Annotated in this window: 52 protein-coding genes and 11 pseudogenes (1 of these 63 only partly in view); all 63 read left to right on the plus strand. The window is 45.5% G+C overall.

Translation table 11 applies throughout. The features are described 5' to 3' along the window. Window positions 1-165: 165 nt before the first annotated feature. Window positions 166-605: pseudogene (locus JCM14374_RS13990) on the plus strand (flagellin N-terminal helical domain-containing protein); the annotation flags it as partial. Window positions 606-1,985: 1,380 nt separating this feature from the next. Next, window positions 1,986-2,237 (plus strand): annotated as a pseudogene (locus JCM14374_RS14445) (flagellin); the annotation flags it as partial. Window positions 2,238-2,497: 260 nt separating this feature from the next. Continuing rightward, window positions 2,498-2,761: a DUF8042 domain-containing protein gene (locus tag JCM14374_RS04100; protein ID WP_054693841.1), complete on the plus strand. Its 264-nt coding sequence runs from the start codon at window positions 2,498-2,500 to the stop codon at window positions 2,759-2,761. Window positions 2,762-2,773: 12 nt separating this feature from the next. Further along, a complete protein-coding gene (locus JCM14374_RS04105; protein ID WP_054693843.1) occupies window positions 2,774-4,639 on the plus strand; it encodes a motility associated factor glycosyltransferase family protein in 1,866 nt (621 codons plus the stop codon). A 46-nt stretch (window positions 4,640-4,685) separates the two neighbouring features. Beyond that, a complete protein-coding gene (locus JCM14374_RS04110) occupies window positions 4,686-5,309 on the plus strand; it encodes a pseudaminic acid biosynthesis-associated methylase (RefSeq protein WP_054693846.1) in 624 nt (207 codons plus the stop codon). Between the two features lie 2 nt (window positions 5,310-5,311). Then, window positions 5,312-6,463 (plus strand): N-acetyl sugar amidotransferase, encoded by a 1,152-nt coding sequence (locus JCM14374_RS04115; protein ID WP_083453854.1) that lies wholly within the window; start codon window positions 5,312-5,314, stop codon window positions 6,461-6,463. 37 nt (window positions 6,464-6,500) lie between these two features. Beyond that, complete coding sequence (gene hisH, locus JCM14374_RS04120; protein ID WP_054693849.1) at window positions 6,501-7,115, plus strand: imidazole glycerol phosphate synthase subunit HisH; 615 nt, start codon at window positions 6,501-6,503, stop codon at window positions 7,113-7,115. A gap of 16 nt (window positions 7,116-7,131) precedes the next feature. Further along, entirely contained in the window at window positions 7,132-7,914 is a 783-nt protein-coding gene (hisF, locus tag JCM14374_RS04125; RefSeq protein WP_054693852.1) for an imidazole glycerol phosphate synthase subunit HisF, read from the plus strand. A 10-nt stretch (window positions 7,915-7,924) separates the two neighbouring features. Then, complete coding sequence (locus JCM14374_RS15635; RefSeq protein WP_369397295.1) at window positions 7,925-8,344, plus strand: cytidylyltransferase domain-containing protein; 420 nt, start codon at window positions 7,925-7,927, stop codon at window positions 8,342-8,344. Next, window positions 8,334-8,660, plus strand: a complete 327-nt coding sequence (locus JCM14374_RS15640) for a hypothetical protein (protein WP_369397296.1) — start codon at window positions 8,334-8,336, stop codon at window positions 8,658-8,660. Before JCM14374_RS15635 ends, JCM14374_RS15640 begins: the two co-directional genes overlap by 11 nt. 31 nt (window positions 8,661-8,691) lie before the next feature. Then, the gene (pseH, locus tag JCM14374_RS04135; protein WP_242848821.1) at window positions 8,692-9,231 is read left to right on the plus strand and encodes a UDP-4-amino-4,6-dideoxy-N-acetyl-beta-L-altrosamine N-acetyltransferase; all 540 of its coding nucleotides are present in this window, start codon (window positions 8,692-8,694) and stop codon (window positions 9,229-9,231) included. 32 nt (window positions 9,232-9,263) lie between these two features. Beyond that, on the plus strand, window positions 9,264-9,998 hold the full coding sequence (locus tag JCM14374_RS04140; RefSeq protein WP_054693860.1) for a cytidylyltransferase domain-containing protein: 735 nt from the start codon (window positions 9,264-9,266) through the stop codon (window positions 9,996-9,998). Between the two features lie 4 nt (window positions 9,999-10,002). After that, a complete protein-coding gene (locus JCM14374_RS04145; protein WP_054693863.1) occupies window positions 10,003-11,010 on the plus strand; it encodes a Gfo/Idh/MocA family protein in 1,008 nt (335 codons plus the stop codon). Continuing rightward, window positions 10,982-12,127 (plus strand): CDP-glycerol glycerophosphotransferase family protein, encoded by a 1,146-nt coding sequence (locus JCM14374_RS04150; protein ID WP_054693866.1) that lies wholly within the window; start codon window positions 10,982-10,984, stop codon window positions 12,125-12,127. The genes JCM14374_RS04145 and JCM14374_RS04150 overlap by 29 nt, the downstream gene beginning before the upstream one ends. Continuing rightward, complete coding sequence (locus JCM14374_RS14000) at window positions 12,115-12,408, plus strand: hypothetical protein (RefSeq protein WP_207641584.1); 294 nt, start codon at window positions 12,115-12,117, stop codon at window positions 12,406-12,408. The genes JCM14374_RS04150 and JCM14374_RS14000 overlap by 13 nt, the downstream gene beginning before the upstream one ends. Then, complete coding sequence (locus tag JCM14374_RS04155) at window positions 12,291-13,418, plus strand: DegT/DnrJ/EryC1/StrS family aminotransferase (RefSeq protein WP_207641585.1); 1,128 nt, start codon at window positions 12,291-12,293, stop codon at window positions 13,416-13,418. Before JCM14374_RS14000 ends, JCM14374_RS04155 begins: the two co-directional genes overlap by 118 nt. Window positions 13,419-13,503: 85 nt before the next feature. Then, window positions 13,504-14,040, plus strand: a complete 537-nt coding sequence (locus JCM14374_RS04160; protein WP_054693870.1) for a GNAT family N-acetyltransferase — start codon at window positions 13,504-13,506, stop codon at window positions 14,038-14,040. 20 nt (window positions 14,041-14,060) lie between these two features. Beyond that, window positions 14,061-15,110 carry a pseudaminic acid synthase gene (gene pseI / locus JCM14374_RS04165; RefSeq protein WP_054693873.1) on the plus strand — a complete coding sequence of 350 codons (1,050 nt, stop codon included), beginning with the start codon at window positions 14,061-14,063 and terminating at the stop codon, window positions 15,108-15,110. Continuing rightward, a complete protein-coding gene (gene pseG, locus JCM14374_RS04170; RefSeq protein WP_054693878.1) occupies window positions 15,107-16,117 on the plus strand; it encodes a UDP-2,4-diacetamido-2,4,6-trideoxy-beta-L-altropyranose hydrolase in 1,011 nt (336 codons plus the stop codon). Before pseI ends, pseG begins: the two co-directional genes overlap by 4 nt. A gap of 79 nt (window positions 16,118-16,196) precedes the next feature. Continuing rightward, window positions 16,197-17,206 (plus strand): annotated as a pseudogene (locus JCM14374_RS04175) (polysaccharide biosynthesis protein). 28 nt (window positions 17,207-17,234) lie between these two features. Then, a complete protein-coding gene (locus tag JCM14374_RS04180) occupies window positions 17,235-18,389 on the plus strand; it encodes a DUF2920 family protein (RefSeq protein ID WP_054693881.1) in 1,155 nt (384 codons plus the stop codon). A 49-nt stretch (window positions 18,390-18,438) separates the two neighbouring features. After that, entirely contained in the window at window positions 18,439-19,371 is a 933-nt protein-coding gene (locus JCM14374_RS04185) for a dTDP-glucose 4,6-dehydratase (RefSeq protein ID WP_054693884.1), read from the plus strand. Between the two features lie 37 nt (window positions 19,372-19,408). Continuing rightward, window positions 19,409-20,142, plus strand: a pseudogene (locus JCM14374_RS15150) (DegT/DnrJ/EryC1/StrS family aminotransferase). Continuing rightward, window positions 20,091-20,561, plus strand: a complete 471-nt coding sequence (locus JCM14374_RS15155) for a DegT/DnrJ/EryC1/StrS family aminotransferase (protein WP_278279226.1) — start codon at window positions 20,091-20,093, stop codon at window positions 20,559-20,561. Before JCM14374_RS15150 ends, JCM14374_RS15155 begins: the two are co-directional and overlap by 52 nt. Before the next feature lie 44 nt (window positions 20,562-20,605). Continuing rightward, a complete protein-coding gene (locus JCM14374_RS04195) occupies window positions 20,606-20,815 on the plus strand; it encodes a YjfB family protein (protein WP_054693887.1) in 210 nt (69 codons plus the stop codon). Between the two features lie 24 nt (window positions 20,816-20,839). After that, entirely contained in the window at window positions 20,840-21,232 is a 393-nt protein-coding gene (locus JCM14374_RS04200) for a DUF8042 domain-containing protein (protein ID WP_054693890.1), read from the plus strand. 152 nt (window positions 21,233-21,384) lie between these two features. Next, window positions 21,385-21,762: a flagellar protein FlaG gene (locus JCM14374_RS04205; RefSeq protein ID WP_054693894.1), complete on the plus strand. Its 378-nt coding sequence runs from the start codon at window positions 21,385-21,387 to the stop codon at window positions 21,760-21,762. 101 nt (window positions 21,763-21,863) lie between these two features. After that, window positions 21,864-22,286 carry a flagellar export chaperone FliS gene (gene fliS, locus JCM14374_RS04210; protein ID WP_054693897.1) on the plus strand — a complete coding sequence of 141 codons (423 nt, stop codon included), beginning with the start codon at window positions 21,864-21,866 and terminating at the stop codon, window positions 22,284-22,286. A 2-nt stretch (window positions 22,287-22,288) separates the two neighbouring features. Next, entirely contained in the window at window positions 22,289-22,540 is a 252-nt protein-coding gene (locus JCM14374_RS04215; protein WP_054693900.1) for a hypothetical protein, read from the plus strand. A gap of 2 nt (window positions 22,541-22,542) precedes the next feature. Beyond that, entirely contained in the window at window positions 22,543-22,716 is a 174-nt protein-coding gene (locus JCM14374_RS14005; protein WP_157048951.1) for a flagellar protein FliT, read from the plus strand. A 14-nt stretch (window positions 22,717-22,730) separates the two neighbouring features. Next, window positions 22,731-23,201, plus strand: coding sequence for a flagellar export chaperone FlgN (gene flgN / locus JCM14374_RS04220; RefSeq protein ID WP_054693902.1), 471 nt, complete (start codon window positions 22,731-22,733; stop codon window positions 23,199-23,201). 148 nt (window positions 23,202-23,349) lie between these two features. Next, window positions 23,350-23,643, plus strand: a complete 294-nt coding sequence (locus tag JCM14374_RS04225) for a zinc-ribbon domain containing protein (RefSeq protein ID WP_054693986.1) — start codon at window positions 23,350-23,352, stop codon at window positions 23,641-23,643. A 142-nt stretch (window positions 23,644-23,785) separates the two neighbouring features. After that, entirely contained in the window at window positions 23,786-24,331 is a 546-nt protein-coding gene (gene hpf, locus JCM14374_RS04230; protein ID WP_054693906.1) for a ribosome hibernation-promoting factor, HPF/YfiA family, read from the plus strand. Between the two features lie 241 nt (window positions 24,332-24,572). Further along, window positions 24,573-27,064: pseudogene (gene secA, locus JCM14374_RS04235) on the plus strand (preprotein translocase subunit SecA). 292 nt (window positions 27,065-27,356) lie between these two features. After that, window positions 27,357-28,133: a flagellar motor protein gene (locus JCM14374_RS04240; protein WP_054693909.1), complete on the plus strand. Its 777-nt coding sequence runs from the start codon at window positions 27,357-27,359 to the stop codon at window positions 28,131-28,133. Window positions 28,134-28,148: 15 nt separating this feature from the next. After that, entirely contained in the window at window positions 28,149-28,979 is an 831-nt protein-coding gene (locus tag JCM14374_RS04245) for a flagellar motor protein MotB (protein ID WP_054693912.1), read from the plus strand. A gap of 429 nt (window positions 28,980-29,408) precedes the next feature. Then, window positions 29,409-30,456, plus strand: a protein-coding gene (gene prfB, locus JCM14374_RS04255) for a peptide chain release factor 2 (RefSeq protein WP_157048956.1) whose coding sequence is annotated in 2 segments (ribosomal slippage) — window positions 29,409-29,423 and window positions 29,425-30,456 — 1,047 coding nt in all. Because the reading frame shifts where the segments join, the coding sequence is not laid out codon by codon here. 341 nt (window positions 30,457-30,797) lie between these two features. Further along, window positions 30,798-31,631, plus strand: a complete 834-nt coding sequence (locus JCM14374_RS04265) for a transketolase (RefSeq protein ID WP_054693924.1) — start codon at window positions 30,798-30,800, stop codon at window positions 31,629-31,631. Between the two features lie 21 nt (window positions 31,632-31,652). Then, entirely contained in the window at window positions 31,653-32,579 is a 927-nt protein-coding gene (locus JCM14374_RS04270) for a transketolase family protein (RefSeq protein ID WP_054693927.1), read from the plus strand. Window positions 32,580-32,657: 78 nt separating this feature from the next. Continuing rightward, window positions 32,658-33,337: pseudogene (ftsE, locus tag JCM14374_RS04275) on the plus strand (cell division ATP-binding protein FtsE). After that, window positions 33,334-34,218 carry a permease-like cell division protein FtsX gene (gene ftsX, locus JCM14374_RS04280; RefSeq protein ID WP_054693929.1) on the plus strand — a complete coding sequence of 295 codons (885 nt, stop codon included), beginning with the start codon at window positions 33,334-33,336 and terminating at the stop codon, window positions 34,216-34,218. Before ftsE ends, ftsX begins: the two are co-directional and overlap by 4 nt. Window positions 34,219-34,256: 38 nt before the next feature. Next, a complete protein-coding gene (locus JCM14374_RS04285) occupies window positions 34,257-35,414 on the plus strand; it encodes a murein hydrolase activator EnvC family protein (protein ID WP_054693932.1) in 1,158 nt (385 codons plus the stop codon). A gap of 114 nt (window positions 35,415-35,528) precedes the next feature. Beyond that, window positions 35,529-36,680 carry a S41 family peptidase gene (locus tag JCM14374_RS04290; RefSeq protein WP_242848816.1) on the plus strand — a complete coding sequence of 384 codons (1,152 nt, stop codon included), beginning with the start codon at window positions 35,529-35,531 and terminating at the stop codon, window positions 36,678-36,680. 158 nt (window positions 36,681-36,838) lie between these two features. Next, window positions 36,839-37,855: a hypothetical protein gene (locus tag JCM14374_RS04295; protein WP_157048952.1), complete on the plus strand. Its 1,017-nt coding sequence runs from the start codon at window positions 36,839-36,841 to the stop codon at window positions 37,853-37,855. A gap of 308 nt (window positions 37,856-38,163) precedes the next feature. Continuing rightward, window positions 38,164-39,243 carry a hypothetical protein gene (locus JCM14374_RS04300; RefSeq protein ID WP_054693942.1) on the plus strand — a complete coding sequence of 360 codons (1,080 nt, stop codon included), beginning with the start codon at window positions 38,164-38,166 and terminating at the stop codon, window positions 39,241-39,243. A 57-nt stretch (window positions 39,244-39,300) separates the two neighbouring features. Next, window positions 39,301-41,291, plus strand: a pseudogene (uvrB, locus tag JCM14374_RS04305) (excinuclease ABC subunit UvrB). 171 nt (window positions 41,292-41,462) lie between these two features. Further along, a pseudogene (uvrA, locus tag JCM14374_RS04310) lies at window positions 41,463-44,293 on the plus strand (excinuclease ABC subunit UvrA). Between the two features lie 173 nt (window positions 44,294-44,466). Beyond that, complete coding sequence (locus tag JCM14374_RS14450) at window positions 44,467-44,751, plus strand: hypothetical protein (protein ID WP_242848817.1); 285 nt, start codon at window positions 44,467-44,469, stop codon at window positions 44,749-44,751. Next, on the plus strand, window positions 44,748-46,166 hold the full coding sequence (gene uvrC, locus JCM14374_RS04315) for an excinuclease ABC subunit UvrC (RefSeq protein WP_242848818.1): 1,419 nt from the start codon (window positions 44,748-44,750) through the stop codon (window positions 46,164-46,166). Before JCM14374_RS14450 ends, uvrC begins: the two co-directional genes overlap by 4 nt. Before the next feature lie 91 nt (window positions 46,167-46,257). Then, a complete protein-coding gene (locus JCM14374_RS04320; RefSeq protein WP_054693944.1) occupies window positions 46,258-46,614 on the plus strand; it encodes a phage holin family protein in 357 nt (118 codons plus the stop codon). A gap of 233 nt (window positions 46,615-46,847) precedes the next feature. Beyond that, a pseudogene (locus tag JCM14374_RS04325) lies at window positions 46,848-47,653 on the plus strand (Cof-type HAD-IIB family hydrolase). Window positions 47,654-47,770: 117 nt separating this feature from the next. Further along, window positions 47,771-48,493, plus strand: coding sequence for an SIS domain-containing protein (locus JCM14374_RS04330; RefSeq protein WP_242848819.1), 723 nt, complete (start codon window positions 47,771-47,773; stop codon window positions 48,491-48,493). After that, on the plus strand, window positions 48,442-48,801 hold the full coding sequence (locus JCM14374_RS14455) for an SIS domain-containing protein (RefSeq protein WP_242848822.1): 360 nt from the start codon (window positions 48,442-48,444) through the stop codon (window positions 48,799-48,801). Before JCM14374_RS04330 ends, JCM14374_RS14455 begins: the two co-directional genes overlap by 52 nt. Before the next feature lie 28 nt (window positions 48,802-48,829). Next, a complete protein-coding gene (locus JCM14374_RS04335) occupies window positions 48,830-49,618 on the plus strand; it encodes a PHP domain-containing protein (RefSeq protein WP_054693947.1) in 789 nt (262 codons plus the stop codon). Next, the gene (locus JCM14374_RS15645; protein ID WP_369397297.1) at window positions 49,582-49,956 is read left to right on the plus strand and encodes an RNase adapter RapZ; all 375 of its coding nucleotides are present in this window, start codon (window positions 49,582-49,584) and stop codon (window positions 49,954-49,956) included. The genes JCM14374_RS04335 and JCM14374_RS15645 overlap by 37 nt, the downstream gene beginning before the upstream one ends. 44 nt (window positions 49,957-50,000) lie before the next feature. Next, window positions 50,001-50,479, plus strand: a pseudogene (locus JCM14374_RS15650) (RapZ C-terminal domain-containing protein). A 10-nt stretch (window positions 50,480-50,489) separates the two neighbouring features. Beyond that, a pseudogene (locus JCM14374_RS04345) lies at window positions 50,490-51,418 on the plus strand (gluconeogenesis factor YvcK family protein). A gap of 140 nt (window positions 51,419-51,558) precedes the next feature. Then, window positions 51,559-52,488: a DNA-binding protein WhiA gene (whiA, locus tag JCM14374_RS04350; RefSeq protein ID WP_054693950.1), complete on the plus strand. Its 930-nt coding sequence runs from the start codon at window positions 51,559-51,561 to the stop codon at window positions 52,486-52,488. 304 nt (window positions 52,489-52,792) lie between these two features. Next, the gene (gene rpoN, locus JCM14374_RS04355) at window positions 52,793-54,178 is read left to right on the plus strand and encodes an RNA polymerase factor sigma-54 (protein WP_054693954.1); all 1,386 of its coding nucleotides are present in this window, start codon (window positions 52,793-52,795) and stop codon (window positions 54,176-54,178) included. Window positions 54,179-54,433: 255 nt separating this feature from the next. Next, window positions 54,434-55,129 (plus strand): sugar-binding domain-containing protein, encoded by a 696-nt coding sequence (locus JCM14374_RS15160; protein WP_278279227.1) that lies wholly within the window; start codon window positions 54,434-54,436, stop codon window positions 55,127-55,129. Between the two features lie 10 nt (window positions 55,130-55,139). After that, window positions 55,140-55,469, plus strand: a complete 330-nt coding sequence (locus JCM14374_RS15165; RefSeq protein ID WP_304650827.1) for a sugar-binding domain-containing protein — start codon at window positions 55,140-55,142, stop codon at window positions 55,467-55,469. Between the two features lie 3 nt (window positions 55,470-55,472). Beyond that, window positions 55,473-56,477 (plus strand): type I glyceraldehyde-3-phosphate dehydrogenase, encoded by a 1,005-nt coding sequence (gene gap, locus JCM14374_RS04370; protein ID WP_054693961.1) that lies wholly within the window; start codon window positions 55,473-55,475, stop codon window positions 56,475-56,477. Between the two features lie 154 nt (window positions 56,478-56,631). Then, on the plus strand, window positions 56,632-57,671 hold the 5' portion of the coding sequence (locus tag JCM14374_RS04375) for a phosphoglycerate kinase (RefSeq protein ID WP_369397300.1). Its footprint extends 127 nt past the window's final position; 1,040 of the gene's 1,167 nt are visible here — the first part of the coding sequence; the start codon lies at window positions 56,632-56,634; its stop codon lies off the right edge, out of view.

The raw sequence follows: 57,671 nt of genomic DNA on the forward strand, positions 1-57,671 counted from the left end.
TGGCTCCCGCCGCTTTCAGAATAGAATAAGAAATTTCTTGTTCTTAAAAAGTGGGGAGGAGGTGTTTAGTCTAAAGGTCGATACTAAACGACTCGGCGGCCCCGGCGTAGCAAATAAATGGCCCCGCAGGGAAGCGGGAGCTTAAATTACAAGGAGGTAGATTTAATGATTATTAACCACAACATACCAGCTCTGAATACCTATAACAAACTGATCATCAACAATCAGGCATGGCCAAGGCTCTGGAGAAACTGTCCTCCGGCCTGCGCATCAACCGCGCGGCTGACGATGCCGCCGGACTGGCCATATCTGAGAAGATGAGATCCCAGATCAGAGGTCTGGACCAGGCCAGCCGTAACGCCATGGACGGCATTTCTTTCATTCAGACGGCTGAAGGCGCTCTGAATGAGACTCACGCCATCCTGCAGCGTATGCGTGAACTGGCGGTACAGGCGGCCAACGGCACCTACACCTCGCAGGACCGCACTCAGATTCAGAAGGAAATCGACCAGTTAACTTCTGAAATCGACCGTATTGCCGGAACCACCCAGTTCAACACCAAGAACCTTTTGGATGGCACCAGCTCGGCTTTGACCTCTACTGACCTTATTTCCACCCGTGTTTTCATGCGTGACGGTCTGCGCCAGCTTGACCAGTTCGGGCAGAAGGCTCCCGGCGGCGGCAACTATGAACTGAAAATTACCGCCACACCTGGTGACGGAGAAATTCAAAAAACTGATATCATGAGGATAAAACACGAGACAGTTACGGTAAGCGGCGGAACATCAGCATATACCGCTTTAACCGGAAATGGCGCCAGCGGTTTGTCCTTTGCGGTCCAGCAGAATTTTACCGGTCCCAGCGGAGTATTACTGACCGGTGTACAGATTGATTTCGCGATTGATACGGCAGGAGCTGCTACCTTTGCGGTATCCGGTTCAGTGACCGGCGGAACCGCTATTATCAGCGTAACCTTGATACAGGGCGCCAGTGGCACAGCTCAGAGCGGTATAATGCAAACTACAGTACAACAAGTATATGACGGCATTATGGCGCTGAAACTGGCTGATACAGGCAGCGGCATGAGCGGTGTCAATGTAAGCTATTTTATGGATATGAGACTGGAAAATGCCAGCGCCAGCTTCTCCGGGTTAGGAACCGGGCTCGCGGCCTCTTTGAGTCAAACCGGTTTCCAGGCCACTAAGATTGAACGTGTAGGAGAAATTGCCCTGGCTACTACCAAGCTCTATGATATCCAGGAGTTCTGGGATAGTTCCGGAAACTTTATATTACAGAATCCCCAGACCATTAACCTGGTGCAGGGCGATGGAAAGAAAACTTATATAACCCTTTACGACACCGATACCATACAGAACGTAACCGACAAACTAAACAATGCCATCTATAACGGGCTTGACCAGAAGTATGTAGTTGATTCCTCGGTTGATCCCAAGAGCTTCGTAAGCTACGATCCATGGGGTGTTCTGACCTCAGGTCTCCAGGTAGTTCCAGGAACCATGGTTGTTCGTTCCTCAATCTCCGGCAATGACGGCAAAATCACGTTTATTGCTGATGATCCCATACTCAGAGCTTTCAGTTTGCAGACAATTCAGAAGGCTACCGAGACCCAGTTCAAAGTCAGCGTATATGAGGCTCACAGTCAGGTTCTTCTGGCTAAAGACGTACAAATTTCCGGCAACAACCTTATTGGCGTAGTCCACAAGGATGTTGACGTACAATTTGCCTCTAATACCGGAGTAAGGGTTACCTGGGACAATACCAACAAGAAGTTTGTAATGTCTGGCTTAGCTACTGCCAGCTCCACCTTTATCCACATTTCTGACAACACCACTGTATTCCATATTGGCGCTAATCAGAAACAGGATATCGGCGTAGGCATCGGCGATATGAGTTCTCGTGCTCTGGGCGTGAACAACATCCTGGTGACCAGCAACGAACAGGCCAATATAGCTATTGGGAAACTGGATATCGCTATTAACCGGGTATCAACCGAAAGAGCTAAGCTCGGCGCCATTCAAAACAGGTTAGAACATACCATTAATAACCTGAATGTAACCTCTGAAAACCTGAGCGCATCCGAATCCCGTATCCGCGATGTCGACATGGCCAAAGAGATGATGAACTTCACTCGTTACAATATCCTGCAGCAGGCTGCTACAGCCATGCTGGCCCAGGCCAACCAAATGCCGCAGACAGTATTGCAGCTGCTCAGATAATCATTCAGGTAAATTTATCAATTGTAGCGGAGAATATTTCTCCGCTACAATTTTTATATACAGAAAATAGTAAGGAAAAAATTAAAACCTGTTTTTTTATTTTTTTTGACCTAACCTGAATCATTGATATTTAGAGATATCGTGATAATTTATGAAGAATTTGTGATTATCCTGGCTAAATACAAGTGAATTTTTTTGTTAAGAAAAACGATGTAAATAATATCAGGCTGAGAAATCTTTTTAAAAAAGGGGTTTAGACAGTGAACCTGAATGAAATGTTAAACAGGATTTATGAAACCATATATTCTTATGAAGTTCAGGATATACCGCTGCAAGTGGTGGACTTTTTTAATGAACTTATTGAGAAACAGGCTATCAATATTAATGATATATATCAGGTACAAACATATAATCGCCTGATGAAAAACAGTTTGGAAGCCATGCAGAACATGGACTATCTTTTGCTTGCGGATATTTTGGAATATGAATTGAAGCCCATATTTGGCTTAGGAAATAAAAATTGAGGTATCGATTGTATGGATTTTTGGGTAAGAAACAGTAATCTTCTGAAGAAATATTATCCTGAATTTTACCAAAGGGTGATATTAAGAGATTTTTATTGCCCGGATATGAATATTACAGATGAGGCAAATGGCAATCTGCGTATAAGTAAGGCGTCATGTAATTGTTTCCTCCACAGCAGCTATAACATTGAACGCGAGATGGAACAAATGTTTAAGGGAATAAGCGATGATCCCAATCAAACTATAATAATTTTTGGTCTGGGTTTGGGTTATTGCCTGGACTATATTCGTCAACACCGCGTAAAATACCAAACTGTGATAGTGCTGGAGCCATATAATAATATATTCAGAAAACTGCTAGAGAAGAGAGACATCAGCGAATTGCTCAAAATGAAAAGCGTTTCCCTGAATCTTTTTACAAACCCTTTGGAAATTATTCCCCAGTTAATGGGGCAGGTTATGTTGTCGAGGAATATTAATATCTTGTTTCATTTATCGTATCGGAGTTTATTTGAAGATATATTTCAGGAAATGTCTCGCTTGTTTATAAATGAAAAAAGGGTTTTGATGACCAGTACGGCAACAATTGACCATTTTATCAGGGATTGGACGCAAAACCAGATAAAATCCATCGGCCGCAATGATGATAGTTCGTCCATTTTCCATAATCGTTTTGCCGGAGTTCCAGCAATTATTGTGTCCGCAGGACCTTCTTTGGAAAAACGCGTGGAAGAGTTACGGGAAATTAAAGAAAAAGCCTTAATAATTGCTCCGGGTACAGGGGCGAAAATATGCAAGAATCGTGATATTAAGGCACATTTAGGCATGGCCATGGACTCCGATAAAGAGGAAGCTGATTTGTTTGAAGACAGCAATATAAAAATTTTAATCGGTTCTTACCGTTTAAATCCCAAAGTTTATGAAGTTTTTCCCAATCGTATTCTAAGAATGCTATTAAATACTGAAAATATTGCCCGCTATTATCATGAACATAATGAAATTCCGCAAGAGCTGATAAGCGACTTTGCCTCGGTATCATCAACCGCCATATATTTCGCGGTTAAGTTGGGTTGTAATCCTATCATTCTAGTTGGTCAGGATATGTGTTATTATGGGCATCGTACTCACGCGGATGAGGAAGAAAACTCTATAGACGATGCTGTTTCGGCAAGACTAGTGGAGGCCAAGGACATTAATGGGGAAACAGTATATACGGACACACCGTTCCTGGCTTTACAGAGGGATATGGAACTATTAAACCAGGCTATAAAAAGCACTAATAAATTAATTAATGCTTCAGAAGCGGGGTTAGGTATACCAGGAGTTGAAAATATGCGCTTGCGAGATGTATTGGACCGCTATATTTTGCCTTATGACAATGATGTAACGGCAATTATCGAGAGTGCTTTAATGGAATTGGATGCTGCCGATAATGTTAAAAGACCTTCAGCTGAATTGTTCCTAAATCATATGTTGGAGGAATTAAATCGCTTATTAGATATTAATCAAGAAAAGAAACAGGAACTTGACAAACTTAAAGCAATGATTGACAAAGGGCTTAAGAGCAACCGCCTATATGATCAGCTTAAAACGATACGACAAAAGAATGACAATTTGCAAGATAGCCAATTGTATAAAATAGTAGTCATACCTATGTTGGAAAGGTTTATGAGTTTTTTTCAAGCGGGAGTTATGTACGCTTTTAGCAAAAAAAATGAGGATCCCCGAGCCTGGTTGTATTACGAAGGCAATTATTATGATTTAACCAATCGTTATATTAACATGATTAAAACATTAGTTCTCAATGAAATTAATGGAGATGCGGAATCCGGCAGCTTAACGTTTAGCAATAATGCCTTAACCATTAATTTTAAATAAATTACCAAAGGATAACGGCTCAATTCTATGATGAGGTGGAGTAAAGATGCCAGATACTGAACAAGAAATTTTTTGGATGGGTGATTTTGGTGATAAGTATACGGAACGCAATCAGGGTGAACAAATGCTTGCCAGTAATACGGCTCTCTTTGCATCTATACTTGCAAAAACCGGAAAGGTGGAATCAATCCTGGAGTATGGGCCCAACCGGGGAATGAACCTTCTGGCTATTCGCAATTTACTGCCTGTATGCGAATTTTCGGGTGTGGAAATAAATCAGACGGCTGTAGGTGAATTGAAACACTTTTCCTGGATTAAGGTTTATCATGAATCAATGTTGGATTTTAAGCTGGATTACCAGCGTGACCTGGTTTTATCAAAGGGTTTGCTGATACATATTAACCCGAATGAATTAGAACGGGCATATTCAGTGCTGTATGAAAGCAGTCGAAGGTATATTTGTCTGGTTGAATACTATAATCCCAGCCCGGTTGAATTAAAGTATCGAGGATTTGAGGGTAAGTTATTCAAACGTGACTTTGCCGGGGAAATGCTTGATAAATATAAAGATTTATATCTCTGTGATTATGGCTTTGTTTACCATCGTGATAATGTATTCCCACAGGATGATCTAAACTGGTTTTTACTAGAGAAAAGAAAGGGGCAGTAGAGATGATAAGATATTGTAAACGTTGTGTTATGCCGGAAACCAAGCCTGACTTATATATAGATAACGAAGGGGTATGTGACGCTTGCAGAAATTATGAAAAAAGACCCCATGTAGACTGGACCCAACGATACAAGGAATTAAATGAGATTCTGGAACGGTATCGCAATAAATCCGGCAGCAACTGGGATTGCATTGTTCCGGTCAGCGGAGGCAAAGACAGTACCTATCAGGTTATACGCATGCTGCAGTTAGGAATGAACCCTTTATGTGTAACGGCAACAACCTGTGATCTTTCCGACATAGGTCGCCGTAACATCGAAAACATTAAAAAACTGGGAGTGGATTATGTAGAATTTACTACTAATCCCGTTGTACGACGTAAGCTTAACCGGATAGGCCTAACTCAGGTGGGTGATATATCCTGGCCGGAACATGTGAGTATTTTTACTATTCCGGTGCGGGCGGCGGTGCAATTTAATGTGCCCTTGATTATCTGGGGGGAAAACACCCAGGATGAATACGGAGGTCCCGCTGCCGGCAAGGAAAGTAAGGTCCTAGATAGACGTTATTTTGAGGAGTTCTGTGGACTGCTTGGGATGAGGGTTTCTGATATGGCTGGTTTTGAGGGTATTGAACCCAAACATTTGATTCCCTACACTTACCCATCGTATGAAGATATACAACGAGTGGGTGTTACCGGCTTATTTCTGGGTTATTTCCTGCCCTGGGACGGCTATGGCAATGCTTTAATTTCACAGGCTTACGGTTTTAATACTTTAAGTACCACGGTGGAAGGGTCAGTAGTAAATTATGAGAACCTGGATAATTACCAGACCGGTATTCATGATTATTTTAAATTCTTGAAATTTGCGTTTGGCCGGGCTACGGATATTGCGTGTCTGCATATAAGAAGAGGGCGTATATCCAGGGAAGACGGCAAGGAAATGGTGTACAGGCATGACGGGAAATTTCCCTGGACTTACCTGGGTAAACCATTGAAAGACATTCTGGAACCTCTTGATTTATCAGTGGATGAGTTTATTAAGATCTGTGACCGTTTCACAAACAAGAAATTATTTAAGCTTGATGCTCACGGAGAGCTTATTAAGGATAGGCATGGAAATCTGACTAAAATAAACTATGATAATGAATAAGCCGTAGTAACCTTTGTATGTCATTACAGGTGATTATATGAATGTAATAATAATCGACTACGGTATGGGCAATCTGCATTCCATCCGCCGGGCATTGGAGGAATGTGGTGCCAATGCTGTAATTGCTTCTAATCCCGGTGATTTGAGAAACGCCAGTCAAGTTGTACTGCCGGGGGTAGGAGCGTTTGCTGATGCAATGCACAATTTAAATACGCAGGGATGGATACCAGCTATTAAGCAAACGGTAGATGAGGGGGTGCCTCTTCTGGGAATATGCTTAGGAATGCAGCTCTTGGCTGATTGGGGGGATGAAGGCGGGGGATCTCCAGGATTGGGTTTTATTCCCGGAGAGGTGATAAAATTTCAACTGGAAGATTATGCTTTACGCATTCCTCATGTAGGCTGGAATGAGATAGAGATCAATAGAGAGCATCAGCTATTGTGCGGAATTGCTAACCGAACGGATTTTTATTTTGTACACAGCTATCATTTTGTAGCCCGGGAGGAAAAAAATGTACTCACTACTACTTCCTACGGCATCGAATTTGTGTCAGCGGTTGTGAATAAAAACGTAATCGGAGTTCAGTTTCATCCCGAAAAGAGCCAACGTGCCGGTTTTGCTTTTATAAAAAACTTTTTACAGACTATCTAAAAGGTGAACAATATTTATGTTAAAAGTGCGCGTAATTCCCACTTTGTTATGGAAAGATTTCGGCCTTGTCAAGGGGATGGGATTTGATAGTTGGAGACGAGTGGGTGCAGTTTTGCCAGCAGTAAAGATATATAATATGCGTGAAGTAGATGAATTGATTTTATTAGATATCACTGCCACTCATGAAAAACGCCATCCTGATTTCATTTCGATTTCTGAGTTTGCTCAGGAATGTTTCTGCCCGCTTACTGTCGGAGGAGGTATTAGTAATCTGGAAGATGTAAAAAGCCTCCTAAGAGCTGGAGCTGACAAGGTTTGTATTAATTCTGCCGCCTATGAAAATCCATACTTAATAAGTGAAATAGCAGATCGTTTTGGCAGCCAGTGTGTAGTGGTCAGTATTGACGTACAACCAGAAAGGGAAGGACAATATTTTTGTTTTAGTCATAGCGGTACCAGGAATACTGGAGAGGAAGTTCAGGCCTGGGCCAGAAAAGCAGAGGAAATGGGAGCAGGAGAAATCATGATTTGTTCTATTCCTCGGGACGGCACCATGCAAGGATATGATTTAGATCTTATTAAACAGGTTAGTGATTGTACACATATACCGGTAATAGCTTCGGGCGGAGCTGGTAATTACGAAGATCTGTACCAGGCTGTCAGCCAGGGCCATGCTTCAGCGGTAGCTGCGGCAAGTATCTTTCACTTTACGGAGCAAACCCCTTTGGAGGCTAAAAAGTATTTAGCTGAACATGGGGTTATGGTTCGCAATGTAAACCGACAATTGGGTGAATATTAGGGAGGATATCTTGAATACGGTCATTATTGTACAAGCCCGCATGACTTCAAGCCGTTTACCCGGAAAGGTTCTTAAAAAGGTTATGGATAAGACTTTGCTGGAATACCAGATTGAGAGGCTCAGAAGGGTGAGATCAGCGAACGGGCTGGTGGTGGCTACAACCACTAATTCCAGTGATGAACCTATTATTGAGGAATGCGGCCGTCTGGGTATAAATGTTTTTCGCGGTTCGGAGGAAGATGTATTATCCAGGTATTACACGGCTGCCTCAGAATTCGGAGCCAGTGATGTAGTAAGGGTTACTTCCGACTGTCCGTTAATTGATCCAGAAATTATGGATAAGGTAATACAATATTACCAGCAAAACCGCAATAAATTCGATTATGTAAGTAATACTGGAACGGACTTATCCGCGGGGAATGGATACTGAAGTTTTTTCATTCAAGGTACTAAAAGAGGCTTTTCAAGAAGCTAAATCCCAGTCTGAACGGGAACATGTAACTCCGTTTTTCTATCGTAACCCCCACCGTTTTCGTTTAGCCAGTGTCAGATATAATGGTGATGAGAGCAGGCATCGCTGGACCGTAGATACTCAGGAGGATTTTGAACTTATTAGCAATATCATTACCGCGATTTATCCCCAAAATCCCTGCTTCAATATGAATGACACATTAGAATTGCTTCACGAACATTCGGAATGGATTTTAATTAATGCCATGGTTGAACAAAAGAAAACAGATAGTTGAATATACTGTCGGAGGTTATAATTTGCGGTTAATGGACGGCAGTCTAAGGCTCCTGCAAAAAGACGATTTGGACCTGGTTTTAAATTGGCGCAACTCCAAACGTATAAGAGAGAGTATGTTTTCTGATTCCATCATAAGTAAGGAGCAGCACTATAACTGGTTTGAATCATTGTCCCACAATAACAGCATTCATTTGATATTTGAATACTGCCAGCGACCTGCGGGCATATGTAATTTTAAGGAAATTGATCATTTGCATAATAAATGCTTATGGGGGTTCTATTTAGGTGAACCTGATTTACCGCGGGGAACTGGCATATTGTTAGGGTTTCACAGCCTGGAATACGCTTTTGGGATTATGAAGATCCGCAAGCTGTGCAGCCAGGTACTGGCCAATAATGTGACCAGCATGAATTATCATATAAAACTTGGTTTTACTGAAGAAGGGGTTTGGCGAGAACATATAATGAAGAACTCTGAATATATAGATGTAGTTAATCTGGCTCAATTTCATTATGAGTGGCAAATAAAACGAAATGTTATTATTGAAATCCTGGAAAATCAATATTAAACCAATTTTCCTGAAAAGGAGTGAAAACAATCATGAGTATAGGCTGTATTATCGAAGCCCGTATGACTTCTACTCGCCTTCCCGAAAAGGTTTTGCTTGATATTGTCGGAAAGCCTTCTATTCTTAGGCAAATTGAACGTGTCAATCGTTCCCGATATATTGACCTGGTGGTGGTGGCAACAACGGTTAACCCTGAGGATGATCCGCTGGTTGGAGTATTGGAAAAGAATAATATTCAATTTTTCCGCGGAAGTGAAGATGATGTGCTGGGGCGGGTTGCGGCAACAGCTCAAGCTTTTAATATAGATACGGTTGTAGAGATAACTGGAGATTGTCCTCTAGTGGATATTAAGGAAAGCGACCGGGTAATTGAACGGTATCTGGAGGGTTCATATGATCTGGTAAGCAACAATTTATTACGAAGCTATCCCCTGGGTATGGATACTATAGTCATGGATAACCGGGTATTGCAGGAATCAGCTCGCCTGACTGACGACCCGGTGCACAGGGAACATGTGTGCATGTATCTATATGAACATCCCTTTGATTATCGTTTTTCCAATGTTGAAGCTCCGAGGTTTTTGTATGATCCTAAACTGCGCATGACATTAGATACCAGAGAGGATTACGAGTTTATTTCTCGGATTTATGAAGAACTATATCCCCAAAAACCTGATTTTGATTTATATGACATGATGAGGCTGCTGCAGAAGCTGCCGGAATTAAGAAAGATTAACGAAGCAATACATCATAAAAAAGTTAGGTGAAAACATGCCTCAAAAAAATGTATCGCCTGTTTATAATGTCTTAATCATTGGGGGGGGACAAATCGGGGCATTATATGACAACCCGGATTCGCAAAATATTTTAACCCATGCCCATGCCTTTACGGCACACCCAAATTACAGATTGCAGGGATTTGTCGACCAGGACAAGGAAAAGGCTTTGGGGGCTGCCCGTGTTTGGGGGGGTGGGGCGTATACGGATTTGAGCGAAGCCCTGGAAGATTGTCAGCCTGATATAATTTGCCTGGCTTTACCGGATGAACACCATTTTAGTTATCTTCAAATACTGGCCAAACTTGACCTCAAATTGATTTTTACCGAAAAACCATTAACGCAAACAATTGCAGAAGCTGACGAAATTATACGATTATATCAACATTCTTCCATACCAATAGCTGTTAATTATTTACGCCGCTTTATGCCGGAGTTTATTAGTCTGCGGGATCGGATCAGGCGGGGAGAGTTTGGCGATTATGTTACCGGTACCGGTTATTATGGCAAAGGTCTATTTCACAATGGTTCCCATATGCTGGATCTGTTGATATATTTGCTGGGTAATATAACCGGGGGATTGGTTGTTAATCAAGAAAATGACTTCTATGATCATGATCCCAGTGCTTCCGTAATATGGGATCTTGAAAACCAGGGTAAATTTTATATGCAAAATGTTAATTGCCATTTTTTTACCGTCTTTGAAATGGACTTATTTTTTAGGCGAAAGCGCCTGCGCTTTTTGGAATCCGGTTTGCGTATAGAAGAATATGACCTGGCAGATAATCAGGTTTTCTCAGGCTACCGCAGCCTTTCATTAAGTTCTGGATACACGACTTCATTGAACAGAGCCATAGCGTTTGGGGTACAAAACATTTATGAACACCTTACAGATGGTAAGCCGTTGCTTTGTTCCCTAGAAGATGCCTACCGGGTTATGGGAGTATGCGATGCGTTACAGCGAGGGGGAAAATATGAAAAAAATAATGCTGGCAGCATGTGATCCCGGTGGCGCTAATACCTTGATTCCGCTTGTTCCGGTTTTACTGGATAAAGGATATAATATTCTTTTATGCGGCAAAGAGGCTGCGTTACAGCGTTACCGCCAATTTGCATTAGACGCTCGCGCTATTAACGATTTTATGACTACGGCGGAAATAGATAGCTGGGCCACATTTCTATCTGATGAACATCCTGATTTTATCATTACCGGCACCAGCGGAGCTGATTTTACCGAAAGATACTTGTGGAAAGCGGCCGAAAAGAATGGGATAAAATGCATAGCCATTTTGGATCAGTGGATTAATTACGGCATAAGGTTCTCTGCCTTCCGTCCTGATGAAATGAACAAATATGAACAGGATATGCAGCATCCTTATGTACCGGACTACATATTAGTGATGGATCAATACGCCCAGGAGCAGTTAATCCAAGCAGGCATTGATCAGCGCAGAATCAAAGTCAGCGGGCAGCCCTATTTTGATCTCTTAATGGAAGCCAAGCAGCAAATAAACCAATCGGAAGTGAATAATTTTCGAGAGAAAATTGGGATTAAACCCAACGACTTTTTAATCACTTTTATTTCAGAACCGCTTAGTTATGAATATAACCGGAACAAAAACAGTGAGAGTTACCTGGGTTATGATGAAAAATCAATCTGTCTGCAAGTCCTGGAAGCATTAAATATAATAGTTAATGAATCCAAACGAAAAGTGCATTTCTTGATAAAACAACATCCGCGTGAACTTGATAATAATTACGATGCCTTAAGGGATAAGATCACCAGCAGCCTGATGAATATACGTATTGAAAAAAGTTTGGACACGTGGCCTTTGTTATTGGCTTCAGATTTGGTATGCGGAATGTCGTCGATGTTATTGCTGGAAGCAATTATATTAGGGCGGCCAGCTATTAGTGTGCAGATTGGACTTAAAAGGGACAATCCGTTGATTTTAGACCAGCGAGGTATAATGAAGTCTATTCTGCAAGCGGATGATTTGCAACAAAGCCTGCGCAGGATTTTGTTGGGCGGAGAAATACCGGAAGTAAATTGGGTTATTAAACCAGGTGCGGCGAATAAGGTAATTGATTTTATGGAGGGTGTGTTATGCCAAAATTAGCGATAAATGGCGGAGATAAAGTGCGAAAAACCGTATTCCCCGCTTATAAAACCATTGGGTTGGAAGAAGAAAACGCTGTTCATGAGGTTTTGGAATCCGGCATTTTGTCTCGTTTTCTGGGCGTGTGGCATGACGATTTTTATGGCGGCCCGCAGGTTAGAGCTTGGAAAAGGAATGGGCTGAATATTATGGTGTCAAGCATGCGATCGCTGTCAATTCGGCTACATCAGGCCTGTATTGTGCCGCAGGTGCAGCAGGCATTGGCCCTGGGGATGAAGTGATAGTTTCGCCATATACCATGTCCGCTTCAGCGGCAGCAGTGCTGGTATACAATGCAATTCCGGTATTTGCAGATATAGAAGAAGATTATTTTTGCTTAGATCCAAAGTCAATAGAAAAAAAGATTACTCCTCTAACCAAGGCAATAGTAGTAGTAGATATTTTTGGACAACCTTATGATGCTGAAAACATAAATGAGATAGCCCGTAAAAATAACCTGTTAGTTATTGAGGATGCAGCTCAAGCGCCGGGAGCAAAATATAAGGGGAAATTTGCCGGAACACTTGGGGATATCGGGATTTATTCCTTAAATTATCATAAACATATTCACACCGGTGAGGGTGGAGTGGTTGTAACTGATAATGATGAACTGGCTGAAAGAATACGTTTAATCAGGAATCATGCCGAAGCAGTGGTTGAAAACAAAGGATATACTAGTCTGATAAATATGCTTGGCTTTAATTACCGTATGACAGAAATGGAAGCAGCCATTGCTCGTGAGCAGCTTAAGAAACTGGAACTGTTAGTGAGGAAAAGGCAGGAAAACGTAAATTATATATCAGATCAACTTGATAAAATCCCGTGCCTAAAAACGGCACAAATTAGGCCGGGATGTGAACATGCTTTTTATGTGCATGCCTTAAAGTATAAGCAGGAAATAGCCGGAATTTCGAGAGAGGCTTATGTTAGTGCGGTAAAGGCAGAGCTAATGCCTATTGATTTGAGAGAAAAAGAGGGGGTTAACATTGGATGTGGCTATGTTAAACCCTTATACCTGCAGCCAATTTACCAGCGGCAGATAGTATATGGAGACAAGGGCTGTCCTTTTACCTGTTCTTATTATTCAGGACATATAGATTATACGCCTGGTATATGTCCCACCTGCGAAAAGATGCACTATGACGAACTAATTACTCATGAAATGATTCGTCCGCCTATGAACAATAAGGATATGGATGATGTGGTAGAAGCTTTTAAGAAGGTTTGGGAAAATCGTGATGAACTAAAATAGAATAATAAGATTTAGCATAAATCAAATTGTTATTAAAGGTGAAAAAAGTTTATTTAAGGGAGGATTAGACGATGTATCATCCCTTTTGGTAGGGGATAGAATCTACCTGCGGCGCATAGAAAAGGATGATTTAGAGGGCAATTACTTTCAATGGTTAAACGATCAAGAGGTAACCCGTTGGATGCTAAACGGGATTTTTCCCAACAGCGTTGAATCTATGTTGGAGTACTATCAAAAAACTGTAACCAGCAGCACCGCTATGAATCTAGCTATAATAATAAAAGAAAATGATAGACACATTGGTAATATTGGTTTACACAACATTCACCCCGTTGTTCATGCGGCAGAAATTGGTATTCTGATCGGGGAAAAGGATGTATGGGGTCAGGGTTACGCAACTGAAGCCATCAAATTGTTGTCCGCGCATGCCTTTTACAGAATGAATTTAAACAGGATAAGTTCTGGGGCGGTGGTTCACAATATTGGCAGCATTAGAGCATTTGAGAAGGCTGGCTTTAAACAGGAAGGAATTAGCCGGCAGGCATACTATTGTGAAGGTGAATATGTAGATTGTGTTCGTTTGGGCTTGTTAAGATACGAGTGGGAAATGCTGAAATCGTAAATGAACGTATGGGAGTTAATATGCGGGCGATAAAAATAGGCAATAATAGTATTGGTTCTGGTTATAAACCGTTTATCGTGGCGGAAATGTCAGGCAATCACAACCAGTCTTTGGAAAGGGCCTTGCAGATAGTTGAAGCTGCAGCCTGGGCCGGTGTTGATGCGGTTAAACTGCAAACCTATACAGCAGATACTATGACTCTGGATATTAATGCAAGTGATTTCTATATCTCAGATCAGGACAGCCTCTGGCAGGGAAAAAGTCTGTATGATTTGTATAAAGAGGCCTATACCCCCTGGGAGTGGCATGAGTCCATTTTTCAGCGCTGCCGGGAATTGGGGCTTATTGCTTTTAGTACACCCTTTGATGAAACCGCCGTGGATTTTTTAGAATCGCAGGATGTTCCCTGTTACAAGATAGCTTCTTTTGAAAATACCGATTTACCCCTTATCAAAAAAGTAGCTTCTACCGGTAAACCCATGATTATATCTACAGGGATGGCCAGCGTGGCGGAAATAGACGAGACAGTACAGACTGCACGGCAGGCAGGCTGCCAGGATATTATTCTGCTGAAGTGTACGAGTTCATACCCGGCCAGCCCGGAAGACAGCAATCTATTGACTATTCCCCATATGAGGGAATTATTTAATTGTCAGGTTGGATTATCTGACCATACATTGGGTATCGGTGCGGCGGTTGCTTCAGTAGCACTGGGAGCCAGTTTTATTGAGAAGCATTTTGCCCTGGCCCGGGCGGATGGCGGAGTGGATTCAGCTTTTTCTATGGAACCGGAGGAAATGCGCCAACTGGTACTTGAAACGGAACGTGCCTGGCAGGCCTTGGGTAAAATCAGCTATAGTCCTGGTGAACAAGAAAGCAAGTCTTTAAAATTCAGGCGTTCATTATATATAGCCAAAGACATGGCGGCAGGGGAGGCTTTAACTCCAGAAAACCTGCGCATTGTACGGCCGGGATACGGTTTGGAACCAAAATATTATGAGCTTGTATTGGGTAAAAGGATTAACCGGGATACTAAAAAAGGAACCCCGTTAAGCTGGGATTTGATATGAAACAAGCAAAAAAAGTAGCCATCAGAGTCGATGGCAGCAGCGATATAGGTTTTGGACATTTAATGAGAATGACGGCTTTAGCTCGTGAACTTATTAAGCAGGGGGCTGAAGTTATTTTTTTGACTAAAAATCCTGAACATATTGAGAATTTTCCTGTTAAAGTTATTGATTCGGAAATGGATTTTAACAATGAGGACCGCAGGATAGAGGAATTGCTATATCAAAATCAGGCCGGGATGATAATTGTTGATTCTTATAATTATGACCAGGGTCGTTTGGACAGAATGAGTCAACTGGATATTCGAACGGTATATATTGATGATCTAAATCAATGTGTTTTTAATATTGATCTGGTGGTTAATGGCAATCTCTATGCGCCGCAAATGGAATATAAAGGGCGGGCTGAATTCTTGTTAGGAGCAGAATACCTGTTGATGCGTGAGGAATTTGCGAATGCGCCAAAACGGGAAGCCAGGCTTCAGGTTAAGGATATACTGCTTACTATGGGTGGCGCCGATATTATTAATAACACACCCCGAATTTTAGAATATTTAATTAACTATAAATTATTTGATAGCCTGTGCTGGCATGTGGTAATTGGCCCCGCTTTTAAAAATGTTTTAGAGATAGAATCCCTTGCTGGGGGGCTATCTAACATTTATACTTACTTCAACCCTGATATGAAAAAAATAATGTATGCTTGTGATATTTGTATCAGCGCTGCCGGCAGCACCGCTTACGAACTGGCTGCGTGCGGCCTGCCTTCGATTTTAATCGTTACTGCTGACAACCAGGCGGCTTTGGCTCGGGAGGCTGAACGCCAAGGGATTGCTCTAAATCTTGGTTGTTATAAGCAAATCAATAATAACAGACTTTATCAGGCTTTGGACAGCTTAATAAGAGACTGTGAACTCCGTGAAAAAATGATGATGAGAGGACAGCAATTGTTCGATGGCCAGGGGGCAGCCCGCGTTGCCGGGCAGTTATTGCTGATGTTGCAATTGTAGGGTATACAGACCCGGTATATAAAGAATTTTCAGGATATTAACGATATATGTTACATGTAAAAACCGGGGAGAGATAAGCTTGCTGAGTGAGATAAACGGTAAAAGGATTTTAGTAACCGGGGGTACCGGAACGATTGGAACCAGCCTGGTAAGAAAACTCCTCACCTATGATGTGGAAGTAGTCAGGGTATTTTCTCGTGATGAACATAAGCAATTTGAAATGCAGAGCAGTTTTTCCCTGCAAGAGGGCAGGCTTGATCCACGACTGCGTTTTTTACTCGGTGATGTAAGGGATAAAGAAAGGCTGTACCGTGCTATGGAAGGCATTGACATAGTCTTTCACCTGGCAGCCTTAAAACATGTGCCGGCCTGCGAATATAATCCTTCCGAAGCGGTTAAGACAAATGTCATAGGTACTCAGAATGTGATCGATTGTGCCATAGATTCTAGTGTTTCGGCGGTTGTATATGCCAGTACCGATAAAGCCGCCAGTCCCACCAATACTATGGGGGCCAGTAAATTGTTGGCTGAACGACTTATTGTTTCTGCTGCCGAAGGGTGGAAGGGACCTCGTGATATAAAATTCTTGTCAGTACGCTTTGGCAATGTCTTGAATAGCGAGGGTCGGTAATTCCATTGTTTAAAAAGCAGATTGATGCTGGAGGTCCGGTTACGGTCACGGATCAAAATATGACCCGATTTGTTATGAATGTGGATCGCGCAGTCGATTTAATGTTAAAGGCTCTGAAAATTTCTCAAGGCGGCGAAGTATTTGTTTTCAAAATGCCGGTGCTGCGTATTGGTGATCTGGCGCAGTCCGTGTTGGAGCTGAGCGGAAGAAAGGCTGATATTATTACGGTTGGCTTAAGACCGGGTGAGAAATTATATGAAGAATTAATGAGTGAGGAAGAGAGCGCCAGGGCTCTGGAGACAAAGGATATGTTTATTGTTTTACCGTATAATTCTGAGGTTGATCGTTATAAAAACGCGTATAGTGAAGCAGCGCCTGCCAATGTACGCACATATAGTTCTACAGGAGAACCGGTAATATCTGTGGAAGAAATAAAATCAATGATTCAGTTTTATTAATCAATTTATTAAAATCGAGGTGTTATATTTGTCTGAAACTATTAATATTCGGATATCTCCTCATCCTGATATTGAACTGGGAAATGAAAGATCAGAGATTGAGGCTTTCTTAACCTTTCCTGAGTCTGGATTAAACTCAGAAACCGGTATTATTATGGTACTTACAGAACTAGGCGAAGCAGCGGATACTGATTATCAGACCAACCAATTGCGTCCCTATTTGGCAAATAAACTTAACTGTATTGCTATCGGGGTTAATTATTTTGGTATCTTCCGAAATAGTCAAATTCAAATTCGTCCTAGTTTTCTTCATAATATTAACAGAATATATGGGTTGGAGCTTAGCTTTGAGAGTTTTGCCGGGGCCAAGAGCGGTGAGGATATCTACAGAATTATCGCGGGAGAGGTTATTAAGCTGGGAGTAACCAGCCTGGATCTTAGATGCCAGCCTCATTTGCTAACCGGTCGGGGTGAATACCAGTCATGGGGCTTTCTTCCGGCCATAGACTGTTTGCAGGTTCTGGGCGAAGTATTACAGCGTTATGATATTAATAAGAAAAAAATCTTGGCTTATGGAAAACACTATGGCGGTTATATCGCTTCTTTAATGGGCAAATATGCTCCCCGGGTTTTTTCAGCCATTATTGACTGGGAAGGATATTCTCGCACCGAACTTAGACATGTAGTCAGCGGTGAACTGATTGAAGCCGATTATCTGTTTCATTTCGATTTGAATAATGGGGTAAAATTCTATATTGCTTCTGCCTGTAATAATCCCTGGACTATTGAGGACGAGACTTCTCCGAGCTACTTTTCTGACAGTCACAGAAAGATCCGCAGCCTGTTATGTGAAGAACACCGGAAACCTTCGGAGACTTGTTATTATATCTTTCATTCCGAGGATGATTTAACTTCATCTATTGCAGCCAAAGACCGCTGTGTTGAAATCTTACAGCGGTACAATCCGGTAAACTATCAACGCATCGCAGCTGGTGATTCATCAAAATTCAATTCAGTGGAAGACATATTTGAATGGCTGCTGCAAAATGACCAGAACTGCTTACAGAAAGAAAATACCGATACAGATTTTAGTTTGAACAGTATTTATGATTTTGTCTGCGGGGATAAAATTTATCGTTTTTCTTACGCTGAGGATGGCGGTATTAAGGTTAATATTATATAAAGGTTTTGTTAAGAAACATACCGAGGGTTGATTTTGGAGGTAAGTTGCTATGAACATTCTCGTTACTGGCGGGGCCGGGTTTATCGGCCGCTGGGTGGTTAAAAAACTATTGGAAGCAAGGCACCGGGTGACGGCTTTTGATGACCTGTCCAACGGGCGTTTGTTGAATATTGAAGAATTCAGGGACAACCCTGATTTCTCTTTTATAAAGGGTGATATCAAGGACCAGGAACAACTGGCCTCGCTATTTGAGTCTGGTTATGATCTGGTTTATCACCTGGCTGCCAGCATCAATGTACAGGATTCCATCGATGAACCACGCACAACCTTCGATAATGATGTGGTAGGGACATTCAATGTTTTAGAAGAATGCCGCAAATCTAAAACCAGGATGTTATTTATGTCCACTTGCATGGTCTATGAACGCAGCCTGGACGAATCAGGCATAAGTGAGGTTCACCCGGTCAGACCAGCCTCGCCCTATGCCGCCAGCAAGCTGGCCGGCGAAGCTCTTACCTTATCATATTACTATGCTTATGGATTGCCTACCGTAGTAGTACGTCCTTTTAACACTTACGGGCCTTTTCAGAAGTCTTCCGGCGAGGGCGGGGTGGTGGCCATTTTTATTCAGCGTGATTTAGAGGGTGCAGATCTCAATATCTATGGCGACGGCGCCCAGACCCGCGACTTGCTGTATGTGGAAGACTGCGCCCATTTTGTCATCCAGGCGGGGATGGATGATAAAACCAACGGGCTCATTTTAAATGCTGGTTTGGGCCGGGACATATCTGTCAATGACCTGGCGGCCCTAATAAGCAGCGACCCGGGGCGTATCAAACATGTTCCTCACATACATCCCCAGAGCGAGATCCCTAAATTGCTGTGCGATTACAGTAAAGCCCATAATTTAATGGGCTGGGAACCGAAAATCACCCTGGAGGAAGGAATAAGGAGGACCAGGGAATGGATTATGACCATTTAGATACATTGCTGAAATATTTGGAGAGAGAAGATTATTTATGGACATCAGGATTCCTTATGGAAAACAATACATAGATCAGGACGATATTGAGGCGGTAACGGCGGTTTTGCGGTCTCCGTTCTTAACCCAGGGACCTGTGGTGGAGGAATTTGAAAGCAGAATTGCTGATTATTGTGGGGTAAGATACGCGGTCGCCTTCAACAGCGGGACTTCAGCGTTGCATGCGGCTATGTTTGCGGCTGGCGCAGGCCCCGGGGATGAGGTCATAACTTCTCCGCTCACCTTTGTGGCTACTGCCAACTCAGCGGTATATTTAGGCGCCAAACCGGTTTTTGTGGATATAGACCCGGTCACCTGGTGCATTGATGCTGATAAGATTGCAAGGGCCGTTACCGACAAGACTAAAGTCATTATTCCTGTGGATTATGCCGGCTTTCCGGTTGATATTCAGGCTATAAGCACCCTTGCCCATCGGCAAGATATAGTGGTCATAGAGGACGCGGCGCATGCCTGGGGGCCCGACGCCATGGGATACCTGTGGGCAGGGAGGCAGATATGACCATGTTCAGTTTCCACCCGGTTAAGCATATTACTACCGGCGAAGGGGGCGTAATTGTTACTGAACGTGATGATTTTGCGCTTAAGCTCAAATTATTCAGAAGCCATGGTATCGTGAAGACGGCTGAAATGACAGAGGAGCATGGGCCTGGTATTACGAGATGCAGGAGCTGGGGTATAACTATCGCATTACAGATATTCAATGCGCTTTAGGAATCTCCCAGCTGAGTAAACTGGAAAAATTTATAGAGGCGCGGCAGAGGATTGCCAGCCGGTATTTTGAAGCATTTCACCACACCGGTCTGCTGCAGCTTCCGCCTCAGAGCGAAAACAGGCGGCATGCCTATCATTTGTTCCCTATACTCCTGCCTTTGCATGTTAACCGCAGAGAATTTGTGCATTATATGCATGAAGCTGGCATCGGGGTGCAGATCCATTATATCCCGGTGCATCTGCAGCCATATTATCGGGAAAAATATGGTTTTAAAGCAGGGGATTTCCCCCTGGCTGAAGAATTCTATAAACATGAGGTCAGTCTGCCGATGTACTATGGGCTGACTGAAGCGGAACAGGACTATGTAATACAAAAAGTCAGACATTTTATCGAAACTGAATCTCTTGACGGAGAATAGAATTCTTTGCACTTGAGGTTAATTTTAGGGAAGGGGGCTAACAATTGGATAGTGTCGATATCGCGGGAATGGCCATGAGCATGAAGTCTGTACAACTTCAGCAGCAGGTAAGTATGGCGGTCATGAAAATGCAAATGGATGCCAGCCAGGAGTCAGCACAGAACCTTATTGCCATGATGCAGGGCAGCAGCCGGGGAACCATGGAGAAATCTGTTGCCCCTCATCTGGGCGCTAATATAGATATTCTGGCCTAAACTCAAGGGCCGGTTTGTTTCTTATTGCAGGAAGAGAAAGGAGCACATATGGCTGATTCTGTGGAAATAGTCAATGATATTCTTGAGCTTACCGATACCGTTATTGAGGCCCTGGATCATTTAAACAAGCGTTTGCTTGAAGGTCATCTTGAGGAAAGCCGCTATCTTCTGGAAGATGTGAAAGATGCGATTGCCTCTATTCAGAACGCTGCCGAGCTGTTTATTCCTCATCTGGGAGATAATCAAGTCATTAGTTTAACCGAGGAATTTAATGAAAAAATGGAAGAAATGACGGCAACCTATGAAATGAAGCAGCTTGAAAAAGCTAAAGTGGATATGCAATGGATAGTTATGCCTCTGGCTGCAAAGTGGAGAGAAGAATTATCCCGCTGTCTGGTTGCCTTCCGAATTTCTTAAGAAAAATTGAATCCCGCGTTAATATTTGTTTAAGTTTATAAGACTTTTATCCCTATTTTTGTTAAAAGGAAATGCTTATATTATTAAAGTCTTAGGCAGCTGTGCCGATAATTATAATAATAGAATATCCTATTTTGCAAGGAGGCATTGGTATGAAGGTCGAAGGGCAAGGGATTGCCGTCAGCCAGGCTGTGCAGGTTGCAAATGAGGCTGCCAAAGCCGCTCCTGCTGAAAAGCCAAACAACCACGCGCTGCATTCCGCAGTAAAGGAAGAAAACACTCATAAAAGTCCTCTCAAAGAAAAGGACCTAATTGCCGCAGCGGATGTCCTCAATGAAGCCATGAAAATTTCCAACTATCATCTGCAGTTCAAAGTGCATAAGGAGAGCGGCCGGCTTCAGGTTAAGGTTTTGGATGCGGATAACAAAGTTATCAGAGAGATACCCCCGGAACAAATCCTGGATTGTTCGGCGCGTATCAAGGAATTAATTGACAGAATGGCCGGAATTCTTGTTGACGAACTGGTGTAATAGGGCTCTTGACAAGCCCAGAATTGTGTTTCCGCAAAAGGTCCTAGGAACAAGGTCCCGATCATGCTTTATTATAGAAGGGGAGGCTGTTTGCCCTGAGTATGAATGCACAAGCCTATGATCAATATAGAAAGACCAGTGTGGAGAGCGCCAGTCCAGGCAGACTTTTGCTCATGCTCTTCGAAGGGGCTATTCGGTTTGTTGATAATGCCAAACGCAGCATAGATGAAAAAGATATTGAAAGCGCGCACAATAACATTATTAAAGCCCAGAATATTATGCTCCAGTTGATGAGCAGCCTTAATATGGAATATGAAATATCCAACCAGCTTTTTAATCTTTATGAGTATATTTACTATCAATTAATGATGGCCAATACCAAAAAAGACCTGGCGATTCTGGCCGAAGTTCGCGAACTGCTCAGCGATTTTCAAAAAACCTGGGATGAAGCCATTAAAAAGGCTGGATCATCCAAAAGCGTTGTCGAATCCGGAATGACTGAAGGAATTAATATTAAGGGATGACAATGGATAATAATGAGTTGTTAGAGAAGGACCTAAAAGAAGAAAAACGATTGTTTGAGGAGATACTGCAGCTTTCTGCCCAGCAGGTTGCCTTGTTTAACCCCAACCAGAATAATACAGACGAATTACTGCATAATTTCAATGAATTGCTTGCCAGGCGGCAAACTTTAATGGAATGCGTGGATGATATAGAAAAGAGATGGGATTGGCAGTCTGAATCTGCACGAGCCATCAGGGCATATTTAACGAAATAAAAATGATTATTCAATTGATCCGAGAAAATGATAGTCGAACCATTAAAGAAGCAGAGAAGAAAATGAAGCAGATAAGCGCCAAGCTGAATGAAACCAGGGCTAATCAAAAAGCCTTTAATGCTTATAGCCAGGAAGAACCCTATGATGGGGGATATTTCGTAGATCGAAAAAATTAAGGGATGAGATTTTTTTGGTTACCGTTGATAGACCAATACAAGATATTATTGATAATTATCAAACGCAAACAAAGCTTTACAGAAAGATGCTGACCTATGCCCAGGAACAATTAGAAATGGTTCGCAGCAGTGAAGATAATCAGCAATTAAAAAAACTCCTGCTTAATCGGCAAAACTTAATGAACGAACTTAATTCTTTGAATGAAGAGGTCAGGAAACTGCAAAACGGGGTAATGGATATTCTGGGTATTAGTAAATTCACCTATAGCGAATTAGGCGGCAAGATAAACGATGAACATTTTACAGCATTAAAAGAAGTAGTTAGTGAATTGGTACATATACTTGATGAGATTAATAAAGTTGATGTAATTAACCAGTCTTTACTAAGGAGCAATTCAGGTCACAAATTAATTTCTTCTCCAAATTTCAGAGAAGCTGCTGACGCCTATAATAAAGCTCTGTTACAGAAGAAGGAAAAGTCCTAAATTTTAAAATGCGAACATGGATTTTAAGGAATATGGTATTTTCCTTGCTATTTAATTCACTAATGGATATAATAGAGCATACCAGTCGATGGGATTTATAATAAAAGCACCATCGGCAATTTTCAAAAAAAGTGAGGGATCTTTTACCATGTTCGAGGACAAAGTCTTAGTATGCCAGGATTGCGGTCAGGAGTTCGTTTTTACGACTGGGGAGCAGGAATTCTACCATGAGAAGGGTTTTGAAAATGAACCCAAGCGCTGCCGTGACTGCAGAAGTCAGCGCCGTACCGGACGGACCGGCGGCAACCGCGCACCGCGGGAAATGTTCCCGGCCACCTGTGCCAGATGCGGAGTGGAGACTCAGGTTCCATTCAATCCTGTAGCGGGCAGACCCGTTTACTGCAACCACTGTTTTCAGGAAATGAAAGAATCAGCAATGTAGATTAGTGAAATTTATACCGGGCTGTATCAGCCCGGTTTTTTACTTTCTGAACTGCCATATTATTTCGATTGCCTTGTCTACTGGAGTATTAAGAGACATTGGAGTAAAATATATATACAACAACAGGGAAGGAAGTGGTTAGATGAAGTTTGAGATCCGCGGCAGGAATATTGATGTTACCGATGCACTCAGGGATTATACCACTAAAAGGCTTTCCAAGTTGGAGAAATACATCGATGAAATGAAGGACGTACTGGTCACCCTCTCGGTGGAAGGCGAGAAACATAAAGTTGAGGTGACCATCCCCCTCAATGGAGTAATTCTTAGAGGTGAGGAAAGCAGCCAGGACATGTACAGCTCCATTGACCTGGTTGAGGAGAAATTGGAGAAACAAATAGAAAAGCATAAAACCAAACTTTATAAACAGCACCGGGGAGCGGGCTTGAAAAAGGCCCTCCAGGAGGAGATTAAACAGGAACTGGCTAAAAACGATAAGGTCGAGAAATTCAAGGTTTTGCGCACCAAACGTTTCGCTCTCAAACCTATGGATGTTGAAGAAGCCATTATGCAAATGAACCTGCTCGGACATAATTTCTTCGTGTTTTTTGAAGCCGACAGCGAAGAAGTAAATGTGGTGTATCGCCGCAATGACGGGAACTACGGTTTGATCGAACCGGAATTTGATTAGTTGAAGCCAGGACCTGAAAAGTGCTAATATGAAAATGTTAATAAATAGCATGTATGAGGAACCTATGGTTCCTCTCTTTTTGGTTGGGGTTAATATATTTTTAAGCGTCTATTTATATAGGCAGTTAAAACAGATGAATCGGTTTTGAATCAATATCTGTGTTAATCTGTAAACCATCTGTGAGTATCTGTGGTTAAACGGTTCCTGATTTTCCGATTTGAAAGAAGAAAGGTGTAATTCAATGATACGGGATGCTCTGAAGAAAATCCTTGATAATGACGAACGGGAAGTAAAAAAACTGCGCCAGAAGGTAGATATCATTAACAAATTGGAGGCGGAATATAAATCCCTGCCCGCGGAAGCTTTCCCGCACGTACTATGGAATTTAAGGAAAGGTTAAAGCGCGGCCAGAATTTAAACGATATATTACCAGAAGCCTTTGCTTTGGTTCGGGAAGCTGCCTGGAGAACTTTGGGAATGCGGCCTTTTGATGTTCAGCTGATTGGCGGCATGGTTCTGCATGAGGGGCGCATCGCGGAGATGAAAACCGGCGAAGGCAAGACCCTGGTAGCCGTTCTGCCCGCGTATTTGAACGCCTTGGAAGGCAAAGGGACTCATATAGTAACCGTTAACGATTACCTGGCCAGCCGTGACGCGGCCTGGATGGAGCCGGTGTACAATTACTGCGGGATGTCCGTAGGACTTATTGTACACGGGCTGGACTATGAAGAACGCAAAGAGGCCTATAATCGCGATATTTGCTATGCCACCAATAATGAACTGGGCTTTGATTATCTGCGGGACAACATGGTTCTCGCGCGTGAACATATGGTGCAGCGCAGCCTGCACTATGCCATTATTGACGAAGTGGACTCCATACTTATTGACGAAGCGCGCACCCCGCTGATTATATCCGGGGAGGGTGACAAACCCACAAATTTATATTACCAGATAGCTAAATTTATCCCTCGCCTGGTGGCGGATGAGGATTACAAAGTCGATGAAAAAGCCCACCTGGTTACCCTGACGGAAGAAGGGGTGCGCAAGGTGGAGAAGTATTTTAACACTGAAAATTTATCTGAAAATATGGAACTGGCGCATCATGTGAACCAGGGTCTCAAAGCCCACAGCCTGATGAAAAGAGACCGGGATTATGTGGTTAAGGATGACCAGGTAATTATAGTAGATGAATTTACCGGGCGGTTAATGTTTGGACGCCGTTACAGCGATGGGCTGCACCAGGCTATCGAGGCCAAGGAAGGGGTCAAAATAGAGAAGGAATCGCAGACCCTGGCCACGATTACTTTCCAGAATTATTTTCGCATGTACCGGAAGCTGGCAGGGATGACCGGCACCGCCAAAACCGAGGAAGAAGAATTCCGCAAGATCTACGGCATGGATGTGGTGGTGATACCGACCCATATGCCAATGATACGCAATGACCTGCCGGATTTGATTTATCGCAGTGAAGAAGGTAAATTCCAGGCGGTGGTCGAAGATATTGTCAAGCGTTACAAGCAGGGCCAACCGGTTTTGGTAGGCACCATTTCTATAGAAAAATCAGAGCGTCTCAGCGCTCTCCTGACCAAGCGGGGCATACCGCACCAGGTGCTGAATGCCAAGCATCACGAGAAAGAGGCGCAGATTATAGCCCAGGCCGGGCAGAAAAATACGGTTACGATTGCTACTAACATGGCTGGCCGCGGAACTGACATAGTGCTGGGTGATGGTGTGGCTGAAATCGGCGGACTCTATATTCTGGGGACTGAGAGGCATGAAGCCCGGCGCATTGACAACCAGCTGCGCGGACGTTCAGGCCGGCAGGGCGATCCCGGGGAATCGCGGTTTTATGTTTCCTTGGAAGACGATCTTATGCGGCTGTTTGGCGCCGCCAACATTGAAGGCATAATGGATCGCCTGGGCATGGACGACTCCATTCCCATCGAAAACCGTTTGGTATCGAAGGGAATAGAAAACGCCCAGAAGAAGGTTGAGGGACGCAACTTCAGCATCCGCAAGAATGTCCTGGAGTATGACGATGTTATAAATCAGCAGCGCGGGGTAATATACAGCGAACGCGCCAAAGTCCTGTCCGATGAGAATCTGAAGGAAACCATCGCCAGTATGATAGATGATGTAGTAGCCAGTGTGGTGGATGGTTTTGCCGGAGAAATAAAATACTCTGATGACTGGGATTTGCCTGGTCTCATGAATTATATTGAACAGAATATTATTCCGCATCCCGATTTCAGTATTGAGGATTTAAAGGGTATGACCCGCCGTTCGGCCAAGGACTTCCTGACGGAAAAGACCCACGCTCTGTATGAGCAGCGCGAGCGGGAACTGGGCGCCCAAACCATGCGCGAGCTGGAAAAGGCTTTGATGTTAAGGGTTATTGACGAAAAGTGGATGGATCATATCGATGCTATGGACCAGCTGCGCAACGGCATTTCCCTGCGGGCCTACGGCCAGAAAGATCCTCTGATAGAGTATAAATTCGAAGCTTTTGAGGCCTTTCAGGCCATGATTTACAGCATTAAAGAAGATGTTGTGCGATATATCATGCGCATTCGGGTAGTGCAGCAGCAGGAGGAACGCAAAACCTTTGTCAACCAGGGCGAAGATGCTGAAAGAAAACCAGTCCGGGTCGGCAAGAAGATTGGACGCAATGAGCCCTGCCCCTGCGGCAGCGGCAAAAAGTACAAAAACTGCTGCGGCCGGCAAGCCGGATAGGGGAACTATTAGACACAGATAAACACAGATTTTTAGTGAATCTTGTAATTAATATTTTTACTCAACTTTCACAGTTGATCGGTTAGTAAAGTAAAGAAACGATTGCTTTCTAATCTGTCATTGCTATGAAAACTGTGTATTTGTCGTTGCGAGGAGCGTAAGCGACGCGGCAATCTGCCCCGGTCATTGCCGCATAAATGAAAATACCTGAAAATAGGCAACATTAATCATAATAACGCTGTGTTATTCAGTGTCTATAGTCTTGAAACTGTTGTGGGGAGAGGGGTAGTAAATGGATTTAGCTACGTTAATCGGACTGTTACTTGGTTTAGGCGGTCTGCTGGGAGGATTTATGCTGGAGGAAGGCACTCCCGGGATGCTGGTGCAGCTTTCTGCATCGGTAATAGTATTTGGGGGCACTTTCGGCGCGGCCATGCTCAGTTTTACCATGGAGGAAATTAAGACGGTACCGTATTTCCTGAAAGTGGTATTTACCGAAGAAAAAATAGACTACTTAACGATTTTGGACCTGCTGGTAGGTACGGCTGATAAAGCCAGGCGCGAAGGTTTGCTGAGCCTGGAAAGCCAATTGGGCGAAATAGATAATGTATTCCTCTCCCGCGGACTGCAGTTGGTTATAGACGGAACCGATCCGGAATTGACCCGTAATATGTTGGAAATGGAATTGGAAGCTCATGAAAAACAACAGAAGGTCGGCGAAGAAATCTTTATGGCTATGGGGGGACTCGGACCTACCATGGGCATTATTGGAACGGTTATGGGCCTGGTGCAGGTGCTTAGCAACCTCAGTGATCCTTCCAAGCTTTCCGGCGCTATCGCTGCGGCTTTTATCGCTACCCTGTACGGTGTTTCTTCCGCCAACGTATTATGGATTCCCTTTGCTACCAAAATCAAAGTTAAGGCCCAAAAACATGTGCTGCTGATGGAATTGATTTTAGAAGGGGTCTTATCTATTCAGGCTGGTGAAAACCCGCGGGTTATCCGCGAAAAACTCATGACCTTCCTGCCCCCGGACACCCGTCAGACTGTTTCCGAACAGGAAACATAATAAGGAGATTGCGAAATGGCACGTAAAAAAAAGCTTCCGGAGAAGGAAGCCAATACAGAGCGCTGGCTGATTACATACTCAGATCTGATTACCCTTCTTATGATTTTTTTCATAATTATGTATTCCATGAGCCAGGTCAATGCCGCCAAGTATGCGGCAGTCGCTAACTCCCTGAGCCTGGTTTTACGCGGTCAGGCTATGTCGGTTCTGGAAACCCAGGGGCCTTCTATGGTGCCAGGTATTTCCGGGCAATTGGCTCCTGAAGGACCGGGCAAGACTTCAGCCAAGCAGGGGGAATTGGAAGAGGTTAAAAAACAGATTGCTGAATTTATCAAGGCCGAAGACTTGAAGGCTGAAAAAGAGAAAAAGGCCGGCAACCTTTCCGTTAGCAAATTGAGCGATAAGATAACTGTTTATGAACAGGAACGGGGTCTGGTTATCAGTTTTAAGGACACGCTTTTATTTGCCAGCGGTTCAGATCAATTAAATGATAAGGCGCGCCAGATTATAATTCAGGTATCCGCGGCTCTGCAGAATATTCCTAATTACATACGCGTAGAAGGGCATACTGACAATCTGCCTATAAACACGCCGCAGTTTCCTTCCAACTGGGAGCTTTCGGTATTGCGCGCCTCAAATGTAGTTCATGTTATGAGTGAATCGGCCGGGATTCCGGCTGAAAGGCTTTCCATAATCGGTTACGGGGAAAACCGTCCCCTGGTGGCTAATGACAGCAGTGAAAACCGGGCTATCAACCGCCGTGTGGATGTGGTTATTTTGAAGAAAAAATATGATTATTTTGAGCCGCCTACAACGGAGAACTCATCACCTGCAGCCAACCAATAATATATAGCAGCAAGCGGAGGTTGTTTAAAAAGGAATCGATGATATGCAATCGCTGGGCGGGGTCGGATCCGATACCGCCCGGTTCTGTTTCGGGTACAATAATTCTTGGCAAAAGATAACTAAAACGACTGTAATAAAAAGGCTTATTACTTTCCGCCGAGCCTGTAATTATGTTGACATTATAAAAAATAAAAAATCAGTGTTCATCTGTGTTAATCTGCGGCTATTTATTGGGGTAATTGTACATATGGTTCTCCGGGCAGGCTTGACGGGACGGATGGGGAACCGATATCATTACTCGGGGAGGGCAAAGGTCTAATTATACAAATCTAAGAAAAGAATTATTATATAGAGATAACGACAGGAGGATACAAATTGACAGAAGATCCCAGGGCTCTGTGCCTTCAGATAATCAAACGTCTAAATGAAATGAGGGTTTCTCTTTGACCTGGACAGCCGCAAACGAGAGGTAGAAAGCCTTCAGAATCTTAGCCTGGATGAAAATTTTTGGAATGATAGTCAGGAAGCGGCCAGGATACTTAAGAAAATCAACGACCTGCAAGAGGGGATAAATCAACACCAGGATTTATTGAACCGGGCTGAATATATCAGAGAACTGCTGGAAATGGCGGAATCCGAAGATGATAAAGAAATCTGGCAGGAAGTAGTGAAGGATTTAGCGGTTCTCGATAAACAGTTCCGCGAATTTGAACTGGTGGTTCTTTTCTCCGGAATCCATGATGACCGCAACGCTATTGTTTCGCTCCACGCCGGTGCCGGGGGAACTGAAGCCCAGGACTGGGTAGAGATGCTTTTCCGTATGTACACGCGCTGGGCGGAAGCTTCTTCATATGGGGTAGAAGTCCTTGATTTTTTGGACGGCGATGAAGCCGGTATCAAAAGCGTAACCTTTCTGGTAAAAGGGAAATATGCTTTCGGCAAATTAAAATGCGAAGAAGGGGTGCATCGTCTCATCAGGATATCGCCCTTTGACTCTTCGGGCCGCAGGCATACTTCATTTGCTTCCCTGTCTGTACTGCCGGAGATAATTGAAGATGTTGAGGTCAACATCAACCCCGAAGAACTGCGTATAGACACTTATCGCTCCGGAGGGGCCGGAGGCCAGCATGTCAATAAAACGGATTCGGCTGTGCGTATAACTCATATATCTACCGGTATTGTGGTGCAATGCCAAAATGAACGCTCCCAGCATGCCAATCGCCTGGCGGCCATGAAAATCCTGACCGCCAAGCTGTATGAAATAAAACAAAAAGAAATGCAGGATAAACTGCAAAACCTCAAGGGAGAATATAAGGAGATAGCCTGGGGCAGCCAGATAAGAACCTATACCCTGAATCCCTTTAGTTTGGTAAAAGACCACCGCACCGGCCTGGAAGCGGGCAATGTGCAATCAGTCCTGGATGGGGACCTGGATAACTTTATCAGCGCTTACCTGCACCTGAAAGCCGGAAGTTGATTTAGAAGCTGATTACGCTGACTTTATATGATTTCCGCAGGATTAGCCATAATAATAATATAATTTGGCAGCGCCGCTGCCTGTCGTTGCTATGAAAACCATGTATTTGTCATTGCGAGGAGCGCAGCGACGCGGCAATCTTCCCCGGTCATTGCCGCGAAAGGCGCTTTTCGTTTAGTGTACGTAAAGTCATAAATAACCAGCTTGGTCTGCTTTAATAAATCTGTGCAAGTCATAGCCGTCTGTGAAGTCAGTGTCTGCCAGAGGCGATTTAGTCCTGCTTCAGCGTTAATCATAATAATTCTGCGTATTCTGCGTCGAAATAAAGAGGAGAGAATGTTGTGCGTGAGATTACAGAAGAATCATTAAACTTGACCCGTGAAAAGGCGCGGCTTTTGCGGCGTGATATAATTGACATGCTGGGCAAGGCTGGGTCAGGTCATACCGGAGGGTCGCTTTCAGCCGCCGATATCATGGCCTGCCTTTATTTTTGGGAGATGAATATCGATCCCTCAAAGCCTGACTGGGAAGAACGGGACCGGTTTGTTCTCAGCAAAGGCCATGCCGCGCCGGTTCTCTATGCCAGCCTGGCGGAAAGGGGATACTTTTCCCCTGCATTACTGCAAACCCTGCGGCAATTGGGCAGCCCCCTGCAGGGTCATCCTGACCGTAAGAAACTGCCTGGAGTGGAGGCGTCCACAGGTTCGCTGGGACAGGGCATTTCCTGGGCTGTGGGTATGGCGCTGGGAGCAAAAATCGATAAGAAAGTTTACCGCATTTATACCATGGTAGGAGACGGGGAACTGGAAGAGGGCATGGTCTGGGAAGCGGTTATGGCTGCAGCTCATTATAAGCTGGACAACCTGGTCATAATTGTTGATAACAATGGGCTGCAGATAGACGGGCCTATAACGGAAGTCTTATCTCCCCAGCCCATTGCTGACAAATTTAATGCTTTTGGCTGTGAAGTCCTGGAGATAGACGGTCATGACCACCGTCAGATCATGCAGGCTTTACAAAAAGCCCGGTCAGCGAAAGGCAAACCTGCGGCTATCATAGCCCATACCATAAAAGGGAAAGGGTGTTCCTTCATGGAAAACCGGGTGGAATGGCACGGCGCTGCCCCCAAACCCGATGAAGTCGAACGCGCCTGGCAGAACTGGGGTAGGGGTTAATTATTTTAAGGAGTGAGTTTTTTGCAAAAGCAGGCAACGAGAGATGCCTATGGGCAAGCCCTGGTGGAATTAGGACGTTTGCATGAAGATGTGGTGGTTTTGGACGCCGACCTTTCGAAGAGCACCAAGACGGCTGATTTTGCCAGGGTATTCCCGGAGCGTTTTATAAATGCCGGCATAGCCGAACAGAATATGATAGGTATGGCGGCGGGGTTGGCGACAACCGGTAAAATCGTGTTTGCCAGTTCCTTTGCTATTTTTGCCGCCGGGCGGGCTTTTGAACAGGTGAGAAACTCCCTGGCCTATGCGCAGCTGAATGTTAAGGTTTGTGCTACCCATGCCGGAATCACCGTGGGAGAGGATGGGGGATCACACCAATCTGTTGAAGATATTGCGCTGATGCGCAGTGTGCCGGGCATGAAGGTTATAGTTCCCTCTGACGGGGTGATTACTCGCAAAGCCCTGGAAAAGCTTTATGATACCCCGGGTCCCGCCTACCTGCGCCTGGGCAGGTCCGCCGTTCCTGTGATATATGACGAAAATCAGGAGTTTGAAATCGGTCAGGGAATTAAGCTCAGGCAGGGATCTGATGCAGCGGTAATCGCCTGCGGCATTATGGTGGCTGCGGCTATGGAAGCCGCCCGGGCACTGGAACAGGAAGGCATAAATATTACTGTAATCGACATGCCCAGTATTAAGCCCCTGGACCGGGAAATGGTTTTAGAGGCCGCACGGGATACCGGAGCTATAGTGACGGTTGAAGAACACAGCATAATCGGAGGACTGGGCAGTGCGGTCTGCGAGCTCTTGAGCGAAGTATACCCGGTTAAGGTTAAACGTATGGGTATCGAAGACCAGTTCGGTCAATCCGGTACTCCAGATGAGCTGCTGGTTCATTATGGCCTGACTGCTGATAAGATTATGCAAAATGTGAAGAAAATTATATAAACATTTAGCAGGTATTTTAAGCCTTTTTGTAGAACCACCAAGGGATGGTGGTTTTATTTTTTTGGGGGAGGACAAATGCTGGTTCAATTCTACAACGTGTCGAAATTATACCCTAATGGGGTCAAAGCCCTGGACGATGTGTCCATGCAGATTGACCGCGGGGAATTTGTTTTTTTAATGGGGTCCAGCGGAGCGGGAAAATCAACCCTGGTTAAAATGATTTTTCGGGAAGAATTGCCCACCCGGGGTCAGATTTTTTTAGCATCCCGCAGCGTGGTAAGGATGAAAAGATCTGAAGTTCCTAAACTGCGTCGTAATATAGGCATAGTCTTTCAGGATTTTAAACTCCTGGAGAATAAAACCGTAATGGAAAATATTGCTTTTGCTATGGAAGTAGTGGGCGCCCGGCCCAAAGATATTCGTGAACGGGTACCTGAAGTAATAAATATGGTGGGGTTAAAAGGCAGAGAAAAATCCTTCCCGGGACAGCTTTCCGGAGGTGAACAGCAGAGGTGGGTATAGCCCGCGCCCTGGCCAATCGGCCTTTGCTGCTTATCGCCGATGAGCCGACTGGGAATTTGGATATCAACACTTCTCAGGAAATCATGGATTTGCTCTATGATATTAATCGCAAAGGGACCACGGTCATCATGGCTACCCATGCCCGTGAACTTGTAAAAGCCGCGCGTAAAAGGGTGCTCATGCTCGATATGGGAAGAATCGTTGACGACAGCCCCACAGGGGAGTCGATATTATGAATCCTGGCAGCCTGTTTTATTTTGTTCGGGAAGCGGGAAAATCGCTGTCCCGCAATCGTTTGTTGAGTTTTGCAACGGTTTCTACTGTAGCCATCAGTATCTTGATTCTGGGATTTGCGCTCTTGGTTACTATTAACACCACTTATTTTATGGAGAAGCTCGAATCCGATGTGGAAATTATAGCCTTCCTTGATAAGAGTTTAACTCCATCCCAGATAAGTGATGTGAAAACCGAGATCAAGGATATTCCCGGGGTAAAATCAGTGAACTTTGTGTCACGCGATGAGGCCCTGGAAAAAATGCAGAAGAGCTTTGGCGGCAGGGAATACGATCTCAAATCCACCCTGGGCAAGAACCCGCTGCCGCACAGTTATAGAATCAAGGCGGGAGAGCCTGAACAGGTTCCCAAGATAGCTGCGCGGGTTAAAAAAGTTCACGGGGTGTATAAAGTTAATTACGGCCAGGGGGTAGTTGAGAGGCTTTTCAAAATTACCAGCTGGATTAGGATTATCAGTCTTATCTTCATCATCCTTTTGATCTTTGGAGCGGTATTTTTAATAGCCACAACTATAAGACTGGCTATTTTCGCTCGTCGCAAGGAGATTTATCTCATGAAACTGGTAGGTTCGACCGACTGGTTTGTGCGCTGGCCGTTTTTCATTGAAGGCGTTACTCTGGCTGCATTAGGTTCAATAATTTCTGTAGCTATTTTGTCATTAAGTTATGGTTCATTGATAAAAAAGATGGGTTCGCTGTTTTTTATACCACTGGTTACTGATGCTGCGACTTTGAGTCATGTGTATCTGGGACTGTTGATCACCGGGGCTCTGCTGGGGGTCATTGGGACCTGGATATCTTTGAACCGTTTTCTAAAAGTATAGGAAGAGCATATAATTAACCAGTATTCAAGGGGGATGCTATGAAGTTCTTACATAAGCTTGCGGTTATATTTATTTCCATATTTGTCATTGCGGGGATAATACTGCCGGTTTACGCAGATGAACTGGAAGAAAGCCAGCAGAAGCTCCAGGATATTAACCGGCAGATCAATCAGCAAAGAAGCAATGTCAACCAGGCGAAGCAGAAGGAAAAAAGCATTCTGGGGCAGATTCAAACCATAGAGAAAAATATTTACCGCACGCAAAATGAGATCAAGGTGATTGGGGCGCGGGTAGCGTATCTGGACAATGACATTGCGGCCACCAACAGGGAAATCGATAAGAAAGAAGAAGACTTGGCCAAAAAGAATGAGATTTTGGGCCGCAGGCTGCAGTTTATATATGAGCAGGGCGCAGAGGTATCCTACCTTGAGGTTCTGCTTTCCGCTGCCAATATTCAGGATTTTTTGACCCGTTATGATCTTTTGAACAGCATTGTGGAACAGGATGTTGATTTAATTGAGACCGTTGAACGGGAAAAACGTGAACTCGATATGCAGAAAAGCGACCTGGAGGTAAAGAAAAATGAAATGCAGGGCCTCCAGGAGGAACAGAAGGATAAGAAGGAAGAATTAGATTCACAGCACCTGGAAAAACAGAAGATTTTGGACAGCGTTCGCCAGGAAAAAGCTGCCTATGAAAAGGCTCTGAACGAATTGGAACAGGCGTCAAAGGAAATAGAGGCTTTAATCCGCAGGATTCAGGGCGGCAGTACTGCCCAGCTGGGAACTGGCATTTATACCTGGCCCCTGCCGGGTTATACCAAAATAGTATCTGATTCTGGTTTTGGCATGCGTTATCACCCCATCTTGAAAACCAGGAGAATGCATACGGGCATCGATGTAGCTGCTCCCACCGGGACCAATATTGTGGCCGCAGATGCCGGGACGGTTATATTCGCAGGGTGGATGAGCGGTTATGGCCAGTGTACGGTTATCGATCACGGTAATGTTAATGGAAATAATATGTCTACCCTATATGCGCATCAGTCGGTTATTATCGCCGGAAAGGGAACTTCAGTCATAAAAGGCCAGACTATCGGCAAGGTTGGCAGTACCGGCATGAGTACCGGCCCCCACCTGCATTTTGAGGTACGTGTTAACGGTACCCCTGTCGACCCGGTTGGATATGTGCGTTAAGGTATATAAAGAATTATTATTGAACCGCGGCGGGGATCATCTGTCTCCGCTATTTTTTCTACTCCTGACATATAAGCGGTGTATAATAAATAAAATATAGGTATGGTGGGTGAAGTGTTGAAAACAAAAGGCATATGGCGCGGATTGAACGGGTTTTTTTCTTTGTTGGGTATTCTGACGGTAGTTGGCCTGGTATTTGTTTTCGTCAGCAATGCGGCAGGGCTGGGTACCTTTATCAGTGTACTGGGTTTGATTAAAACTCAATCTCTTTATGAACTGGATAATTCGAAGCTATTTCAGGGAGCGGCTTCCGGCGTGGTGGAACTGCTGAAAGACCCGTATTCTGAATACCTGGACCCTTCGACCTGGCAGGATTTGAAGGTTAGATTAGATGCTAAATTCGGCGGTATCGGTGTTTATGTCCTGCAGGATGACAGCGGCAGGCTGAAAATATTCTCACCGATAAAAGGAACACCGGCTTTTGAGGCGGGGGTAAAACACGGGGATATTATAACCAAGATAAATGGAGAGAGCGCTACGGGCATGACCCAGGATGAGGCTATTCACCTCATGCGGGGTGACCCGGGAACTCAGTTGCTTTTAACGGTTTTCCGCCAATCTGAACAGAAAGAATATGATTTTAAAATTATTCGGGAAATAATTAATGTGCCTTCGGTTGATGGGCGAATGCTTGATGATGCTTCGCAAATCGCCTATATACAGCTCAACCAGTTTCATGCCAATTCTGCTCAGGAAATGGAGAGTACAGTAAACAACCTGGTGCGTGACAAGAAGGCTAAGGGCATCATATTGGACTTGCGGGATAATGGCGGGGGCGATTTTGACGCCGCCATCAAAATCGCCGACCTGTTTCTGGATGATGTAGAGGTAGTCAGCGCTAAAGATACTCACGGCAACAAGAAGGTCTATAGGGCTGCTTCCGGGAAAATAGCCGCCCCTATGGTAGTATTAGTAAATGGCGATAGTGCCAGCGCCTCTGAGATTCTTGCTGCGGCTTTGCAGGATAACCGCCGCGCGGTTCTGGTAGGGCAAAAGACCTTTGGCAAAGGGCTGGTGCAGACAGTATTTCCGCTGCGGGATGGAGGCGCCCTGAAACTTACTACCCAGAAATACTTTACGCCCCGGGGAACAGACATAAATGAAATTGGTATAAATCCTGACTACGTGGTTAAAAATAACCCCGGCAAAAATGAGGACCTGCAGTTGCAGAAGGCCGAAGAACTGCTGAAAAAGCAGATATACTAGAAAACAGCCACAGATAACACTGCTGGTCACAGCTTCTAAACATGCGTCGGGGATTCTAAACAAAAGCAAATAAATGACAAATTCCCTTTCAGGAGGCCTGGTCAACAAGGAATAACAGGCGCATTACCGGCAGCCAACCGGCATTTTGATTTTCTTCGGTGAGAGTAAAGGAAGGTGAGGTTTTGCAGCTTTTGCTTTCCATCCTGTCATTGATGGGGAGAGTGCTATTAGAGAGCTTTAGTTCGTGGCCTTTTTTAATGATCTTTGTATTGCTGTTTATTATAGTTGTGTGGCAGTATAAACGCCTGGAGGAAATGTCAGTTGTTAAGCCTTCCCCCGGGCGTTATTTGCGTTCAGCACTGATGTCAAGCCTGCTGGGAATACTGGGCGGTGTTTTAGGCAGCCTGTGCTTAATCTTAATCGGAATTGATTTGACTAATATAGCCATAATGCAATTATGGCTGGCGGCGCTGATTTTAATGCTGATAAATGCCCGCTTTCTCTGTTTTGCTTATGCCGGGGGATTCTTGTCCCTGCTTTATATTTTTACCGGTTATCCGGATTTGGACGTGCCTCAGTTAATGGGTTTAATAGCCGTCCTGCATATGATGGAAAGCCTCCTGATACTGGCTAATGGCAGTTATAATCCGCTGCCGGTTTATGTGAAAATCGGCGGAGAACTTCGGGTCGGGTTTAACCTGCAGAAGTTTTGGCCCATTCCCTTGGTGGCTTTGATGAGTTCAGGCATGTTAGCTGATCCGGGAACCTCCATAAACATGCCGGATTGGTGGCCGCTGCTGAAGGGATACTCTGCTATGGCTCCCGCGCAGAACTACGTGCTGCTGCCTGTCCTGGCTGTGCTGGGCTACGGGGAGATATGCACCACCAGCAAACCGGCCCAACGGGTAAGGAAATCCGCTTTTAATCTGCTGCTGTTCAGTATTACATTGTTGATACTGGCGGTATTGTCCTCACGCTGGTCACCGCTGCTCCTGATAACAGCATTATTTGCTCCCCTGGGCCATGAGGCCGTAATCTGGTTAGGCAAACTTGAGGAAAGCCGGGGAAAGGCCTTGCAGATACCAGCAGAACCTGTAACAAAATACGTTATAATAAATGACGCCAGATTTGACCGATTCTTAATAAGGTTGTGGCGAAGAATAAAGAAACATTAGCCACAGATGAACAAAGATTAACACTGATGCACACAGACATTTTTATAAATATTAATTTAGGCCTGGTGTTTTGAATATTGTAATGCGTTATGGTTTTATATCGCCAGTGTAAACGTTGCTTGGCTTGTCTTAAATGAATGTTTTCCGCGCCCAATGGGTTCTTGGACATTTTTCAATGTGACTTACCTAAAATTTATCTGTGGTTATCATTCCCTCACTTTGTTCACACTTTGTAGCCCCTTTGAATACCCTGTATTAGATAACGGTATCTGCATTAATCTAACTGGTTGAGGAGAGAGGGTTAACGCATGACCAACAGGGGAAAAATCCGTTATGTATTTACGAGCAGCAACAGCGTCGAGGGATTTTATAGTTATGTTCCGGAACTGGTCAAAAACCTTAAGATGACCTACATTCTTAAAGGAGCCGCTGGTTCAGGCAAATCAACCTTTATCAGGCTCTTGGGAGAATCTGTCGCCCAGCAGGGCTATGAAATAGAGTTCTGGCTCTCGGCTGCCGATGCCGTAAATCCTGAAGGGGTGTATATCCCGCGTCTGGAAATGGCCGTGGTCTGCGGAAACTGGGAGAAACACCTCGACCCCCTCTATCCTGGAGCTACCGGGGAGATAATCAATCTCGACGATTTTCATGATAAAGAAATGCTGCGCCAGCGAGCCGCTGAAATCATAGAACTGGTCAATAAGATACATGATGAAAAACAAGGGGTGTACCATTTCCTGAAGATCAGTAAAACTTTGAAGGAAGAAATGAAAAAACCGGTCACCAGCCGGCTCAATATGAAAAAGCTGCAAGATGTGATAAAAGATCTTAAACAGCAGCTTTTCGTACCCCGCAGCGGAGAGAAACACTATTTCGCGCGGGCTTTCACCAGCGAGGGTTTAATTGACTACATCGATGAAATAAGTAAGGATTGCCGCAAACGCTATATTCTGCGGGGACCTGCCGGAAGCGGCAAATCAACGGTTTTGGAGGAAATAGCCCGCAGCAGCCGTGAACAGGGTTTGGCTTTAGAGTATTATCATTGTGGTTTGGAGCCAGACAATTTATCCATGATTATTATCAGCAGCCTGGAGACAGCCGTGATTGATGCCGGCCGGATGGAAATTTCGGTTAAACCCTGGGATACTATTATCGACATGCAGACCTGTCTGGACCTGTCCCCTGTATCTGAACCCATAACAGAAAGCAGTGAAACGGCTCGGGCTTATGAAGATCTCCTGCAGCAAGCCCGCGCGCAGATGGAAAAGGTCCAGGAAACATTAAAAGATCTGAAAAAAATATATTCCGCCTCCATGGATTTTGCGCGGTTGGACTGTCTTCGCAAGGAGTTGGCGCAGCAAATCATTAATGAGTCTTCCCCCTTGTAAAGTAAAAAGAATAAAGGTATTATTTTTATACGTACATTAGTTCGATTGGGGTTTGTTATGCCAGCTTTTAAAATCAGTTCTGAATACCAGCCTGCCGGTGACCAGCCTGAAGCCATAAGAGAACTGGTCAGGGGTCTTGAAGCAGGCTGTCCTGAACAAACTTTGCTGGGGGTTACCGGTTCCGGTAAAACTTATACTATGGCGCGGGTTATTGAACAGGTACAGCGGCCGGCGCTGATTCTTGCGCCCAACAAAACCCTGGCCGGACAGCTTTATTCCGAGTTTAAACAGTTTTTCCCCGACAACGCGGTGGAATACTTTATAAGTTACTATGACTACTATCAGCCAGAGGCCTACGTTCCGCAAACCGACACCTATATAGAAAAGGATTCTTCAATTAATGATGAGATAGACAAGCTCCGGCATTCAGCCACCGCGTCCCTGTTAGAGCGGCGGGATGTGATCATCGTAGCCAGCGTTTCCTGCATTTACGGTCTGGGCGCTCCGCAGGATTATTATGAAATGGCCGTTTCCCTGCGGCCCGGCATGGAGTATTCCCGGGATAAAATGCTGATGCGCCTGGTAGAAAACCATTATGAACGCAATGAGATGGCTTTTGAACGGGGCAAATTCCGGGTGCGTGGTGATGTAGTGGAGGTTATGCCCGCATATACTAATGAAAGCGCCCTGCGGGTAGAATTTTTTGGAGATGAAGTTGAGCGGATAACGGAGTTTAATCCCTTAACCGGCGAGGTATTGGGTCGCAGATGCATGTCATGATTTTTCCGGCTTCTCATTATGTAACCAGTCGGGAACGCATGCTGGAAGCGGCGGGAACTATTGAAGATGAGTTGGACCGGCAGATCAACCGGTTTAAAACCGAAGGCAAGCTGGTGGAAGCACAGCGCATCGAACAACGCACCCGTTTTGACCTGGAGATGATAAGAGAAATCGGGTTTTGCAAGGGGATTGAAAATTATTCGCGCTATATAACGGGACGGGCTGCGGGTGAACCTCCGTATACGCTCATAGATTTCTTCCCTAAAGATTATCTGTTGTTTATAGACGAATCGCACATCACGATTCCCCAGGTGCGGGGAATGTATGAAGGAGACCGTTCGCGCAAACAAAACCTTATAGAATACGGTTTCCGGCTGCCCTCGGCTCTCGATAACCGCCCCCTGAAATTTGACGAGTTTACGGAGAAGCTTAATCAGGTCATTTATGTGAGCGCTACTCCGGGAGATTACGAGCTGCAGCGCAGCAGTCAAGTGGTAGAGCAGATTATCAGGCCCACCGGACTGGTTGACCCTGAGGTTGAGGTTCGTCCTACCGCCAACCAGATTGATGATCTGATGGAGGAGATACGCCAGACCGTAGAAAAGGGCTACCGGGTTCTGGTAACCACCATGACCAAGCGCATGGCGGAAGATTTGTGTGATTATTTTTCCAATGCTGACATGCGGGTGCGTTACCTGCATTCCGATATTGACGCTCTGGAGAGACTGACTATTCTCAGGGAACTGCGGGCCGGGGTCTTTGATGTTCTAATAGGTATAAATCTCTTGCGGGAAGGTCTGGATCTGCCGGAAGTTGCCCTGGTGGCTATACTTGATGCTGACAAAGAAGGATTCTTAAGGTCGGAGCGTTCTTTAATCCAGACTATAGGCCGGGCCGCCCGTAATGTGGATGGTAAAGTGATAATGTACGCTGACCGCTCTACCCTGTCTATGCAGAAAGCGTTGGATGAAACCAGGCGGCGGCGTGAAAAACAGGTGGCCTTCAATCAGGCCCACGGCATAACTCCGGAATCAATTAAAAAGGCTATATATGCCGCCGTTGAGGCTACTATTGCCGAGGAACCAGGTCAATACGATGTGGAGCATTACCGCAAAATGCCGCGCGAAGAACGGGAGCGGCTGGCGGCGGAAATAGAAATCGAAATGTATAAAGCGGCTGAACGGCTCGAATTTGAACAAGCGGCCCGGCTGCGCGACATGGTCCGTGAACTGCAGGCCGGGAAAAAGCATAAAAAACATAAGGGATAGGGGTTTCTTTGACGCAGAGGACGTTGAATATTATGTTCCACGCAGAGCTGAGAAAGAATAAGCAACAATTTCATCAATAAATATAAACCTTCCTTACAAAGGATATATTCTAGTTCAATCATAATTCAATCAGCGTATTTTGCGTCTACTAAATTTCATGGTGGTTTATTTATGAAGGATTATATTTTCGTTAAGGGCGCCAGGGAACATAACCTGAAAAACATCGATTTGAAGATTCCCCGCGATAAGCTGGTGGTCTTCACCGGGGTTTCCGGATCGGGCAAGTCCAGCCTGGCTTTCGACACCATTTACAGCGAAGGGCAGCGCCGCTACGTGGAGTCCTTGTCTACTTATGCCCGCCAGTTTTTGGGGCAGATGGACAAGCCCGATGTGGATTACATAGAGGGTCTCTCGCCTTCCATATCCATTGACCAAAAATCCACCTCTAATAATCCGCGTTCCACTGTAGGTACGGTAACAGAAATCTACGATTACCTGCGGCTGCTGTATGCCCGCGTGGGGCAGCCGCATTGTCCCCGTTGTAAGCGGTCCATTCAGAGACAAAGCGTAGACCAGGTCGTGGACCAGCTTCTTGCCTTGCCGGAAGGAAGCAAACTCAAAATATTAGCCCCGGTAGTCAAAGCGCAAAAGGGTGAACACCGTAAGCTTATGCAAAACTTGTTCCGGGATGGTTTTCACCGTCTCCTGGTGGATGGCTATGAGTATACCTCGGATGAAGAGATCAATCTGGAAAAGAATAAAAAACATGATATATCCGCGGTAATTGACCGTTTGGCGGTCAAGGACGGGGTGCGCAGCCGCCTGGCTGAATCTATTGAATTGGCTTTCGAACTGGGAGAAGGTATGGTGGCAGTGCGCAGGATTACCGACCAGGGCGAGGAAGAGCATCTTTTCAGCCGTGACTTTGCCTGCCCTGATTGCGGTTTCAGTCTGCCGGAACTTACCCCGCGCATGTTCTCGTTTAACAGTCCCTTCGGCGCCTGCAGCGAATGCGACGGGCTGGGTGAAAAACGTGAGATTGATCCCGAACTGGTTTTGGATATGGATAAGTCTTTGCAGGATGGAGCGGTTGTGCCCTGGGCCAGCAATTATTATACCTACTACAACCAAATCCTGCGGGCCATGGCTGAAAAAAACGGGATACCCCTGGATCGTCCCCTAAAAGAACTGAGCAAAAAACAGATTCAGACCATTCTATACGGCAGCGGGGAGGAGCGTTTTCTCATTAATTACACCAATTCTTACGGGGAAAGCGGAACCTTTCGTTCAAGTTTTGAAGGTATAATCAACAATCTGGCCCGGCGTTATCATGAAACCAAATCCGAAGCCTCCCGGGAAGATATCGAGAAATATATGACCAGTCGGCTGTGTCCGGCCTGTCATGGCAAACGCCTCAAAGAGGAAATTCTGCATGTTTTCGTGGGCGGGCTGCCCATAACCGATATCACCGGGATGGCGGTACACCAGGCCTTGAATTTCTTTAAGTTCCTGCAACTGAATGAACGGGATGCCTTTATCGCCCGTCAGGTTGTAAAAGAGATCAATGAGCGGCTCAATTTCTTGGTTGACGTGGGTTTGGACTACCTGACCCTGGACCGGTCAGCCGGGAGCCTGTCCGGAGGCGAGGCCCAGCGTATAAGATTGGCTACCCAGGTGGGTTCCAGTCTGGTAGGGGTTCTCTACGTGCTGGACGAGCCCAGCATAGGCTTGCACCCGCGGGATAATGACCGGCTCCTGGCAACATTGAAACGGCTGCGTGATCTGGGCAATACAGTAATAGTTGTGGAGCATGATGAGGATACCATCCGTAATGCCGACTATATCGTGGATATCGGCCCCCGGGCGGGAATTCACGGCGGTCAAATTGTGGCCCAGGGCAGTTTGCAGGAACTGATGCGGGCAGAAGAGTCTTTAACCGGGCAGTATTTTACAGGCAGCCTGAAGATCGAAATCCCCGCGCAAAGACGGCAGGGAAATGGCAAAAACCTCATTATTCGCGGGGCCAGCCAGCATAATTTGAAAGATATCGATGTAACTATTCCTTTGGGGAAAATGGTTCTTATAACCGGCGTATCCGGTTCAGGCAAAAGCACCTTGGTGGAAGATATCATCTATCCGGCCTTGATGAAAAAACTTCATCATAGTTCTGCCCGTTATCGCGCCGGGCAATTTGCGGCTCTGGAGGGCGCAGAAGAGATTGACCGGGTAATCAATATCGATCAATCACCGATTGGACGTACTCCGCGGTCCAACCCGGCTACTTATACGGGAGCTTTTGATGGCATCCGGGAACTGTTTGCCAATACTCCAGAATCGCGTATGCACGGTTACAAGCCGGGACGCTTTAGTTTTAATGTCCGCGGGGGGCGTTGTGAAGCCTGTTCAGGGGACGGCATCATTAAGATAGAAATGCACTTTTTACCTGATGTTTATATACCTGCGAGGTCTGCAAGGGCAAACGCTATAACCGCGAGACCCTGGAGGTAAAATATAAAGGCAAGAATATTGCTGATGTGCTGGCTATGACCGTAGACGAAGCAGTGGAATTTTTTGCAGCGATTACCGGCATACACCGTAAACTAAAAGTTCTGCAGGATGTGGGTCTGGGCTATATTCAGCTGGGACAACCCGCGCCCAGCTTGTCTGGAGGGGAAGCCCAGCGGGTCAAGCTGGCAACAGAACTATCCAAGCGTTCCAGCGGCCGTACTCTGTATATACTGGATGAACCTACCACCGGGCTTCACAAGGAAGATGTTAAACATTTGCTTAGGGTTCTAAACAAATTAACAGATTATGGAAACACAGTCTTAATTATCGAACATAACCTCGATGTTATTAAGTCTGCCGACCATATTATCGACCTGGGACCGGAAGGCGGGGAAAAGGGCGGCGAAATCGTGGCACAAGGCACTCCCGAATATGTAGCCCAGGTGGCCCATTCCCACACCGCCCGCTACCTGCGGGAGGTTTTGGGGAGTTAGTCAACATGATAAATTCTGTATTAATCATAATTTTCAGCGTATTCTGCGTCTATTAGGGGTATGCGGATGAGGGAGCGGCTGCAGAAGGTGCCTCTCAAGCCAGGGGTGTATATTTATAAGGACAGGGAAGGCAAGGTTCTCTATGTAGCAAGGCGCGTTCCCTGCGCGGCCGCATGCGCTCATATTTTCAGGCTCCGGAAAAACTTGACCCCAAAGTGCGGGCTATGATGGCCCGGGTGGCGGATTTCGATTATATTGTTACCAACAGCGAATTAGAGGCTCTGATACTGGAGAATGACCTGATAAAATCCTATCAGCCCCGCTATAATATCCGGCTGCGTGATGATAAAACCTATCCGTATTTAAAGATCACCATGACTGATAAATACCCGCGCCTGGTGCTGGTGAGGAAGATAGGGACGGCAAATCACGCTATTTCGGACCGTATACAGATGTGACCGCACTGCGGGAAACCCTGAAAATACTGAACACCATCTTTCCGCTGCGTAAATGTAAAACCCTTCGTCCAGGCGGACGTCCCTGCCTGAATCATGACATCAGACTCTGCCTGGCGCCATGTACCGGTGAGGTTACTGAGGAGGACTACCGCCAGGTGGTAAACGAGCTGATCGCTTTCCTGGAGGGCAGCTATCAAGGGTTGCTGGAAGCCAAGCAAGAGGAGATGAAAAGCGCGGCTGCCCGTCTGGATTTCGAAACCGCCGCCCGACTGCGCGATCAGATTAACGGCATCAAGAAAATACAGGAGAACCAGCAGATCAACTTTGAAAAACCGTATGACCTGGATATCGTGGCTATGGCGGGCTTGGAAAAGGAACGCCTGGTTATTGTCCTGAAAATCCGTCAGGGGAGAGTCGCGGGCAAGGATACCTTCTGGCTGCAGCGTTCCATTGATGAAAATGAAGCTGAAATCATGGCTTTCTTCATCCAGCAATATTATAAAGATAATCACGATATTCCGGCGGAAATCTTATTGAGTCCGCAGCCATCCGAACCTGAACTTCTGCAAACCTGGCTGAGTGAGGTCAGCGGCAAACGGGTGAGAATGCACCAGCCGCAGCGGGGAGAACGCCGTCAGATGCTGCTGCTGGTAACGAATAATGCCCGTGTATTGTGGGAAGAAAAGGCTGAGAAGAACCTGCACAACCGCGAGGCCCTTTTGCGCATCAGCCGGGTATTGGGATTAGAAATCATTCCAGATCGCATTGAGGCTTATGATATTTCCCACCTGGGAGGAGAAGAAACCGTGGCTTCAATGGTGGTATTCACCGGAGGAAGTCCCGACCCTAAAGCTTATCGCCGTTTTAAAATCCGCAGTGATCAGAATAATGATTATGCTTCTATGGCGGAGGTTTTGGGAAGGCGCATAAATGAGGCCCGCAAAGGCAATTCGGCTTTTCTGCCTGAACCCGATCTGATATTGATTGACGGGGGAGCCGGTCAGGTTAATTCGGTCTGGGAAATAATGAATTCAATCGGCGCTGATATTCCTGTGATAGGTTTGGCTAAAAAGAATGAATGGCTGTATAAGCCTGAACATAGCGAACCCCTGGTTCTATCCAGGCGCGACCCTGGATTAATGCTCCTGCAGCGTTTGCGCGATGAGGCTCACCGCTTTGCCAATGAATACAACCGGCAGCGCCGCAGTAAAAAATTGCAGCGTTCATCCCTGGATGATATACCGGGGATAGGGCCGCGGCGTAAAAAAAGTCTTTTGACTTATTTTGCTTCCGCCGCCCGCATCAGGGAGGCATCGCTGGATGAATTAGCACAGGCTCCGGGAATGAATCTTCCTGCGGCCCAGGCTGTTTACAGACATTTCCATACAGATGAAAAGAGCGAAGATGACAGGTAAAAGCTGTCGTTTTACTGTGGCAAAAGATATTTTCGTGATAGAATATGATTAATTAAACCAGCATAAATTATTGGGAAAGGGGATAATTATTATGCAAGGCTGGATACTCAGGTGGTTGTTGAATATTTTGGCGATTATTATTACGGCCGCTATTATCCCGCACTTTGACCTGACCGTCTGGGGGGCTATTGTAGGATCCATTTTCCTGGGGATAGTTAATGCTATTATACGGCCGATTTTGCTGCTGCTTACCCTGCCATTAAATTTGGTCACTCTAGGGTTGTTTACGTTTGTTATAAACGGCTTCATGCTCTGGGTAACCTCAGCTACGGTTAAGGGATTTGATATTCATGGTTTTGGCTGGGCAATTTTAAGCGCGGTTCTTTTAAGTGTGGTCAGTTTTGTTATCAGCTTTTTCGTTGATGATAAAACCTTTGGCTGGAGATAAGGGTAGTTAACCGCAGATTAACACAGAGTTTATATGTAAATTCAACGTATTTATATTTCCTGCGGGTATATTGGTATTATCAGCAAGAGCCGGGATAAACCCCGGCTTATTAATATTTGTGAATTACGCAAGTTCCGCAGAAGGTATCATTTGGCGATGGCATAGGTGCGCGGGAGCTTGAATTTGAGCCAGGTCAAATGCGAAGGTCTAGTGAATTATCTCTGGAGGTTTTCATGAACATAAGACTGGTAGCGATAGATTTAGACGATACTTTGCTGGATTCGGGTCTGCAAATATCTCCGCGCTGCTTTGCGGCCATTAAAGCGGTGAGGGAAAAAGGCGTTCTGGTTACCCTGGCTACGGGACGGATGTTTCGATCCGCCCTGCCTTACGCACGGCAATTGAACATGGATATTCCCTTAATAACTTATCAAGGAGCCTGGTGAAAAATTCCCAATCGGGCGAGGTGTTGTACTACCAGGCCTTGCCCCGCGATATCGCGGGTGAGCTGATTGCATATTTCAAACAGGCTGGTGTGCATTGTCATACGTATATTGATGATCAACTGTTTATGGAATCGTTAACCCCCCAGGGAAAATATTATGAGGAACTGGCCGGGGTCAAAGCCTGCCTGGTGGATGACCTGGCTCAGGAAGCCCGGGAACGGGATGCCATGAAAATCATGGCGATAATTGAGAATGAAGCTGAGCTCCTGAAAATGCAAAATCATGTAAACGAAAACTACGGACACCTGCTGCACATTACCCGTTCAAAACCGTTATTCCTGGAAGCCATGGCTTTAAAGGCCAATAAGGGTCTGGCGCTGCAGGTAATTGCCGAACACTATGGAATAAAGCGAGAAGAGGTCATGGCTATTGGGGACAGCTATAATGATTTGGACATGATCAGGTGGGCCGGCATCGGGGTGGCCATGGACAACGCCCGTACGGAGGTAAAAGCGGTCGCGGACTATATTACGGCCTCCAATGAAGACGAAGGTGTGGCCGAGGCCTTGCATGAATTTATTATCGATCAGTAAGAATAATAGACACAGACTTTTCAGACCATGACCGATAAAGAGAGTGAACGCCGTAAAAACTTTAAGATCTGTGATAATCAGGGTTAATCTGTGGCTAATTTAAAAGGGGGAATTGTAGTGGAACTAACGCCGGAAATGATGATGGATTATCTGTACGGTTTACCTGAGCAGTTTGTACAATGCCTGGCTATGGATTTCAGTTTTGCCGCCCAATATGCTAGAGAATACCGGAATATTGTAGTTTCAGGGTTGGGAGGCTCGGCCATTGGAGGCGATATACTCCGCAGCTACGCATTGCATCAAGCCCAGGCGCCGGTATCTGTCATACGCGGCTATGATATCCCTGCTTTTGTGGGAGCGGATACGCTTTTTCTGGCAACAAGCTATTCGGGCAATACCGAAGAAACCCTGAGCGCTTTCGAACAAGCGCGACAGAAAGGAGCCTCCATTATCTGTGTCAGCAGCGGGGGTCAAATTAGCCGCTGGGCCGAAGAACAAGGTCTGGGACTGGTCAAGGTGCCGGGCGGATTGGTGCCGCGGGCGGCTACAGGTTATCTTTTTGCCCCCCTAGCCATATGTCTCGAAAAACTAGGTATTATTTCGGGGGCCGTATCAGGTTTGCAGGAAACGGTTGAAGTGCTGAAGGAGCTTCGCGATTCTCTTATTCCGACTGTTGAAGCGCCTGAAAATAAAGCCCGGGAAATAGCCCGCCGTTTGAAAGACGCTGTTCCGGTTATCTGGGGAAGTACAGGAAATACCGAGCAGCAGCCCTGCGCTGGAAGGCGCAGATTAATGAAAATGCCAAATGCCCGGCTTACTACAATGTGTTTCCTGAATTAAACCATAATGAAATCGTGGGTTTTGAAACCCCGGCAGAAATCTTGTCGCGTTTAGCGGTGGTGATTTTGCAGGACCGTTATGATCATCCCCGCGTGAAAAGACGTATGGAAATCAGTGAAGAAATTATAAAGCCCAAGGTTAAGGATATTCTCAAAGTGGAAAGCAAGGGTGAGTCATTCCTGGCCCGGTTCTATTCGCTGGTATACATCGGCGACTATGCCAGTACCTATCTGGCCTTGGAATATGGTATTAACCCCACCCCGGTCAAAGTCATTGATTATTTAAAAGCGGAGCTGGCCAAAGAATAGATTATTTGAACGTGATTTAGGTATTGTTATGCAATTTTACGGAGATTATCATACACATTCGCGATGCAGTGATGGCAGGCAAAACTGCCGGGAAATTATTCACGCAGCCCAGGAAAAAGGCTTGCGGGAAATAGCGATTACTGACCATGGCCCGCTGGTGGCGGTAATTGGGGTCGATTCTCCCGAAACTTATCTGCAATTAAAAGAAAAGGTACAGTCTCTGCCGCTGGATGACGGTTACCCTCGGGTCTATGTAGGAGCAGAAGCCAATATACGCGATATGAACGGCACTTTGGACATCCCCCCTGATGTAACCGACCAATTAGATATATTGATTGCGGGACTGCATCCTTACACGATGCCGACTTCGTGGCAGGACGGCTGCCAGTTGTTTGCGCAAAACTCCCTGCGCCACCTGGGTCGTAAGCATCGTGAAAAAGCGGTTAATAATAATACCAAAGCCACAGTCGAGACATTATACCAAAACCCCCGTGTGGACATCCTGGCCCACCCGGGGCTTTTCTTTAAGGTTGATGTGGAGGAGGTCGCCCGCGCTTGTGTGGATAATGAGGTTTTGTTTGAAATCAACTGCGGTCATGAACACCCGTCTTTATCTGATATAATGAAAGCAGAAAGGTCCGGGGTTGATTTTATTGTTAACAGCGACGCTCATTTTCAGGAAACCGTGGGAAGTCTGGATTACGGTGACAAGACCCTGGGGAGATTGGATTTGGATGAAGATAGAATCGTCAACCGTGCCAGCGGAGGGGGTTTTAAAAAGTGGGGGAAGAGAGACAAAGACTGCACGTACTCATAATTACCGGCTTGTCGGGGGCGGGAAAAACCCAGACCATCAATAGTCTTGAGGATATGGGATATTATTGTGTTGATAACCTTCCTCCGGCCCTGCTGCTAAAATTTGTAGAAATGGCCCTGCAGTCAGAAGGCCGTTTGGAAAAGGTGGCCTTGGTTATAGATGTCCGGGGCAAAGACTTTTTCAAGGACCTTTCGGAGGCCCTGGAAGAATTGCAGCATCACCGCATAGCCTATGAGATCCTTTTCCTGGAAGCAGCTGATGATGTGCTGGTCAGGCGTTTCAAAGAGTCGCGGCGTCCGCACCCGCTGGGTAATGAAGACAGCTTCTGGAGTCAATAAAGACCGAACGTGCTCTGTTGGAGGAGTTTCGCGGGCGCGCCAGCGTGATTATCGATACCTCCGATTTGGCCCCCCGTTTTTTGAAGGATAAGTTAAAGAGCCTGTACAGCGAAGACAACAGCGGGGACTTCACGGTTAATATCATGTCTTTCGGCTACAAATGGGGTATTCCCCTGGATTCAGACATAGTTATGGATGTCCGTTTCCTGGCCAATCCGTTTTATGACCCTCTGATGCGAACCTTGACCGGTGAGGATCATGAAGTAATAGAATATGTGCTTAATTCTCCGGTTACGCGGTCTTTTACACGGCGTTTTCTAAACCTGCTTAAATACCTGATACCCAATTATTTAAATGAAGCAAGGCCAACCTGGCAGTGTCCATCGGCTGTACCGGCGGGCAGCACCGTTCGGTGGTCTTATCGGACTATATCGGTAAACAGTTAAAAAAATGGGATACAGTGTATTTATACGGCATAGAGATATTGAGAAGTATAAGCGGGAGGACTAACTGTATTGACTGAACCCAGAATTGTGGTTTTAGGAGGCGGAACCGGCCTGTCGGTTCTCCTGAAAGGGCTCAAAAGGTATACCAGCAATATAACTGCTATAGTAACGGTCAGCGATGACGGCGGCAGCTCAGGCGTTTAAGAGCCGAATTGGGAGTGCTTCCTCCCGGAGATATCCGCAACTGCCTGGTTGCCTTGGCTGAAACCGAAACCTTGATGGATCAGATATTTCAGCACCGTTTTAGCCAGGGAGACGGGCTGAAAGGACACAACCTGGGCAATCTGCTCCTGGTAGCCATGACGGAAATAACCGGGGATTTCATTTCCGCCATTAAAGAAGTCAGCCGCGTGTTGGCGGTACGCGGGCGGGTTCTGCCAGCCACTTTGGAGCATGTCAGTCTGGGAGCCCGCATGGACGACGGGGTTACGGTGTGGGGCGAGACCCTAATTCGTGATTACGGCGGTAAAATCAACAGACTTTTTTTATCACCAGAATGTGAGCCTGTACCCGAAGCATTGGCGGCCTTGAATGAAGCCGACGCCATCATAATTGGTCCGGGGAGTCTTTATACCAGCATCATTCCCAATTTAGCAGTTAAAGGGATAGCCGATGCCATCGCTGCCTCCAATGCTATCACCTTTTATGTAGGCAATATTATGACGGAGATGGGAGAGACTGATGCCTTTACGGCATGCGACCATCTACGGGTTATTTTTGATCATGTTGGGCAGCAGTTGATCGATTATTATATTGTAAATACCGGCAGGGTAGACGAAGCTCGGCTTAACCGCTACCGGGAGGAGAAATCTGTTCCGGTGAAAATAGACCGCGAGGAAATAACCGCTCTGGGAGTGCAGATTATTGAAGCCGACTTAATCGGGTATGACCAGGTGGCCTGGCATGACCCCGATAAACTGGCCCGGGTAATAATGCAGACCCTGCGCGGAATATAGGAAATTAATAGCCACAGATTAAAGATTAACACTGATTATGTGTTGTAATTGCCTATTGCCAGGAGTAGCGTCAAGCGTGAAAGTCCAGTTAGTTATTTTTGCTGGGCGTATCTGTGGCTAATCGTTCTTGGGAGGTTGTTGTGAGTTTTTCTAATGAAGTGCGTAATGAACTGGCGCGTTTAATGCCGGAAAAGCAGTGCTGCCGCCAGGCGGAGCTTCAGGCTTTGCTGGTTTCCGGAGCAAAGTGGACTGAAGACGATGATGAACTGGTTCTGAGTATTTTGGTGGAAAACGCCGCCACTGCGCGTAAAATATTCCGGCTGTTAAAGGAAACCTATAATCTGCAGGCCCTGGTTCGGATTGAACAAAGGCGCTTTTTTGGCAAGAATCACGCCTATGAAGTCGGAGCGCGTCTGGCGCCTGAACAAAAGCAATTGCGCGAGATAATTACAACTTATTATCTCAAACAGCAGGCTGTTCCTGTAATTCCTGGCAAAGCATGCTGCAAAAAGGCTTATCTCCGCGGTATTTTCCTCAGCCGCGGTTTTATCAACCGTCCTGAAGGCGACTATCACCTGGAGATTGTCTGCGGCGACAAACACATGGCTGCTGAAGTGCAGAAATTGATGGCGCGTTTTGATCTTCACCCTCGATGTTTCGAACGTAAGAATACCCTGGTAGTTTACATTAAGGAAAGTGAAAAAATCGCGGATTTTCTCCGGGTTGTCGGCGCCAGCAAGGCCCTGCTGGATTTTGAAAATGTGCGCATTTTAAAGTCCATGCGCAATAACGTTAACCGCCAGGTTAATTGCGAAACGGCCAACCTGAGCAAAACCATAGTTGCTTCCGTGCGCCAGATTGAGTTAATAGAAAAATTCGTGGAACAAAAAGGCGCCGAGGCCTTGCCCCGGCAATTACGCGAATTGGCCGGGTTAAGATTGGAGTACCCCGACAGTACTTTGCAGGAACTGGGGGAGCTTTGTACGCCTCCGCTTAGCAAATCGGGAGTGGCCTACCGCATGCGAAAACTGGAAAAAATAGCTGAAGAAACTTTGAACAGCAGCGATTGATATTAATTAAAGGAAATCAAGGCTAAAGTTTACAACATAAAAAATCTTCTCAATAGAAGGATTATCCGCACTTCAGGAGAATAATATTATAATACAGCCAAATGTTTTGTTTACTGCTGTTAAGAGGGGGAGCCTGGTTATTACTTCAGGTACCATAGAGATTAGATTATAAGTATATGAAGTAATCATTTCAAACCACCGCACTACCGATTTTTAACCCTCATGCAAAAATAATAAGAGATTTTCATAACTTAAAATATAATTGTTTTTCTGGCTTCTATTGTGAGCTTCGGAGGTAACGGGCATGAAGTTGACGCATGATGTCTTTTTAGAACAACAGCAAAAACTCCTTATGACGCCTGAACTGCGCCAAGCTATTGCTATTTTGCAGATGTCTACCCTGGAGCTGACCGAATATATTCAAAGAGAATTGGAGGAAAATCCCTTCCTGGAGGAAAGAGAACCCGAGGAACTTTCCGATGGGGATGCAGAAAGCCAGGATGCCAGCAGCGAAAAAGTTGAGGAATGGCTGGAATTCTTCCATGATCGTGATATTGGCTTTGAATCCAAACAGCAAGAGGAGGAGAAATCGTTTGACAGTTTCCTAACCAGGCAGCCCAGCCTGGTAGAACACCTGGAGTTCCAACTGCACTTGGCCAGCCGTGATGCCCAAGACGATGAAATCGGACATTACTTGATTGGGAGTATAGATAGCTGCGGGTATTTGACCATAGAACCGGAAGAAGTTGCTCAAAATATGGGGTGCTGCGAAGCCAGGGTATGGGAAGTCCTGGAAATGATTCAGACGTTTCATCCGCATGGTATAGGGGCTCGGGATTTGGCCGAGTGCCTGATGATCCAGCTGCGTCATTATGGCAAAGAGAGCCTGCTGGCCCGTAAAATTGTTGAAGAACACCTGGTTGATATGGCCAAGGGTAAAATGAACAAGATAGCTGCCCATCTAGGCATTTCTGTACAGGAGGTTCAGGAAATCTGCGATTTAATCAGAACCCTGGATCCCAAGCCCGGACTGCAGTACAGCAGCGGCAATGATATCAAATATATACTGCCGGATGTATTTGTAGAAAAGGTTGACGGTGAATATATCGTAGTAGTAAATGATTTTAATTTTCCCCGTATCAGTGTCAATGATATCTATAAGAACATACTTCGCCAGCCGGATGCTTTTAATCGCGACGCGCGCAAATATTTGGAAGATAAAATGGGTTCAGCCCTGTGGCTGATAAAAAGCATCGAACAGCGGCGCATGACTCTATATAAAGTAGCGCGGTGTATTGTCGATATTCAACAAGATTTTCTGGACCATGGAGTACAATATTTAAAACCCTTAACTCTGCGCAAAGTGGCGGAAATGGTTGAAGTTCACGAATCTACCGTCAGCAGGGCTACCACCGGCAAATACATTCAGACCCCGCAAGGTTTATTCGAATTGAAGTATTTCTTTAGCAGCGGGGTAGGATCATACACCAGCAGCCAGAAGATTTCTTCCAAAAGCATCAAAAACATGCTGGCCGAAATAGTAGCTGCCGAAAATACCGCCAACCCATTGAGTGACGAGGCTATAGCGGAAGCCCTGGTTAAAAAGGGGATTAAAATATCACGGCGTACTGTAGCCAAATATCGTCAGGAATTAGGTATACCTGCAGTTATGGCCCGCAAGAGATATTAGGGGTTTATTGGACGGAACCACGCGGTATATTTTAGTTGCCGAGCTAAATTCTAATTTTTTCGTTAAACCCCAGAGGCTGTTTCGGTGCCCCCGGAGTTATTTTTTTGTCCTGTATACATCATTTTTGGCAGATTGTGATATAATAATCATAAAACCGAAGCCTTTTATGTATCATAATAAACTTAGCGGGGCAATTTTGCCCCTGGGTATCGAATTTGCCCCCATACATCTGGCAGGAACTATGGAGACTGAACAATGAACCGCCTTTTTACGGTAATGGAACGCTTTGCTCCTGAAGCAATGGATATTTTAACCATGAGGTACCGCGTTTTACGTCAGGTAATGCATTGCCAGCCCGTAGGACGGCGGCAGTTAGTCAAGGCCCTGGGCTATAGTGAACGAAGTATCCGCGGCGAGGTGGAACTGCTGAAGGAAAAAGGCGCCCTATACACAACCGCGGCTGGTATTCACCTATCTGCCGAAGGCGAAGAAATGCTGCGGCAAATCGATGAAGTGATTCCGCTTATGTTCAACATCCAAACGCTCGCTGAACAGGTCAAGAAAACATTTAATTTACAGGAAGTTATACTGGTACCTGGCGATTCATCACTGGACTTACTGGCTAAAAAGGATTTGGGGCGGGCAGCGGCGCGTTATCTGCGCAAAATTATGTATCCGGGGTGCATCCTGGCTGTTAGCGGAGGAACCTCTTTAGCGGAAATGGCTCGGTCGATCGGCGAAGGTCTGAACATTAGTGATGCTTTGGTAGTGCCGGCCCGGGGCGGCTTAGGAGAAGAAATGGAACTGCAAGCCGGAACCATAGCGGCTACTATCGCCCGCGCGGTGGGAGCACAGTACCGTCTGCTGCATATTCCCGATAACCTGCAGGAGACTACCGTAGAAATATTAAAAAAAAGACCCTCATATCGCAGGTGTTATAGATACCATTAAGCGCAGCAACATACTTTTCCACGGGATTGGTTCAGCCAGGGAAATGGCTGATCGCCGCGGCTTAAGCATCGCGGAGGTTCACTATCTGGATGAAAAACAGGCTGTAGGTGAAGCGCTTAGATATTATTTTGATGAAAAGGGTAAGATAGTCTATGAAGTGCCGGGAATCGGGCTGGAAATGAACGACCTTGATCGTATCACAACAGTTGCGGCAGTGGCCGGCGGCAGCAGCAAGGCCCGCGCTATCGAAGCTGTTCTGGCAAACGGCAAGGAAACCGTTCTTATCAGTGACGAGGGAGCGGCTCGACGGATCTTACAGATTACAGAAAGGAAGGTATAGATAATGGCAGTCAATATCGCTATAAACGGATTTGGGCGTATAGGAAGACTGGTGGCCAGGATAGCTCTGACCCGCAATGATATTAACCTGGTTGCGGTCAATGACCTGGGAGATATAAAAGCTGGGGCGCACTTATTTAAATATGATTCGATCCATGGGGTATTCAAAGGTGACGTTCAGGCAGAAAACGATTTTATGGTTGTCAACGGCAAGAAAATACAGTACCTGTCGCAAAAAGACCCCGCGGCACTTCCCTGGAAAGACCTGGGGGTGCAGATCGTTGTAGAGTCCACCGGGGTTTTTCGCAGCCGGGAAAAAGCCGGCAAACACCTTGACGCGGGCGCTGCCAAGGTAATAATTACTGCGCCTGCCAAAGGCAAGGTTGATCTGACTATGGTGATGGGCGTAAACGAAGATAAATACCTTCCCGAATACGAGGTTGTTTCCAATGCTTCCTGTACAACCAACTGTCTCGCGCCGGTGGCCAAAGTTATCATGGAGGAATTCGGCATTGTCAGCGGGATGATGAATACGGTCCATTCTTATACTAATGATCAGCGGGTGCTGGATTTAGACCACGAAGATCTGCGCCGGGCCCGTGCGGCGGCTTTGTCAATGATTCCTACCACTACCGGGGCGGCTACAGCCGTGGGCGAAGTTATTCCCGAACTGAAAGGGAAGCTGGATGGATTGGCTATCCGGGTGCCGACTCCCAATGTTTCTTTGCTGGATTTCACCTTTCAGTCAGAAAAACCGGTTAGTGCGGAAAGTTTAAATCAGGCTTTTAAACAGGCCAGTCAGGGCAAACTTAAAGGAATTCTAAAATATACTGAGGAACCGCTGGTATCCATGGACTACCGGGGTGAAGAAAATTCCGCCGTGGTAGACGGCCTTTTGACTATGGTTATGGGAGACCGGATGGCCAAGGTTATCGGCTGGTATGATAACGAATGGGGTTATTCAGCCCGCGTGGTTGACGTAGTCAGCTATATTGGAGCCAGATTATAAAACTAATGGCCGCAGATTAACATGGCTTATGAATAATAGCAAACAAAAGTCTAAAGCGATTTAAAGGATATTGTTAATATTCAGCGTAAATCATATAGTATCAGCATCAATCTGCGTTAAAAAAATACTTCGGAGGTGTCTTTCTTTGAGCAGTGTGCGGGATGCGAAACTTGAAGGCAAAAGGGTTTTATTGCGGGTTGATTTTAATGTACCCATGGATAAAGAGGGTGACATCATTGATGACACCAAAATTCGGGCGGCCCTGCCCACTATTGAGTATATCCTGGGGCGCAATGCCAGCATAATTCTTATGAGCCATCTGGGCAGACCACAGGGAAAACCTGATGAAAAATACAGCCTTAAAAAGCTGGCGGTTCACTTGAGCCGTTTATTAAATAAGCCCGTAGCTATGGCGCCGGACTGCATCGGCGAAGAGACGGAGAAAATGGCTGACAGCATGCAGCCCGGGTCGCTGATGCTTTTAGAGAACCTGCGTTTTCATAATGGAGAAGAACAGAACGACCCCGAATTCGCCAGCAAGTTAGCGAAGCTGGGGGATATTTATGTGAATGACGCTTTCGGCACTGCCCACCGCGCGCACGCTTCAACCGCCGGATTAGCAGCATATCTCCCGGCCTACGCCGGTTTCTTAATGGAAAACGAAGTAAACATCTTAAATCAGGTCCTGGATGCCCCGGATTGTCCGCGTATGGCTATTATGGGCGGCGCCAAGGTTGCCGATAAACTCGGCTTGATTGATAATATGCTGGATAAAATGGATATTTTGCTGATTGGCGGCGGAATGGCCAACACATTTTTAAAAGCTATAGGTAAGAAAATAGGCAAATCCATGTGCGAAGACGATCTTTTGAACGAAGCGCTGCGGTTGCTGCAAAAAGCCCAGGAAAAGAAACGGCGTGTTTTATTGCCGGTCGATGCCGTGGTGGCTGAGGAAATATCCAATATGGTTCAGCCCCAGGTGGTAAGCGTTGATGCTGTTCCTGATGATATGATGATTTTGGATATCGGGCCGCAAACCGTAGAAATATTTAAAAACGAGATAATGAAAGCGCACACAATCGTATGGAACGGACCTATGGGTGTTTACGAATACGATGCTTTTGCGGAAGGAACCAGGCAGATTACCCTGGCTATAGCTCAATCCAAAGCGGTCAGTGTTATTGGGGGAGGAGA

The sequence above is a fragment of the Syntrophomonas palmitatica JCM 14374 genome, from assembly GCF_001311885.1.
In the GTDB taxonomy this organism is placed as follows: Bacteria; Bacillota; Syntrophomonadia; order Syntrophomonadales; family Syntrophomonadaceae; genus Syntrophomonas_A; species Syntrophomonas_A palmitatica.

Bases quoted from the DNA above. Each gene is read 5' to 3' on its own strand.
- JCM14374_RS04105 (WP_054693843.1), top strand. From the start codon at position 2,774: ATGGATTTTTGGGTAAGAAACAGTAATCTTCTGAAGAAATATTATCCT.
- JCM14374_RS04110 (WP_054693846.1), top strand. From the start codon at position 4,686: ATGCCAGATACTGAACAAGAAATTTTTTGGATGGGTGATTTTGGTGAT.
- JCM14374_RS04115 (WP_083453854.1), top strand. From the start codon at position 5,312: ATGATAAGATATTGTAAACGTTGTGTTATGCCGGAAACCAAGCCTGAC.
- hisH (WP_054693849.1), top strand. From the start codon at position 6,501: ATGAATGTAATAATAATCGACTACGGTATGGGCAATCTGCATTCCATC.
- hisF (WP_054693852.1), top strand. From the start codon at position 7,132: ATGTTAAAAGTGCGCGTAATTCCCACTTTGTTATGGAAAGATTTCGGC.
- JCM14374_RS15640 (WP_369397296.1), top strand. From the start codon at position 8,334: ATGGATACTGAAGTTTTTTCATTCAAGGTACTAAAAGAGGCTTTTCAA.
- pseH (WP_242848821.1), top strand. From the start codon at position 8,692: ATGGACGGCAGTCTAAGGCTCCTGCAAAAAGACGATTTGGACCTGGTT.
- JCM14374_RS04140 (WP_054693860.1), top strand. From the start codon at position 9,264: ATGAGTATAGGCTGTATTATCGAAGCCCGTATGACTTCTACTCGCCTT.
- JCM14374_RS04145 (WP_054693863.1), top strand. From the start codon at position 10,003: ATGCCTCAAAAAAATGTATCGCCTGTTTATAATGTCTTAATCATTGGG.
- JCM14374_RS04150 (WP_054693866.1), top strand. From the start codon at position 10,982: ATGAAAAAAATAATGCTGGCAGCATGTGATCCCGGTGGCGCTAATACC.
- JCM14374_RS14000 (WP_207641584.1), top strand. From the start codon at position 12,115: ATGCCAAAATTAGCGATAAATGGCGGAGATAAAGTGCGAAAAACCGTA.
- pseI (WP_054693873.1), top strand. From the start codon at position 14,061: ATGCGGGCGATAAAAATAGGCAATAATAGTATTGGTTCTGGTTATAAA.
- pseG (WP_054693878.1), top strand. From the start codon at position 15,107: ATGAAACAAGCAAAAAAAGTAGCCATCAGAGTCGATGGCAGCAGCGAT.
- JCM14374_RS04185 (WP_054693884.1), top strand. From the start codon at position 18,439: ATGAACATTCTCGTTACTGGCGGGGCCGGGTTTATCGGCCGCTGGGTG.
- JCM14374_RS15155 (WP_278279226.1), top strand. From the start codon at position 20,091: ATGCAGGAGCTGGGGTATAACTATCGCATTACAGATATTCAATGCGCT.
- JCM14374_RS04205 (WP_054693894.1), top strand. From the start codon at position 21,385: ATGAAGGTCGAAGGGCAAGGGATTGCCGTCAGCCAGGCTGTGCAGGTT.
- fliS (WP_054693897.1), top strand. From the start codon at position 21,864: ATGAATGCACAAGCCTATGATCAATATAGAAAGACCAGTGTGGAGAGC.
- JCM14374_RS04215 (WP_054693900.1), top strand. From the start codon at position 22,289: ATGGATAATAATGAGTTGTTAGAGAAGGACCTAAAAGAAGAAAAACGA.
- JCM14374_RS14005 (WP_157048951.1), top strand. From the start codon at position 22,543: ATGATTATTCAATTGATCCGAGAAAATGATAGTCGAACCATTAAAGAA.
- JCM14374_RS04225 (WP_054693986.1), top strand. From the start codon at position 23,350: ATGTTCGAGGACAAAGTCTTAGTATGCCAGGATTGCGGTCAGGAGTTC.
- hpf (WP_054693906.1), top strand. From the start codon at position 23,786: ATGAAGTTTGAGATCCGCGGCAGGAATATTGATGTTACCGATGCACTC.
- JCM14374_RS04240 (WP_054693909.1), top strand. From the start codon at position 27,357: ATGGATTTAGCTACGTTAATCGGACTGTTACTTGGTTTAGGCGGTCTG.
- JCM14374_RS04245 (WP_054693912.1), top strand. From the start codon at position 28,149: ATGGCACGTAAAAAAAAGCTTCCGGAGAAGGAAGCCAATACAGAGCGC.
- ftsX (WP_054693929.1), top strand. From the start codon at position 33,334: ATGAATCCTGGCAGCCTGTTTTATTTTGTTCGGGAAGCGGGAAAATCG.
- JCM14374_RS04285 (WP_054693932.1), top strand. From the start codon at position 34,257: ATGAAGTTCTTACATAAGCTTGCGGTTATATTTATTTCCATATTTGTC.
- JCM14374_RS04300 (WP_054693942.1), top strand. From the start codon at position 38,164: ATGACCAACAGGGGAAAAATCCGTTATGTATTTACGAGCAGCAACAGC.
- JCM14374_RS14450 (WP_242848817.1), top strand. From the start codon at position 44,467: ATGCGCTCATATTTTCAGGCTCCGGAAAAACTTGACCCCAAAGTGCGG.
- JCM14374_RS04320 (WP_054693944.1), top strand. From the start codon at position 46,258: ATGCAAGGCTGGATACTCAGGTGGTTGTTGAATATTTTGGCGATTATT.
- JCM14374_RS04335 (WP_054693947.1), top strand. From the start codon at position 48,830: ATGCAATTTTACGGAGATTATCATACACATTCGCGATGCAGTGATGGC.
- rpoN (WP_054693954.1), top strand. From the start codon at position 52,793: ATGAAGTTGACGCATGATGTCTTTTTAGAACAACAGCAAAAACTCCTT.
- JCM14374_RS15160 (WP_278279227.1), top strand. From the start codon at position 54,434: ATGAACCGCCTTTTTACGGTAATGGAACGCTTTGCTCCTGAAGCAATG.
- gap (WP_054693961.1), top strand. From the start codon at position 55,473: ATGGCAGTCAATATCGCTATAAACGGATTTGGGCGTATAGGAAGACTG.